Source organism: Methylorubrum sp. Q1, from assembly GCF_004683995.1.
GTDB lineage: Bacteria > Pseudomonadota > Alphaproteobacteria > Rhizobiales > Beijerinckiaceae > Methylobacterium.
In genome coordinates this window covers 1-56069 of record NZ_SRHQ01000027.1, presented here as the reverse complement: position 1 = coordinate 56069, position 56069 = coordinate 1, and the positions used below count along the sequence as shown (strand labels likewise).

50 protein-coding genes and 5 pseudogenes (1 of these 55 running past the window's edge) are annotated in these 56069 nt (G+C 69.5%); 32 read left to right on the top strand and 23 right to left on the bottom strand.

Translation table 11 applies throughout. From position 1 onward, the window contains the following. The 8 genes and pseudogenes from E4V01_RS21475 to E4V01_RS21440 form a co-directional block, all read right to left on the bottom strand. Window positions 1-1853, bottom strand: partial view of a virulence factor SrfB gene (locus E4V01_RS21475; protein ID WP_135299753.1) — the 5' portion only. Its footprint begins 1258 nt before the window's first position; only the first 1853 of its 3111 coding nucleotides appear in the window; it begins with the start codon at window positions 1851-1853; its stop codon lies off the left edge, out of view. Between the two features lie 81 nt (window positions 1854-1934). Continuing rightward, entirely contained in the window at window positions 1935-3302 is a 1368-nt protein-coding gene (locus E4V01_RS21470) for a hypothetical protein (protein ID WP_135299752.1), read from the bottom strand. Between the two features lie 13 nt (window positions 3303-3315). Continuing rightward, window positions 3316-5136: a serine protease gene (locus E4V01_RS21465; protein WP_135299751.1), complete on the bottom strand. Its 1821-nt coding sequence runs from the start codon at window positions 5134-5136 to the stop codon at window positions 3316-3318. Window positions 5137-5172: 36 nt separating this feature from the next. Then, complete coding sequence (locus E4V01_RS21460; RefSeq protein ID WP_245517634.1) at window positions 5173-5787, bottom strand: tetratricopeptide repeat protein; 615 nt, start codon at window positions 5785-5787, stop codon at window positions 5173-5175. A gap of 520 nt (window positions 5788-6307) precedes the next feature. Continuing rightward, window positions 6308-6700 (bottom strand): annotated as a pseudogene (locus tag E4V01_RS21455) (transposase); the annotation flags it as partial. Window positions 6701-6814: 114 nt separating this feature from the next. Further along, on the bottom strand, window positions 6815-7426 hold the full coding sequence (locus E4V01_RS21450; protein ID WP_135299750.1) for an aromatic acid exporter family protein: 612 nt from the start codon (window positions 7424-7426) through the stop codon (window positions 6815-6817). Between the two features lie 406 nt (window positions 7427-7832). Then, on the bottom strand, window positions 7833-8564 hold the full coding sequence (locus E4V01_RS21445; protein WP_135299749.1) for a DUF4198 domain-containing protein: 732 nt from the start codon (window positions 8562-8564) through the stop codon (window positions 7833-7835). Continuing rightward, entirely contained in the window at window positions 8561-10675 is a 2115-nt protein-coding gene (locus E4V01_RS21440; RefSeq protein ID WP_135299748.1) for a TonB-dependent receptor, read from the bottom strand. The genes E4V01_RS21445 and E4V01_RS21440 overlap by 4 nt, the downstream gene beginning before the upstream one ends. A 638-nt stretch (window positions 10676-11313) precedes the next feature. Between E4V01_RS21440 and E4V01_RS21435 the strand changes: the two genes are divergently transcribed. The 12 genes from E4V01_RS21435 (at window position 11314) to E4V01_RS21380 (ending at window position 20711) form a co-directional block, all read left to right on the top strand. Beyond that, complete coding sequence (locus E4V01_RS21435; protein WP_135299747.1) at window positions 11314-11616, top strand: urease subunit gamma; 303 nt, start codon at window positions 11314-11316, stop codon at window positions 11614-11616. A gap of 24 nt (window positions 11617-11640) precedes the next feature. After that, complete coding sequence (locus E4V01_RS21430) at window positions 11641-12051, top strand: urease subunit beta (RefSeq protein WP_060768992.1); 411 nt, start codon at window positions 11641-11643, stop codon at window positions 12049-12051. Window positions 12052-12087: 36 nt separating this feature from the next. Beyond that, window positions 12088-13806 (top strand): urease subunit alpha, encoded by a 1719-nt coding sequence (locus E4V01_RS21425; RefSeq protein WP_060768993.1) that lies wholly within the window; start codon window positions 12088-12090, stop codon window positions 13804-13806. Between the two features lie 37 nt (window positions 13807-13843). After that, on the top strand, window positions 13844-14227 hold the full coding sequence (locus tag E4V01_RS21420; RefSeq protein ID WP_060768994.1) for a CrcB family protein: 384 nt from the start codon (window positions 13844-13846) through the stop codon (window positions 14225-14227). A 9-nt stretch (window positions 14228-14236) separates the two neighbouring features. Beyond that, window positions 14237-14620: a fluoride efflux transporter CrcB gene (crcB, locus tag E4V01_RS21415; protein WP_135299746.1), complete on the top strand. Its 384-nt coding sequence runs from the start codon at window positions 14237-14239 to the stop codon at window positions 14618-14620. Window positions 14621-14643: 23 nt separating this feature from the next. Further along, window positions 14644-15303, top strand: coding sequence for an urease accessory protein UreE (gene ureE / locus E4V01_RS21410; RefSeq protein WP_135299745.1), 660 nt, complete (start codon window positions 14644-14646; stop codon window positions 15301-15303). 41 nt (window positions 15304-15344) lie between these two features. After that, on the top strand, window positions 15345-16025 hold the full coding sequence (locus E4V01_RS21405; RefSeq protein ID WP_135299744.1) for an urease accessory protein UreF: 681 nt from the start codon (window positions 15345-15347) through the stop codon (window positions 16023-16025). 20 nt (window positions 16026-16045) lie between these two features. Next, window positions 16046-16693 carry an urease accessory protein UreG gene (gene ureG / locus E4V01_RS21400; protein WP_135299743.1) on the top strand — a complete coding sequence of 216 codons (648 nt, stop codon included), beginning with the start codon at window positions 16046-16048 and terminating at the stop codon, window positions 16691-16693. Window positions 16694-16697: 4 nt separating this feature from the next. After that, window positions 16698-17633, top strand: a complete 936-nt coding sequence (locus tag E4V01_RS21395) for an urease accessory protein UreD (RefSeq protein ID WP_135299742.1) — start codon at window positions 16698-16700, stop codon at window positions 17631-17633. A gap of 15 nt (window positions 17634-17648) precedes the next feature. Beyond that, window positions 17649-18689 carry an urea transporter gene (gene yut, locus E4V01_RS21390; RefSeq protein ID WP_135299741.1) on the top strand — a complete coding sequence of 347 codons (1041 nt, stop codon included), beginning with the start codon at window positions 17649-17651 and terminating at the stop codon, window positions 18687-18689. 149 nt (window positions 18690-18838) lie between these two features. After that, window positions 18839-20077, top strand: a complete 1239-nt coding sequence (locus E4V01_RS21385; RefSeq protein WP_135299740.1) for an ammonium transporter — start codon at window positions 18839-18841, stop codon at window positions 20075-20077. Between the two features lie 391 nt (window positions 20078-20468). Then, window positions 20469-20711 (top strand): hypothetical protein, encoded by a 243-nt coding sequence (locus E4V01_RS21380; RefSeq protein WP_015821983.1) that lies wholly within the window; start codon window positions 20469-20471, stop codon window positions 20709-20711. Window positions 20712-20886: 175 nt separating this feature from the next. On the opposite strand, the gene E4V01_RS21375 is transcribed toward E4V01_RS21380, so the two are convergent. The 5 genes from E4V01_RS21375 to E4V01_RS21360 form a co-directional block, all read right to left on the bottom strand. Next, window positions 20887-21543 carry a hypothetical protein gene (locus E4V01_RS21375; protein ID WP_060769002.1) on the bottom strand — a complete coding sequence of 219 codons (657 nt, stop codon included), beginning with the start codon at window positions 21541-21543 and terminating at the stop codon, window positions 20887-20889. Window positions 21544-21564: 21 nt separating this feature from the next. Then, entirely contained in the window at window positions 21565-21834 is a 270-nt protein-coding gene (locus E4V01_RS25795) for a hypothetical protein (protein ID WP_193763263.1), read from the bottom strand. Further along, window positions 21831-22028, bottom strand: a complete 198-nt coding sequence (locus tag E4V01_RS21370) for a hypothetical protein (RefSeq protein WP_193763262.1) — start codon at window positions 22026-22028, stop codon at window positions 21831-21833. The genes E4V01_RS25795 and E4V01_RS21370 overlap by 4 nt, the downstream gene beginning before the upstream one ends. A gap of 126 nt (window positions 22029-22154) precedes the next feature. Then, on the bottom strand, window positions 22155-22655 hold the full coding sequence (locus tag E4V01_RS21365; RefSeq protein ID WP_060772173.1) for a hypothetical protein: 501 nt from the start codon (window positions 22653-22655) through the stop codon (window positions 22155-22157). A 65-nt stretch (window positions 22656-22720) separates the two neighbouring features. Further along, window positions 22721-23470, bottom strand: a complete 750-nt coding sequence (locus E4V01_RS21360; RefSeq protein WP_135299738.1) for a hypothetical protein — start codon at window positions 23468-23470, stop codon at window positions 22721-22723. A gap of 50 nt (window positions 23471-23520) precedes the next feature. On the opposite strand from E4V01_RS21360, the gene E4V01_RS21355 reads away from it, so the two are divergent. Further along, a complete protein-coding gene (locus E4V01_RS21355; protein ID WP_135299737.1) occupies window positions 23521-23850 on the top strand; it encodes a hypothetical protein in 330 nt (109 codons plus the stop codon). Window positions 23851-23868: 18 nt separating this feature from the next. Here E4V01_RS21355 and E4V01_RS21350 read toward each other — a convergent pair whose 3' ends face one another. Both E4V01_RS21350 and E4V01_RS21345 read right to left on the bottom strand, forming a co-directional pair. Continuing rightward, window positions 23869-24378 (bottom strand): hypothetical protein, encoded by a 510-nt coding sequence (locus E4V01_RS21350; RefSeq protein WP_060769005.1) that lies wholly within the window; start codon window positions 24376-24378, stop codon window positions 23869-23871. After that, a complete protein-coding gene (locus E4V01_RS21345; RefSeq protein WP_135299736.1) occupies window positions 24375-26492 on the bottom strand; it encodes a M48 family metallopeptidase in 2118 nt (705 codons plus the stop codon). Before E4V01_RS21345 ends, E4V01_RS21350 begins: the two co-directional genes overlap by 4 nt. A gap of 534 nt (window positions 26493-27026) precedes the next feature. On the opposite strand from E4V01_RS21345, the gene E4V01_RS21340 reads away from it, so the two are divergent. The 7 genes from E4V01_RS21340 to E4V01_RS21310 are packed head-to-tail and all read left to right on the top strand — an operon-like array spanning window position 27027 to window position 33109. Further along, on the top strand, window positions 27027-27338 hold the full coding sequence (locus E4V01_RS21340; protein ID WP_135299735.1) for a hypothetical protein: 312 nt from the start codon (window positions 27027-27029) through the stop codon (window positions 27336-27338). Continuing rightward, entirely contained in the window at window positions 27335-27910 is a 576-nt protein-coding gene (locus E4V01_RS21335) for a DUF6745 domain-containing protein (protein WP_135299734.1), read from the top strand. The genes E4V01_RS21340 and E4V01_RS21335 overlap by 4 nt, the downstream gene beginning before the upstream one ends. A 55-nt stretch (window positions 27911-27965) precedes the next feature. Then, window positions 27966-28892, top strand: coding sequence for an STM4015 family protein (locus E4V01_RS21330; RefSeq protein WP_135299733.1), 927 nt, complete (start codon window positions 27966-27968; stop codon window positions 28890-28892). Next, a complete protein-coding gene (locus E4V01_RS21325; RefSeq protein WP_135299732.1) occupies window positions 28889-30037 on the top strand; it encodes an STM4014 family protein in 1149 nt (382 codons plus the stop codon). Before E4V01_RS21330 ends, E4V01_RS21325 begins: the two co-directional genes overlap by 4 nt. Continuing rightward, entirely contained in the window at window positions 30034-30837 is an 804-nt protein-coding gene (locus E4V01_RS21320; RefSeq protein WP_060772174.1) for an STM4013/SEN3800 family hydrolase, read from the top strand. The genes E4V01_RS21325 and E4V01_RS21320 overlap by 4 nt, the downstream gene beginning before the upstream one ends. Beyond that, on the top strand, window positions 30834-32177 hold the full coding sequence (locus tag E4V01_RS21315) for an STM4012 family radical SAM protein (RefSeq protein ID WP_245517633.1): 1344 nt from the start codon (window positions 30834-30836) through the stop codon (window positions 32175-32177). Before E4V01_RS21320 ends, E4V01_RS21315 begins: the two co-directional genes overlap by 4 nt. A gap of 2 nt (window positions 32178-32179) precedes the next feature. Beyond that, entirely contained in the window at window positions 32180-33109 is a 930-nt protein-coding gene (locus tag E4V01_RS21310; RefSeq protein ID WP_135299731.1) for an STM4011 family radical SAM protein, read from the top strand. A gap of 187 nt (window positions 33110-33296) precedes the next feature. On the opposite strand, the pseudogene E4V01_RS21305 reads toward E4V01_RS21310, so the two are convergent. After that, window positions 33297-33539 (bottom strand): annotated as a pseudogene (locus E4V01_RS21305) (transposase); the annotation flags it as partial. Between the two features lie 173 nt (window positions 33540-33712). Beyond that, a complete protein-coding gene (locus E4V01_RS21300) occupies window positions 33713-34570 on the bottom strand; it encodes a LysR family transcriptional regulator (RefSeq protein ID WP_135299730.1) in 858 nt (285 codons plus the stop codon). 89 nt (window positions 34571-34659) lie between these two features. On the opposite strand from E4V01_RS21300, the gene E4V01_RS21295 reads away from it, so the two are divergent. From E4V01_RS21295 to E4V01_RS26285, 3 genes and pseudogenes are all read left to right on the top strand, one after another. Then, entirely contained in the window at window positions 34660-35040 is a 381-nt protein-coding gene (locus tag E4V01_RS21295; protein ID WP_135299729.1) for a tautomerase family protein, read from the top strand. Further along, a pseudogene (locus tag E4V01_RS26610) lies at window positions 35033-35410 on the top strand (EamA family transporter); the annotation flags it as partial. The gene E4V01_RS21295 and the pseudogene E4V01_RS26610, both read left to right, overlap by 8 nt. 15 nt (window positions 35411-35425) lie before the next feature. Next, window positions 35426-35695: pseudogene (locus E4V01_RS26285) on the top strand (transposase); the annotation flags it as partial. Window positions 35696-35826: 131 nt separating this feature from the next. Here E4V01_RS26285 and E4V01_RS21285 read toward each other — a convergent pair. Continuing rightward, window positions 35827-35961 (bottom strand): annotated as a pseudogene (locus tag E4V01_RS21285) (3-keto-5-aminohexanoate cleavage protein); the annotation flags it as partial. A gap of 139 nt (window positions 35962-36100) precedes the next feature. Between E4V01_RS21285 and E4V01_RS21280 the strand changes: the two are divergent. Together E4V01_RS21280 and E4V01_RS21275 are read left to right on the top strand one after the other, a co-directional pair. Then, window positions 36101-36925, top strand: a complete 825-nt coding sequence (locus tag E4V01_RS21280) for a universal stress protein (RefSeq protein WP_135299728.1) — start codon at window positions 36101-36103, stop codon at window positions 36923-36925. After that, entirely contained in the window at window positions 36925-37251 is a 327-nt protein-coding gene (locus E4V01_RS21275; protein WP_060769014.1) for a cytochrome c, read from the top strand. The genes E4V01_RS21280 and E4V01_RS21275 overlap by 1 nt, the downstream gene beginning before the upstream one ends. Before the next feature lie 75 nt (window positions 37252-37326). Here the strand turns inward: E4V01_RS21275 and E4V01_RS21270 are convergent, their stop codons facing one another. The 3 genes from E4V01_RS21270 to E4V01_RS21260 all read right to left on the bottom strand — a co-directional run bounded on the left by E4V01_RS21270 (window position 37327) and on the right by E4V01_RS21260 (window position 41725). After that, entirely contained in the window at window positions 37327-38079 is a 753-nt protein-coding gene (locus E4V01_RS21270; protein WP_135299727.1) for a Crp/Fnr family transcriptional regulator, read from the bottom strand. A gap of 377 nt (window positions 38080-38456) precedes the next feature. After that, the gene (locus E4V01_RS21265; protein ID WP_193763265.1) at window positions 38457-40082 is read right to left on the bottom strand and encodes an ATP-binding cassette domain-containing protein; all 1626 of its coding nucleotides are present in this window, start codon (window positions 40080-40082) and stop codon (window positions 38457-38459) included. Beyond that, window positions 40082-41725, bottom strand: a complete 1644-nt coding sequence (locus E4V01_RS21260; RefSeq protein WP_135299725.1) for an ATP-binding cassette domain-containing protein — start codon at window positions 41723-41725, stop codon at window positions 40082-40084. The genes E4V01_RS21265 and E4V01_RS21260 overlap by 1 nt, the downstream gene beginning before the upstream one ends. A 99-nt stretch (window positions 41726-41824) precedes the next feature. Here E4V01_RS21260 and E4V01_RS21255 point away from each other — a divergent pair, with 99 nt between their 5' ends. The 3 genes from E4V01_RS21255 (at window position 41825) to cydX (ending at window position 44920) form a co-directional block, all read left to right on the top strand. Then, on the top strand, window positions 41825-43417 hold the full coding sequence (locus tag E4V01_RS21255; protein WP_135299724.1) for a cytochrome ubiquinol oxidase subunit I: 1593 nt from the start codon (window positions 41825-41827) through the stop codon (window positions 43415-43417). Between the two features lie 147 nt (window positions 43418-43564). After that, on the top strand, window positions 43565-44719 hold the full coding sequence (gene cydB, locus E4V01_RS21250; protein ID WP_135299723.1) for a cytochrome d ubiquinol oxidase subunit II: 1155 nt from the start codon (window positions 43565-43567) through the stop codon (window positions 44717-44719). 69 nt (window positions 44720-44788) lie between these two features. Then, a complete protein-coding gene (gene cydX, locus E4V01_RS21245) occupies window positions 44789-44920 on the top strand; it encodes a cytochrome bd-I oxidase subunit CydX (RefSeq protein WP_083530776.1) in 132 nt (43 codons plus the stop codon). A gap of 37 nt (window positions 44921-44957) precedes the next feature. On the opposite strand, the gene E4V01_RS21240 is transcribed toward cydX, so the two are convergent. Together E4V01_RS21240 and E4V01_RS21235 are read right to left on the bottom strand one after the other, a co-directional pair. Continuing rightward, complete coding sequence (locus tag E4V01_RS21240) at window positions 44958-45710, bottom strand: DeoR/GlpR family DNA-binding transcription regulator (protein WP_060769019.1); 753 nt, start codon at window positions 45708-45710, stop codon at window positions 44958-44960. Between the two features lie 167 nt (window positions 45711-45877). Then, window positions 45878-47461: an amidase gene (locus E4V01_RS21235; protein ID WP_135299757.1), complete on the bottom strand. Its 1584-nt coding sequence runs from the start codon at window positions 47459-47461 to the stop codon at window positions 45878-45880. A gap of 419 nt (window positions 47462-47880) precedes the next feature. Between E4V01_RS21235 and E4V01_RS21230 the strand changes: the two genes are divergently transcribed. From E4V01_RS21230 to E4V01_RS21215, 4 genes are all read left to right on the top strand, one after another. Beyond that, a complete protein-coding gene (locus tag E4V01_RS21230) occupies window positions 47881-50307 on the top strand; it encodes a response regulator (protein WP_135299722.1) in 2427 nt (808 codons plus the stop codon). A 132-nt stretch (window positions 50308-50439) separates the two neighbouring features. After that, window positions 50440-51252 (top strand): cellulose biosynthesis protein BcsS, encoded by an 813-nt coding sequence (gene bcsS, locus E4V01_RS21225; RefSeq protein WP_135299721.1) that lies wholly within the window; start codon window positions 50440-50442, stop codon window positions 51250-51252. A 303-nt stretch (window positions 51253-51555) separates the two neighbouring features. Next, window positions 51556-54060, top strand: coding sequence for a UDP-forming cellulose synthase catalytic subunit (bcsA, locus tag E4V01_RS21220; protein ID WP_135299720.1), 2505 nt, complete (start codon window positions 51556-51558; stop codon window positions 54058-54060). Continuing rightward, window positions 54057-56069, top strand: a 2013-nt coding sequence (locus E4V01_RS21215; protein ID WP_135299719.1) for a cellulose biosynthesis cyclic di-GMP-binding regulatory protein BcsB, incomplete at its 3' end; no start/stop codon positions are given. The genes bcsA and E4V01_RS21215, both read left to right, overlap by 4 nt.

Here is a 56069-nt window from a genome sequence, read left to right as displayed (position 1 = left end):
TAGTAGGTCGTCACCATCAGGTCGGTGGTGCCGCCGCCGACGTCGATGCTGGCGATACGCACCGAGGGTTCGGCGGGCGTGCCGGGAGCGGGTCTCGTGTCCGGTTCGGCGAAGGGTCGCGGGCGGCCGATGAGTTTGAGGAAGCCGTCGACGGCCCCGCCCAGTTTCTGCGTGATCTCTCCGTAGAGATAGACGAACTGGGCGCAGCTCGCCTCATCCCAGGACACGTGGACCTCCGGCTGCGTGACGCCCGGGGGTGGGGTGTCGGCCCATCCCATCAATTGCCAGATCAGCTTGACGGCGCCTTCCGCCCGGGAGCGCAGCAGACGCTGTTCCTGCACAGGCATCGCCGGTGGCAGGGTGAGGATGATCCGTCGCAGCTTGCGGGGCGCGTCCTTCGTCCGTCGACGCTCACGCACGCCGGCGTTGTTGATCATCGACAGCGCGTGGCAGACGACCTCGGCGACCATGAACGTGAAGAAGGACGACCGTGAGAACGTCAGCCGCGATGCACCGATCCGATCGTCGGCCTGAACCCGGATGCCGTAGCGCTTCCTGTCGGCGTCGAGCTGGGAGATCACGTCGCCGCGGCTGTTGACGAACTGGCGGATCGTCCGGTCGATGAGCGGGCTCGTTCCATCGGCGCCGTAGTCGCGATCCGGAAAGCGCCATTCCTGGTTCACCGGTCTCACGTCGCACAGATAGCGCTTCGGGCTCGACAGACCGCCGACCGCCTCGGTGCCCTGCGCCAGCTCTCGAAAACGGCTCGCCTCCGGCCCGACCCGAACGGGGCTCGGCCAGAAGAACGCGCGCGGCCGTGCCGAGAGCCGCGAGAGATGATCGCGTCCGAAGCGGGCGTGGGATAGCTCGACGTGGCTCTCGAACGGCTCGACATAAGCCTGTTCTGGCTCGGACAGGTCGCGAAGCTGCAGCACGAAGGAATTGTTGAGGTCGACGCGATCCTCGTTGGGGTGCGACTCGATCAGGATTCCGCAGGTGCGGCTGTTTCCGATGTCCAGGATCAGGTCGACGGTCACCGGCTTGATGGCTGGGAGAGCCGAGACCGTATCGGTCAGACGCATGACGCGGGGCTGGATCGCCCGCTGCAGATATTCGAGCAGCACGAGATAGCGGGCATAGTGCTCGAGGGTGTTCGGGAAATCGCTGTCCCGCAGAGGCCGGTCGGGCCGCTGGGCCGCCTTGAACTCGCGGAATTGCTCGGAGAGCCAGGACGGCACCCATTCCTGAAAGCCGGCGCGCTGGCGCGCCTCCTCGCTGTCGGAGGCCGCGCCGAGAAACCAGCCGATGTCGCGGAAGCGGAAGGCGAACCGGAACTCGTGCTCGTTGGCGGCATCGTCGAGGCTCGGCGCCGTGTACGGCCGGTTCGGGCGCCGCTCCAGAAGTTCCGTGTCGAAGGCGAAGATCACCCGATGGCTGATCGGACTGTCGGGGGCGCGGTCGGATACCTCTGCGACGCGCACCCGCGCCCAGTTGGTCGGGCCCACGTCGAGTTCGTCGCCTCCCTCGATGCCCGCCTTCACCCGCAGCATCGGGATCGGCGTCCACTTCTCCAGGAACACTTCGAGGGCGCCTCGCTCGCTGATGGCGTATTCGCGATCGGCACCGCAGGCGGTCTCGATTTCCTCTCCACCCGGGTCGGTCTCGTCCCAGGTCGGGAGCAGCCGATAGGTCTGCCGACCCGCCGGCTGGGACACGCCTTCGACCTCGCGCTCGATGAAGCGGCGCGACAGGCGACCGACGGCATCGATGTTGAACGCGTACTCGACGAACTGCACGCCGCTATGGGGCACGAGTCGGATCGTGGGACCGAAGGTGACGGGATCGACGAACATCGGGACGGATACAATCCTGATACGAGACGGCCTTGCCGGGACTCAGGGGACGCGTGGAGGGGGCATGCTCACGGCCGAAGTTCACGGCATGGCAGGGGCTCCGGAAGCGGGGACGATCGGAACCGGGAAGGTGAAGACGCTCTGGGAGACACGGGGAGCCGAGACCCGCCCTTCTTCTTCCCTCATCACCCGACCGTTCTGGGACAGGACGAGGCGGAACGGAATGCTCGGGCGCGCATCGCCGTGCCGGTCGTAGAGGGCGACGGCGATGCCGAAGACTCCGGCCGGCGTCGGCGCCTCGTCCCAGATGATGTGCTCGACCGGGCGGCTGGCGCTGGTCCCTCCGCCCTCGTTCTGGTCGGCCACGAGGCGGCCTCCGCAGGCGTTGCGGTTGTTGAAGCTGATCCGGGCCTGATCGGGGCAGGCAACCTGCAGATCGAGATCGGCAGCCCCGTCCCAGGCGAGGGTCAGCTCCAGGTATCGCCCGCGCTCGATCCGCTCCAAACGCCGTTCCACATCGGCGGCGATGGCGCGCGGCGGGGTGACCGGCGTGGACGGAAGCGGGATCGCGGCACGCGATGGAAGGGGACAGCTCGCATCGCAGGACAGGGCACGGCGCGTCAGCGCAAGCTCGGCAGCGTGCACTTCGCCCTCGATGGCCTGGATCGCTGCGCGCTGTGACAGGTCGGCCGGGTCGATGCCAAGGGAAGCCACGGGACAGTGATCGGGCAAGACGCCCTTCAGCCAGTCCGGCCAATTGGCGCTGCCGATCGCACAGGCCTGCAGCAGGCGGTCGCCGAGAGCCAGCGAGAGAAGTGCGAACACCAGCCACAGGACGGGCACGAGAGCCGATCTCGCCCGCACCACGCCGGCGTCGTTCACCGCTTCAGGCCGCGGGGGCGGCGGCGCACTCGCATGCTGGGCGGCCTGCGATGTCCGCGGTGTGACCATCGCGGCTGCGGCGCTGCCGGTGATCGCGCCGTTCCGCTCGGCAACGACGCCCATCCCCTGAGCGTGACGATAGCCCCATGCCACCAGGACCGGTTGGCCGCCGAGAGACCAGAGATGGTCGTCGTCAGGGGTGACGAGCGCATCTCGGATGAGGCGAGCAAGGTCACGCGAAGCTTCGCCCTCACTCTCGAGCGTGTCGGCGAAGGCGGCGACCTCGGATCTCAGGCGCCCCGCTACGCGACGGAGGGCTTGCGCCTCGCCGGCTTCGAGCCCCACGACGGGCGCGGCCTCGCCGTCTCCGTCGGCAAACCAGGCGAGCCCCGGGAGGCCTGTCTTCGCTATGGTGATCGGCACCGGCTCGGCGAAAAGCTTGGCGTGAGCGCGACCGACCCGCTGGGCCAGCAGGGCGACGAACTGGTCGAACTGCTGATTCAGCTTCGGATTGACCGCGTCCAGACCTTGGCGCGGCGTCTCGGTCAGCTTGACGGTGCTCGACATCTGGCGACCGATCTCAACGCGCTTGCGGCCCGCCCTCACGCCCCGGACGGGGGCGTGAGGGGACGGGAGCGGTGGGGCGGGGCGGAGGGGCGACGGCACCCTCCCTCGGCGCTGGTCTCGGTGCCGCGTCCGGCGCGGGCTCCGCGGCGGCCCCGGCACCCGGACCGGATTCCCGCGGGGCAGCGGACGCTGGCTCCCCGGGCGGGGCTTCCCGCGCCGTCGCCTGCAGGTCGCATGGTTCGGCGTCGAGCGGTGCCGCGACGCCACTGGCTTCCAGGAATGCCGAGAGACCGTCCGCCCCCAACGCGTAGCGCGCAGTGACGGGCATGCGCCCGTCACTGCGGCCGAAGCTGTTCACGCCGACGACGCGCGCACAGTAATCCACCAACGGTCCGCCGCTGTTGCCGGGAGCGATCTCGGCGCTGTGAAGAATCAGCGTCACGGCCGCGTCGTCGTAGCGCTGAAGGTGGTTGACGACGCCGGTCTGTAGGACCGGTTCCAGGTCGCGGCTCGCGGAAGCGTCCCCCTCGCCGAGCCTTGCGAACGTCGGGTCGGTGCCGAGGTGAAGGCCAGGGAAGCCGGCAGCGACGACAGGTGTCAGTGGTCGTCCGGGTACAGCCAGAGCGAGGGGTCGCACGTCGGCCTGACGCGGAACCCGCAACAGGGCGAAATCCGTGAGGTGGCCCTCACCTCCGGTTCGGACGAGCGTAGCCGGAATAATCCCGACATGGCGGCCTGCGATCCTCACGATCTCGGCATTCTCGATTACGTGGCGGTTGGTGACCACGAACTCGTCGCTGACGAAGAAGCCGGAGCCGGTGGAACTGCCCGCCAGGACCAAAACGCTGCCCTGCTCCAGTCGGGCAACGAGACTGGCCGGGTCAGGCGTGGCCGGTCCTTGGATCGCGGGCCCGATCGCGGCCCGGGCCTGAGGACGCGACATGGCATCGGGTGGCAGGCGAACTCCGGCTGGGCTCTGGGGAACCAGGGACGGCAGTTCGGCTCGCAGGCGCGGACAGGCGAACGCGGCGGCGGACGCCAGGACGTCGCGGCGTCGCTGCAGGTTGTCGAGCCATGCGGCCTGCAGCGCCCGCGCCTCCGACGGCACCGTCCGCGGAGCGCTGGGAAACGTCAGCGCGCCCGGTAGAAAGGACAGTCCGAGAAGAACGGCTGCGCAGGCGACAGCGACAGGTGCCGGGCTCGACCAAGCTAGCAGGGGACGGGCCCGTGGCGGACGTAAGGCTGCCCTCGCTGCCGGTGCAGTCTCGGAGGATGGCGCTTCGTCGGATGGGAAGCGGGACGACCAGTCTGCGCGTCCGACCGGCGGCATCGGCAAGCCCGGGGGCAGGAGGCCCCCGAGGGTATTTGCGTGATGGCGCAGCCGGCTCGCCTCGTCCGCAACCAGTCCGGCCGGGAGGAGGCCCCAATCGATCAGGAGCGGCTGATCGCCGATGGCCAGGACGGCGCGCGGCCCGGCGAGATTCAGACAGGCCCCAAGGAAAGGACCCTCGACGGGGTCGCGCAGGAGGGGCGCCAAGTCGGAGAGGATCGCGCGGACCCGGTCACGCAGCTCCGAGGCCTCGCCGGGGTCGAGGTCCGCGAGACTGCGAACAGGTCCGTCGAGGGACGTGTACCAGTCGACACGCGCCGCAGCGGATCCGTTGCTGTGCGACAAGACCGGCTCGGCAAAGAGCCGGGCCGCAGCCGCACCACCGCGCTGTCGCAGCAGACGGACCAGGCGTTCGTAACCTTCGATGACAAGCCCGTCATCGATCCGAACGAGGTCGAGGTCGGTCAGCGTGCGACTGCCGACGAAACGCGACCCTTCCGTCACGGCCTTTCTCCACAGCACCAGCCCAGGAGGCCGGGGCTAATCACAGCGGGCACCCGTGCCGGGGCCGTCGATATCGAGACGCACGAGAACATCACGTGCCTTCGCCGTCCCACGTTGCGCTGCCCGCTCGTACCAGGATCGTGCGGCAGGTCCGTCCACGGGACCGCCGAGGCCGTTGTCGAGGGCCGTCGCGTAGCAAAACATGCCCTCCGCGAGCCCCATTTCCGCCGCCTCGCGAAACCACGCGCGGGCCTTGGTATCGTTCTTCTCGAAGCGGCGTCCCTGCCGGTAGAGAATACCGATGTTCACCTTGGCGGCGGCGCTGCCGAGGTCGGCAGCGACCTTGTAGGCGCGATACGCATCCTGGTTTGCGCCTTGCCGATCATAGGCGCGGCCGAGTTGAAAGCTCAGGCGACGAAGGTCGGGATTCTGCGCGAAGGCTCGCTGGCAAAACGGAATAGCACGTTCGGGTTGCAACTGGCGGAATTCAAGGCGTGTGCGCCGATGCGCCGAATCCGAGTCCCAAGGTGCAGCGGCTGCCTGATCGCACAATTCAACAAAGTTCTCGTGTTGTGCAAATGGCTGCTCCATCCCCAAGCACAGCGTGATTTGGAGATGAGTGAAAAGACAGATTAAAACTAAGCGCAGCATTGCAAATGTCTTCGCATTGCTCAATGTTGATGCCATCGGATTAATGGAGGAAGGGGGCCACTCCGGTCGCGGAAGTGCCCGCGACTACCCATACTGTGTACGATGGGTGGCCTTTAGAAAGTACCAAAGACTCTGACGGTTTTGACGATTTTGGAAAACAACGGCTGCGTGTCCCACTTCCGCAACACGTTGGCATTCTCAACCTATCACGTCGGCGTGAGGGGGGCAGCTGGCTACGCATCCTCGTAGTGATGCGAACACCTTGACGACTAGGCCCACGACATTGGCAATGCCAAATACCAGGAGTGCCGCTCACATCTACCGGCGCTTTGGAAGGGCGAAGCCAGCTTTGTGATGGCGTCTGCGATGGTATATCCGTCCAACGTGCCTAAACTCTCCCCTACTTCGGATCTGACGCCGCAAACTACCTTGAGATTTCAATCACATAGGTGTTCGCAGTTTTATTTTGATTGGCGCGCCAATCTCCTCAAGAAGTTAGCAGACGCTGCAGAGCGACTTACGGGTCGGCTCGCTTCCTGTAACGCTGGGACGAACGGCCGAAGCCGGTAGCCTGACAGGCCCGTCGCTCGCTGATGTCGTAGACCACCTGCAAGTGACCGGCGACCTCGCGGCGAACGGCGGGCCTCACCACTTTCGCTTCAGAACATCCTGCAGCATGGAGCGGTCCAGCGTCAGATCGGCGACCAGCCCGCTTGAGCTTGCTGTTCTCGTCCTCCAGTTGCTTGAGCCGCCGGATCTCCGGCACGCCCACGCCGACGAACTGCTTCTTCCAGCGGTAAAACGTCGGCTCGGACACGCCCATCTTCCGGCAGACTTCGTCCACCGGGGCGCCCGTCTCCGCCTGCCGTAGGGCGAAGGAGATCTGTTCATTCGTGAAGCGTTTGCGAGGCATGGCATCCTCCCTCCTTCCGGGTTCAGGATGCCCGAAAAACTTGCGCTCAGCGCGGACCAGTTTGCTGGGGTCAGGGTCACAGGACGAGGCTCTCCTAACTCGAAGCACTCGGCGTCAGAGTTTGATCCCAATCCCACGGTTCAGGCGGGTGGCGATCCAGACCGTCGCCACGGCCACGCAAACGCCCCAGCCGACTTCCAGCACCCGCGACCCCGCCATGCGCTCCACCGGCCCGACATGGGGCACGAGTAGAATGATCGTGGCGGTGATGCTGGCGACACGGCACGCGCTCGACACGTTGACGAGCCAGCAGGCAAGTGTCGCGAGCAGGACAGCCGATGCGTAGGTCGGTAGGGAGGGGCCGAGCGAGAGATAGGCACCGAGACCGGCGGCTCCGCCGATCAAAGCGCCCGTGAGTTGGTCGCGGGCGGTGGAGCGGGTCGTGTCGAACTCGGTATGGGCGACGGCGACCGCTGTGATCGCCGCCCAGAAGCCCTCACGCAGGCCGAGCAGATGGGTCGGCAGGTATGCGGCGATGGCGGCGATGGCGGAGATGACGCCGTGGGCGAAACCGCCGACGAAACGGCGGCGCAAGGGCAGGCGCTTGCGCAGGCGGGTAAACTGCGCGCCAAGCAAGCGGATCCGGCTGGGGTCGCGGTCGATCCGGCGCACCTGCGCGGCGGCGGTCTGGTCCTCGGCACGGCATGCCGAGTCTTCGGCCTGCATCCGCTTCTTCCTCTGCAGCCGATCCGAAAGCTCTCGCCTGGAACCGCCCCCGTGATGCGAGCACAGAAGCATCAGGCCGTGAACGCAGCGGACCGACGGGGTTCGCCCAAAGTCATGCGAACCCCGCTCGCGTGGTGGGACTCTCCGAACGCACCCGCCCCATCTCCTGCCTCAGGGCGATGAACGCCGAGCTCGCGGCGGCGCCATGAGTTCATCCGGTCTCTTGGCGGACGCCGTAAAGCGCCTCGCTTCTCGTTGCGGCCTGTGGTGTGCCCTCATCGGCACCGACGATGTAAGCCGTCGCACCCTCGGGCGCGAAAGCGATGCCGTTCGGCGTCGTGGACCTTGATCGAGGCGGCGCGGGCTTTGAGAGCCGATGCCGCCTGCGCTCCATCGAGCCTCTCGCTCAGTTGGACTTCGGGTCGGTGACCGTGAAAGCGAGCGTCGCGCCGTAGCTGTCCGCATCGGCCAGCGTCGGCGTCTGCGAAGGGGTCACGCGGTGAGCGACACCGAGCACCTGCGGGCCGGCACTGCGCAGCGAAACGACGGCGACGCCGTCCGTGTCCGTCGTGGCGCGGGCCTGATCCGCCTCGCTCTTGAAGTTCACGCCGTCGGTGGCGACCACGCTGGCGCCCCCGAGCGGACGGCCCTCGAACAGCACCCGCACCCGGATCTGGCCCGAGGCCGCAGCCGGCTCCTCCAGCGGGACGATCTCCAGCGGTTGGCCGACGATCCTGTCCCACGGGGCCGTCGGGCCGGATACGGCCTTGGCGAACTTCACCGACCAGAGGCTCTTATCGGCCTGCGGCAGCATCCGCTTGCTGGCGTTGCGGTAGCTGCCGTCGGGCAGGCGCACCCAGTAGCCGTTGTCGTAGGCGGCTGCGAACAATGCGTCGCCCTGATGCGCGGCTTTGAGCGCGGGCATCGGGCCGGTCTGCAGCTTGGCGTTCAGGGCCACCGCGCTCGAAGGCTCGTAGGCGGTCAGGCTCATCAGCTTGCCAGCACTCGGCAGTTCCGGCTCGTGGGGATGCCCATAGAGGATCTGCACGCCGTTGCCGGCCGGGTCGAGCCAGATGTCGTGGGCGCAAGCCGGTGCGGTAAGGGCGAGCAGCGCGGTGAGGATGGCGGTCCGTCTCATCGAAGAGGTGCTCCTGTTGCAAGGCTGCAGGTGATGCCGGCCAGCAGCGTCAGGCGCGGCTGCGGGCTGGTGAAGATCTCGGCGGCCGAGGCAGAGACCGACGAGCCGAAGTTGAAGATGCTCTCGCTCGTGCGGTCGCCGGGATACCAGGTCGCCTGCCCGTAGGTCGTCCAGCCGTTCTCGTGGACGTAGGCGATCCGGCCGCTGACGCGCGGATAGGGCGAGGAATGCAAGGCGCCATCCTCGGTCAGCGGCTTGGCACCGATGTAGGACAGGTAGGCCGCACCCGTCAGGCGCCCGCGGGGCAACAGGGCGACCGGTGCGGCGATGTCGAATTCGGCGCCGAGGGTTGCCAGATAGGCCGGCACGTTGGGGATGAAGACGGATGGCGCGCCGTTGAGTAGTCGGGCCGAGACGCCGGAATAGTTGGCGAACAACGCCACGCGGTCGAGGCCTTCACGATAGGCCAGGACCTTCGCCTCGACCTCGAAGCCGTCGCGGCGGGACTTGCCCAGGTTCTGCACGGGCAGGCCGGGCGCGGGCTGGAAGACCTCGTTGGCGATGTCGGTGAAGAACACCGTGCCGAGGAGGCTGAACCGGTCGAACACGAGGCGGCCGCCGCCCTCCGTGCTCTCGATGCTCAGTGGGGTGAGGCGGGGATTGTTCGTCAATTCGCTCGAGGCGGAGGGGCTGCGGAAGCCCTGGCCGTAATTGGCGAACAGCTCCAGCCAGTCGAAGGGTGTGAGCGCCGCACCGCCCTTGGGGGAGACCACGTTGGGGCTGACCTTGGGCGACAGGGCCGGGTCGAGGTTGTTGCGCACGTCGTAGAAGAACTGGTCGAAGCGCGCGCCGCCGGTCAGCTTCAGCCAGGGCGCCGGCTTGACCTGAACCTGCGCGTAGGCCGCGAGGTTGTGCTGCAACAGATCGAGATCGAGGGTGCGTGCGGTGAAGCTGCGCGCGACCGAGGGGCCGGTGTTCACCTCGAGCGCATCGCTCCGCCAATCGCCGCCGACGAGGAATTGGATCGGCAGCGCGTCGAACAGGCTCGTCGTCCAGACCTTGCGGATGCGGCCGCCCACGGTCTCCCGTTCCTCGACCTGCCCGCGCTGGCCGGCGCCGAAATCCGAGAAGCGGCTGAACACGTCGTGGCTGGCATAGAGAAGCGCCGCCACCTCGTCGTCCGGTCCACCGTTGACGTAGTTGGCCACGAAGGTCTGCAGGGTCTTGCCGCCGCCATCGGTGATGTTGGTCGCGGCCCGCGGTGAGACGAGACCCGCGCGCACGAGGTCGCGCTCCAGGTAGCCCGGCTGCCCGAAGCCGGTGCCGTACATCTGCACCCGCAGCGACAGGCTGGAGCCGAGATCGAGGGGGATGGTGACCTTGTTGAAGGCGTTGTAGCGGCCGAGATCGCCGTTCTCGCGATAGCCCCCGGTGCCGTAGCCTTCGTAGGCAAGGAAGGGCCGGATCCCCGGGCCGAGCTGGCTGAAGGTGGCAAGCCCCCGCCCCGTGCCGAAGGAGCCGCCCGACGCGCCGACGGTCGAGAAGGGCTCGGCCCGTTTGGTGTCGATGAAGATCGAGCCGCCGAGATTGGCGTCGCCCGCCTCGACCGAGAAGGGGCCGCGCACGATGCTGATGGAGCGGATGGTCTCCGGGATCAGCGGATTGAGATCGACGTAGTTCGGGGTGTGAATCGAGGAAACCTCGTTGATCGGCACCCCGTCGACGAAGACGGCGACGTCGCGGCCGTGCTCGGCATCGGTGAAGCCGCGCAGGGCAATACCGTATCCGACGCCGCCCTGGCCGTAATTCGAGACATCGAAGCCTGCCACGGGACGGAAGAGGTCGCCGTAGCTCTGCACGGGTAGACGGGCGATCTCCGCGGCGTCGATCACCGTGGTGTTGCCCGGGAGAGCCAGGACCGACGATGAGATCCGGGTCTTCAGGTTCGCGGCCGGTCCCGCAACCGTCGCAGAGGGATGTGCGGGACCGCCCTGCGCGGTGACCTGCAGTTCCTCCAGCTCGACGGCGGTCGGATCGAGCGCATGGCTCGGAAGCGTACTCACGCCGAGTGCGCTGGCCGATGCGAGCAGGCGCGTCAGAAGCGGCGACATCGTGCAACCTAGGCACTCAGTGATCCGGGCGCCACTAAACTGCAAATTATGGGCAGGCACAAGATAGGAATTTTCCGTATTCGCGCATCTCATCGAGGCATTGCAGCCATTATTAACCCCAACGATCCCGGTCGCAGCAGATTTTGACGACGAACTTCTTGATAAGATTGCCACTCTTAAGGCGTCGGTGCCGACACGGCGCGGCATGTCCTGCCGGTTCCCAAGTCTTCGACCCATCGTCCGCGAAAAGTCTTCGAGGCCAGTGGCTTCTGAGCTTCACGTCCTGAGATGACCGATGGCCACCGGAGCCGGAGCAGCGGCCCCAAAATCGAGCATCCCGATGCGGAGCCGAACAGCCGGTACAACTCTAGCGTCGTGACTTGGTGCCCCTCCCCGCCGAAATGGGGAAGCCATTTGGCGCCGAGGCTGGAAGCGTAACGGGCAGCCAAGTCCCGCGCCAATTTCCCGCTATTACAACAACTTATGAGCGAAATTGATCACTTGGTTAAGTAATAGTCCGTATTCAAACGGGGCTATCCACGTTCTTTAAGTTAATGCTATAGGTTGAAAGCAATATATTCTCTGGGTGCCAATAAATTGGCTGCCAAGGCAGGCCGCATTCGCTCGGGAAGCCGCCTATGCACTTTACTCAGCGTGAAACTGACAAGCTGCTGATCTACATGCTTGCCCAGGTCGCACAGCGCCGTAGGGACCAGGGGCTCAAGCTCAACCATCCGGAAACCGTCTCCCTGATCTCCGTCGCGGCCCTGGAAGGCGCCCGCGCCGGCAAGACGGTGGAAGAAGTGATGGAACTCGCAGGTAAAACCATCACGCGCGACGACGTCATGGACGGTGTCGCGGAGATGATTCCCTACGTTCAGGTCGAAGCGGTGTTCACGGATGGCTCGCGCCTCATCACGGTGCATGCTCCGATCAAGTAAATCGAGATATCAGGAGGTGATACGATGAGTCCTCCCCAGAAGAAGGCGCCCGTCGGCGGAATTATTTTCGGATCAGGGGATATCGAGATCAATGCCGGATATCCGACGACAGCGATCAAGGTCCGAAACACGGGTGACCGCCCAATCCAAGTCGGATCGCACTACCATTTCTTCGAGGTGAATGCCTCGCTCGAGTTCGATCGCGAGCAAGCCTTCGGCAAGCGCCTCAACATCCCGGCCACGACCGCTCTGCGCTTCGAGCCCGGAGACGAGAGGGAGGTCTCGCTCGTTCCCTATCAGGGCAAGCAGCGGGTGCTCGGCTTCAACGGCCTCGTCGACGGTTGGGTCGGCGATGAAACCTACGACGATTACCGCCCTCGCCTGTCGGACGCGCTGGATCGCGTGAACCGCTACGGGTTCAAGAACAAGCCGTAACCTGCCCCCTTCGATAGCCGAATCTGGAGCGCTGGGATGAGCAAGATCTCGCGGCGGCAATACTCGGATCTCTACGGGCCGACGACAGGCGACAAGATCAGGCTCGCCGATACGGACCTCTACATCGAGATCGAGAAGGATCTTCGCGTCTACGGCGAGGAGGCCGTCTATGGCGGCGGCAAGACGCTTCGGGATGGCATGGGTTACGACAACGAGTTGACCAGTGCGGCGGGCGCACCGGATCTCGTCATCACCAATGTCACGATCCTCGACGCGGTCCAGGGCGTCATCAAGGCCGATGTCGGTATCAAGAACGGCCTGATCGTCGGGATCGGGAAGGCCGGCAATCCCTCGACGATGTCGGGGGTGACACGGGGTCTCGCGCTCGGACCGGGCACGGACGCCATTTCCGGCGAGCACCTCATCCTGACCGCGGGCGGCATCGACGCCCACGTCCACTTGATCTCGCCGCAGCAGGCCCAGGCCGCGCTCAGCAACGGCGTGACGACGCTGTTCGGTGGCGGCATCGGCCCGTCCGACGGCACCAACGGCACGACCATCACGCCGGGCACGTGGAACATCGAGATGATGCTCCGCTCCTTCGATGCCTGGCCGGTCAATGCGGGCGTGCACGGCAAGGGCAATTGCTCGGCGCTCCTCCCGATCGAGGAGCAGATCCGGGCCGGCGCGATGGGTTTGAAGGTTCACGAAGACTGGGGCAGCACGCCGGCGGCGATCCGCATGGCCCTGACCGCCGCGGACGATCACGACATCCAAGTCTGCATCCACACGGACACGCTGAACGAGGCGGGTTTCGTCGAGAGCACCATCGCCGCGTTCGAGGGGCGCACGATCCACACCTACCACACGGAGGGCGCGGGCGGCGGCCACGCCCCGGATATCATCCGGGTGGCGGGCATTTCCAACGTCATCCCCAGTTCGACCAATCCGACCATGCCCTACGGCATCAATTCGCAGGCGGAATTGTTCGACATGGTGATGGTCTGTCACAATCTCAGCCCGAAGATCCCGACCGACGTCGCCTTCGCGGAAAGCCGCGTGCGCGCCGAGACCATTGCGGCGGAAAACGTTCTGCACGATCTCGGCGCGATCTCGATCCTGTCGAGCGACAGCCAGGCCATGGGCCGCGTCGGCGAGAATTGGGCGCGCACCATTCAGACGGCCCATCTGATGAAGGCGCGGCTCGGTGCCTATCAGGGGGATGCGTCCGGCAACGACAATCAGCGCGTGCTGCGCTTCGTCGCCAAGGTGACGATCAATCCCGCCATCGTGGCGGGGGTTTCGCACGTGATCGGGTCGGTCGAGGTCGGCAAGATGGCGGACCTCGTCCTCTGGGAACCGGCCTTCTTCGGCGCCAAGCCGAAAATGGTCATCAAGGGCGGCATGATCTCCTGGGCGATCATGGGCGACCCCAACGCCTCGCTGCCGACACCGCAGCCGGTCGTCTATCGTCCGATGTTCGGCGCTCTCGGCCCGGCCGTGGCCAAGACGCGCGTGACCTTCACGTCCCATGCCGCCTACGAGGACGGGATCGTGGATCGCTACGAGCTGACGTCCCAGGTCGTGCCCGTCTACGGCACGCGCACCATCACCAAGGCGTCGATGGTTCGAAACGACCGGCTTCCCGTCATCGAGGTCAACCCGGAGACCTTCGCGGTGATGGTCGACGGCAAGCACGCCACGATCGAGCCCGCCACGCATCTTCCGCTCGCGCAGCTCCATTTCTTCAGCTGACCTCCCGCCGCCGGCTCACAGCTCGGTCTATGCGTTCATGAAACCGATCGACATCATGTGGGTGTGTCTCGGCGGCGGAGCCGGCTCTCTGCTGCGCTGGCAGCTCGGCGGCTTCATCGACCGCGCGATCCCCGCACGCTTCAAGTTCGGCACCTTCCTCGTCAACGTCACCGGCGCCTTCGCGATCGCCTATCTCTCCACCGCGCTCGCCCTCGGCTGGCAGCAACGCCACGGGGACGTGGTGTCGTCCCTGGTTCTGACGGGCTTTCTCGGCGGCTACACGACGTTCAGCTCGATGCAGCTCGATACGGCGCAGATGGCGATGGATCATCGCCAGGGGCTGGCCGCCTTGTACCTCGTCGCGTCGGTCGGCGTCGGCCTCTGCGCCGCGGCGGCGGGCGTCGCCCTGGCGCGAGCGTAGGGGCTCGTCATGGGGGCACAGGCCGTTTTCGTCTTCATCGGTGGCGGATTCGGCGCCCTCACGCGCGAGTTCCTCATGTTGCTAATCCCGCAGCACAGCGGCGCCTTTCCGCTCGACATCTTCACCGCCAACGTCGTCGCCTGCCTCTGCCTCGGCGCGGCCTTCGAACTTCATCGCCTGGGAAGCGTATCGCAGGAGTTCATGCTCCTGATCGGCACGGGTTTCGCCGGCGGAATGTCGACGTTCTCGAGCTTCATCTACGGCGTCACTTCCGAAGCATCGTCGACGGGCCAAGTCGGACTTTCGATCCTCTACTGTTTGTCCAGCCTGATCGTCGGCTACGCCGCGATCTGGTTCGGAATCGCATCCGGGAAACGCCTGCGCCGCGCGTGAGCGCGGTCCGTTGGGAGAGACGAATGATCCTCGTCGAACACAAACTCGGTCATCTCGGCGATCCGGTCTGGCAGGAGCGCGCGGGGCAGGCGCGGATCGATCCGCTGGTGCTGGAGCAATGGGAGGCGCCCAAGAGACGCCTGCGCAAGGCCAGCGAGAGCGGCATCGAGCTGGCGATCTCGCTGCCGCGCTCCGAGCACCTGCACGACGGCGATGTGCTCCACTACGACGCGGCGCAAAAGCTCATCGTCGTGGCCCGGATCGCCCTCAAGGAGGTGCTGGTCATCGAGCTGGAGGGGCTGGAGAGCCTCGCGCCGCACGAGATCCTGCGCGCCTCCTTCGAACTCGGGCACGGCCTCGGCAACCAGCACTGGCCGGCGGTGATCAAGGGATCGACGGTCTACGTGCCGCTCTCGGTCGATCAGAAGGTGATGGCGTCGGTCATGCGCACGCACGCCTTCGCCCATGTGACGACCCGCTTCGCCCCGGGCGAGGAGGTGGCGGCCAAGCTCGACGCGAAGGAGGTCCGGCTGCTCTTTGCCGGTGCCGACGCCACCCCACACCACCATCATGACGGTCACGAGGCTGCACAGGCCCAAGACCACCATGAAGACCACCCTGATCACGCGCACGATCATGGCCATTCGCACGCGCATCATCACCGCCATGATCCGGTGGCGTGATGCGGCGCGGTGAGCCGAGGGCCCGTCTCGCACCGCGCGGCATGACGCATCTCGCGCGCCTGCTGCAATTCTCGGATTCGACGCTGCCGATCGGTTCCTTCGCCTTCTCGAACGGCCTCGAATCCGCGCTGCAGACGGGGATCGTCAGCGACGCGAGCAGCCTGCTGCAATTCGTCGAACTCGTTCTGCACCAGAACGCCCGGGTGGATGGCGTCGCGCTGCTGCACGCCCATCGCGCCGCCCTGGCGGAGGACTATTCCGGCATCGTCACCGCCGACCGAGCGTTGCTCTGCCGCCGCGTCGGCGAGGAGCAGCAGTTGATGCTGACGCGGATGGGCAAGAAGCTCGCCGAGCTGGCGCTCAAGGTCGGCCCCTCGCCGGTGCTGGAGCGCTGGCTCGCCGATATCCGATCGGACGCCACCCCCGGCTGCCTGCCGATCGGTCAGGCGATCACCCTCGCACATCTCGGCGCGGACGAGACGGACGCCTTCGTCGTCCACCAGTACGGCATGGCCTCGATGATCCTGAGCGCCGCGCTCCGGCTGATGCGGATCGACCATTTCGAGACCCAGCGCATCCTGTTCGCCGCCCAGGGCCGCGTCGAGGACGACTACCTCGCCGTGCGCGATCTCGCCCTCGACGAGATGGCCGCCTTCGCGCCGGTCTTCGACGTGCTCGTTGCTCATCACACCACGGTCCATGTCCGCCTGTTCATGAATTGAGTGCGGCAAAGGAAATCGAGATGAAGAAGATCACCCGTATCGGCATCGGCGGCCCGGTCGGCTCGGGCAAGACGGCCGTCATCGAGACCATCACGCCGCGCCTGATCGCGCTGGGGATCAAGCCGCTGATCATCACCAACGACGTCGTCACGACGGAGGATGCCAAGCAGGTGCGCCGCACCCTCAACGGCGTGCTGATCGAGGAGAAGATCGTCGGCGTCGAGACCGGGGCCTGCCCGCACACGGCGGTCCGCGAAGATCCGTCGATGAATATCGCCGCGGTCGAGGAACTCGAAGACAAGTATCCCGACAGCGACGTGATCCTGATCGAGTCCGGCGGCGACAATCTCACGCTCACCTTCAGCCCGGCGCTGGCGGACTTCTACATCTACGTGATCGACGTCGCGGCCGGCGACAAGATCCCGCGCAAGAACGGCGCCGGAGTCTGCCAGTCGGATATCCTCGTCATCAACAAGAAGGATCTCGCCCCCTATGTCGGCGCGAGCCTCGACGTCATGGCGCGCGACTCCAAACTCATGCGCGGCAAGAAGCCGTTCCTCTTCACCAACTGCAAGACCGGCGAGGGCGTCGACGACCTCCTCCAGCTTGTTCTCGACATGGCGCTGTTCGACGTGAGGACGGATCCTCCGCTCGCGGCGAGCGCGTGAGACCATGACCCTGCACGAGCCACCCGGCCTCATCGACGCGGCGCGCGAACTGCGCGGTTTCCAGACCGAGCCGGCGCAGATGCGGGCGGGCGCGCCCGGCAAGGTCGGCCGCTTGCGTCTCGGTTTCTCGCTGCGCGGCGGTCGCTCCGTGCTCCACGACCTCTACCGGGTCGCTCCACTGCTGGTGCAGCAGGCGCTCTACTGGGACGAGGCCATGCCGGAACTGCCGGTCTGCCCGATCATCTCGGTCGGCGGCGGCATTCTGCAGGGCGACCGCTACACGATCGACATCGCGGTGGGGGAAGGCGCCTGCGCGCACATCTCCACTCAGGGCGCCAACCGCATCCACGGCATGGATGCGAACTATGCCTCGCAGCATCAGACCGTGACCGTCGCGGCGGGTGGCTACCTCGAATACCTGCCGGACTTCACCATTCCCTATCGCGGCTCGCGCTTCCTCTCCCGCACGGACCTCGTCGTCGCGGCGGACGCCACCCTGCTCTACGGCGAGATGGTTCTCGCCGGCCGCAAGCATCATCATGTCGCGGAGCGGTTCGGCTTCGACCTGCTGTCGATGGACGTGAGCCTGCGCCGGCCCGGCGGCCACAAGCTGTTCGCGGAAAAGATCCTGATCGAGAAGGGCGATCCGACGATCGCCTTCGCGGCGGCGATGCGCGGCTTCGACGCCTTCGCCAACATCCTCTGCGTCACGCCTCCCGAGACGGCCACGCGCATCAAGGAACGGTTCGAGACCCATTTCCCGATCGAGGCGCCGCGGGCGCTGTCCGGCGTGAGCCGCCTGCCCAACGCTGCCGGGCTGATGCTGCGCGCCGTCGGCGTGGAGACCTACGACGTGCGCAGCGAGGTTCGCCGGTTCTGGCGCATCGTGCGCGAGGAAGCGCGCGACCGGTCTCTTCCCGCCGAACCCTACTGGCGCTGAGCGAGGACCGGACCCATGCCGCGAGCGAACAGCAACCTTCTCGTCCAGTCGCTGCGCGGGACGAGCCAAGTCTTCTTCATGGAGAATGCCCTGACGGGCGTGCTGTTCTTCGTCGCGATGGCCTACGCCTCGTCGGTGACGGGCAATTGGGCCACCACGATCGGGGCGGCGGTCGGCGTTCTCGTCGCAACGCTGACCGCGCGACTTCTGGAATGCGACGCCCCTTCCGTCTCTTCCGGTCTCTACGGATTCAACGGCGCTCTCGTCGGCGCGGCGCTTCCAACCTTTATCGCAGCCTCGCCCCAACTCTGGGCCTCGATCGTGATCGGGGCGGCGGCGAGCACGGTCTTCACCGCCGCCTTCAGCGCGACGCTGACCGGCAAATGGGGCATTCCCGGCTCGACCGGTCCCTTCGTGCTGACGGGCTGGCTGATGGTCGCCGCAGCCTATTCCTTCGGCGGCCTGCACGTGACGGGCGATGCCCCCAAGCTCGCGAGCGATGTCGCGCCCGACCTCACCGGCATTCCGGGACCGATGGACCTCGTCGCAATCTTTTTCCGCAACATCGCGCAGGTCTACCTGCTGGGTAGCGCCGTCAGCGGCGTCATCATCCTGGCCGGCATCCTGATCGCCTCGGTCCCGGCCGGGATCGCCGCCGCCGCCGGATCGCTGATCAGCATGGTCGTCGCGATCGCGATGGGTGCCGATCCCAAGGCCGTGAGCCAGGGCCTCTACGGCTTCAGCCCAGTCCTGACGGCGATGGCCGTCGGCGTCGTCTTCCTGACGCCCTCGCCGCGGGTGGCCGTCTATGCCGGTCTCGCCACCGTGATGACCGTCTTCGTCCAGGGCGCCCTCGACGTCATGGTCGCGCCGGCGGGCATCCCGTCCTTTACCGGCCCCTACGTGCTGACGATGTACCTCTTCATCGCGCCCAAGAAGCTGATGGCGCCCCATCCGCACGGGCCGGTGGCCGATCCGATGATCGGCGACCAAGGCAAGGTGCCGGGCAAGGTGCCGGGCAAGGCGCCGGTCCACGCAGCCGGAACCGCGCGGTGACGCGCCCGAGCGCCCTCATCCGGACGCCTCGCATGACGGCACGGCATCGATCCCGTTTCGATCGGCACCGTCTTGCCGGACCGGCGAGGCCGCGCATCGCGATCGCCGACACGCCCCCCTTCCGAGAAGCACAGATCTAGGAGCACGCGATGCAAGGCATCAATGCCGGCGACACGGCCTTCATCCTCATCTGCACCGCTCTGGTCCTCATGATGACGCCGGCTCTGGCCCTCTTCTACGGAGGCCTCGTCAGACAGCGCGATGTGCTGTCCGTCATGATCCAGAATTTCGTCTGCATCGGTGTGGTCGGCGTCATCTGGGTGTTCGGAGGTTTCAGCCTCGCCTTCGGTCCGGATATCGGCGGCACGATCGGAAATTTTGCGTTCTATTTCGGCATGTACGATGTCGGCATCGAGCCACATCCGTCCTACGCTCCCAATATTCCCTTCATCATGGTCTTTGCCTACCAGATGATGTTCGCCATCATCACGCCGGCCCTGATGACCGGCGCCTTCGTCGGGCGCTTTCGGTTCGGCGCCTACCTGTTCTTCGTCACGGCCTGGACCATCCTCGTCTATGTGCCGGCCGCGCACTGGGTCTGGGGCGGAGGCTTCCTGGCCAAGCTGGGCGTCGTCGATTTCGCCGGCGGGATCGTCATCCACACCTCCGCGGGATTTTCCGCGCTGGCGACGGCGAAGTTTCTCGGCAAACGGAGAGTGGCGGCGGGCGAATCCGAATCCGCGCCGGCCAGCCTGCCCCTGGTCGCTCTCGGTGCAGGTCTGCTGTGGTTCGGCTGGTTCGGCTTCAATGCCGGCGGCGCCTATGCAGCGGATGCGCTGGCGGCCTACGCCTTCACCAACACCATGCTCGCGGGCTCCATCGCCATGCTGGTGTGGATGTTCTGGGAATGGCGCGAGACCAAGCACCCGTCCTTTTCCGGCGTCCTCGTCGGCGCAGTGGCGGGGCTCGCGACGATCACGCCGGCCTCCGGCTATGTCGAGCCCATCGCCGCCCTGGCGATCGGCGCCATCGGCGCGACGGCCTGCTACTTTGCAAAGCACGTCCAGAAGTGGCTGAGGATCGACGACACGCTGGAAGTCTGGCGTGCCCACGGTGTCGGCGGCCTCACCGGTGCCCTGCTCATCGGCCTCCTGGCCAGCCCGCACATCAATCAGGTCTCGGCGAGCCTGCAGCAATTCGGCGTCCAGTTTCTCGCCGTCCTCGTCGTCGGCGCTTATGCCTCCTTCGCCACCTTCATGATCCTGATGGGCCTGGATCGCTTCGGGACGCTGCGGGTGCCGGAAGAGGTTCAGGAACAGGGCCTCGACACGCTGCTCGGCGAGCGCGCCTTCAACCTGTGGAACATGGATCGCACCCTCCCGAAGTAGCCTCGTTGCGACGAGCGCCCCCGCAAGGCGGGACTGAACATCGAGGGCGTCTCTCTGAGCTACGGGTGCTGATCGTGGCCTGCGCGTCGCCCAACTGGGTGTGGACGCAATAGCGCTGTATGGGCCAATCGAATGCCCTGATCGCTCAAAGGGATGGCTGCGCGCCCCTCCTCAGGCAAAGGTCACATGTTCGCATCGTGTCGGGCGCGTCAATTTTTTCAATAGCTTAGCTTGCATTTGGCGCCTACGTGCCAGGAAGCATGGTGCGGACGGCAGGCGGTAACGCGCTGATTCGCGCATCCGGGCTGGCTGGCTCCGGCTGCCGAGGATAGGGCATTCGGACGGGAGCGGCCGGAGCGCGGCTCGCCCCAGCGACAGGAACAGCCACACAATGCCGATCAAGGCCCTGAACGATCGTAAGAAGCTGTCGGGCGACTTCAACGAGGCCAATGACGCCTTCATCGACGCGGTGCTCACGGCGCTTCAAGCGGGCGAGATCCCGCTCGATCTGGCCCGGGCCTACCTCGCGCATCCGGTTGCCATGATGCACGCGGATGGCGCGCAAGCGGTGGCCAATTACTTCGAGCGGATCCTGTCGCAGAAGCCCAAGATCAACTGGACACCTGGCGATTGAGCCTCAGGCTTGCGCCGGCGCCCCCTCCGGGCCGACGGAGACGATCGGCCCGGATCAGAGTGCCGTGAAGTCAAAAGGACGGGCGCGGAACAGGCCATGCTCAGCGACGCCGGATCGCTTGTCGGTGGCGTCGGGCGCGGGCCGCCGAACCGGTTCTCGGTTGCGAAGGCATTCCTCACGCCCCCTCGCCGGTATGGCCGGCCCGGAGCGTGTCCGCCTCGGCCGCGAGGTTGGCTCGGGCGGCTGTCTCGAAGCGGTCGCGAAAGGGGCGGGTCTGGTAGAGGTCGGGCCGGGCGAGGAAGCGGTCGAGCACGCCCGCGCGGCCGAACCGCCATGCCGCTTCGGGAACCGCAGCGTATTCGCGCCGGATCGCCGCCGCATAGGCCTCGTATTCCGGGCGGGGTGCGCCCAACACCGCGAGATCGAGGTCGAGCATCAGCCGTGTGGCCGCGTCGTCGCTCGGCGCGTGGGCGGCGCTCGCCTGGATCATCGCCTCTGCCGCCCGGATCGGGCCGGATTCCGGGGCCGGTCCGGCATGAGTCAGCAGCAATGCGGCGCTGCGCCACTCGTTGTCGGTGCGGGCGGTGTCGTAGACCGCATCGTGAAAGAAGATCGCGAGATCGATCGCGTCGTGATCGAGCCCGGCGAAGTCCGGAAGCGCCCGCACCGCGTCGTGCCCTTCGAGCAGGTCCGCGATGTGGCGCCAGCCGTGATAGTGGCGCCCGGCCTCTCCGTACCCGGCGTCGATTGCCCGCCACGCTGCCTCGGCACCGTCCGCCCGCACCGCCCGGCCCCAGAGTTCGTCGAAACGTGCGCGCAGGCGGTCGTTCATGCGGTCGTTCACGGGCGGGCCTCAGTTCACACGGTCGCAGGTCGAGGTCGCCTCCGCGTTGCCGCGCAGGCCGCCCGGCGGACGAACCTCGCAGACGACGTATTTGCCCTGCCGTTCCAAGGTGAAGCTCGGGCCGGTGGCCGAGACGATGCGGTGACCGCCGTTCAGGAGCGCGCTCATCGGCTGGTCGATCGCCTCCCAGGTGGTCGGAAGGCGCGGCGGTGCGGCGGGTGGCGGGGTCTGCGCCCGCGCGAACGTCGCGGGAATGCCCGCCATGCTGCCCGTCGTCATCGGGCAGCCGCGTCCTCCGGGGTGAAGGCGAGGCTGCCGCGGATGCGCTCCGGTTCGCCCGGGAACCACGTCTCGACCGCGGCGCGGGCACCCGCGAGCCGGCCCCGCAGCAGGAAGATGCAGCTGAACGACGGCATCCCGTCGGCCCCGCCGCGCTCCTCGACGAAGACGCCGGAAACGGCCTCGCCCTCCACCGCCAGGGTCAGGCTGTCGTAGACGCCCGAACGCGGCAGCGGCTCGGCGGCGGCCGCGCCGCACAGGGCGAGCCCGGCGAGAGCCGCGGATGCGGCGCCCGCGGGACCGAGGCGGAACCGGCAGGATCACAGGTTCTTTTCCAGAACCTGCACCACCGCCGCCACCCGATCCTTGAAGTCGGCGACGTTCGAGAAGGGCCGCCAGTTCACGTCGAGGACGCCGCCGTCGAATTTCAGACCGTTCGGGTAGTTCGAGGCCGGCGCCGTCTTCTCGTCGAAGCGGATGCGGATCGACTTCAGCTTCGCCTGCAGCGCCTCGCGGCCCATCTTGTCCTTGCCGACGTCCTTCAGCCCGGCCGCGATCGGCTCGAAGATGGTCTTCTCGAAATAGCCTTCGTCGGCATAGTATTTCGCGTCGCCCGGCAGGGTGATCTGGTCCCACGCCACCTCGACCGGCACGGGAAAGCCCGCGGCCTCCTGGATCGCCTTCTCCTGCGCGGGGTAGCGGCTCTCGCGATAGGCCGTGATGGCCCGGCGTTCGGCGAGCCCGAGCGTCGGCTCGGCCCGGGCCGCGGAGGCGCAGAGCAGGGTCGCGGCGGCGGCGAGCGCGTTGCGGCGTGAGATCATGCGGCGGTTTCTCCTCGAAGGGCGGCCCGCATCGCGGGCGCCGGGGGCAAAGGGCGGTTGCGCCGTCACGGCGTCGGCCGGCATCGCACCGGGCCGTCGGCCTCGATGGCGAGGCTGCCGGTCCAGACGAGCCGCACCGGGAAGGAGACGATGCTCGGGGTATCCTTGGGGGCCTTGCCGGCGCGGTAGGCTTGCGCGCAGACCTTGACCGGCACCGGCAGGGCCGCGACCGGTGCCGGGAGCTTTTCCTCGCGCACGATCCGCGCCCAGCAGGCCGCGCCCCCTTGCGGGATCGAGCAGGCGCCCTGCACCCCGCGGCGGAAGCCGAGCCGCAGCGTCGCGCCCTCGGCCGCGAAGCGGTCGATGCCGTCGTCGGTGGTCGTGTCGGTGAACAGCCTGCGGCCGGTCCCGGCATCGATCACCGCGAAGGGCATGGTGCCGTTGGTGCTCGCATCCTCGAAGACGAGGAACCCGTCCGCCCGCCCGATGAAGCGCTGGCCGCCGGTTTCCAGCGTACGCGCGCTGACGCCGGGCGCGGCGCGGCAGGCCACGGGTGGGCCGCCGCGGATCGGGATGAGCGCCGCATCCCCGGGCTCGGGGGTGCCGGTGTCGCTCTCGCGGATGACGAGATCGGGATAGAAGGTGCAGGTGATCTCTCGGCCCTCCACATCCCTGGCGGCCTCGACCTTCGCGGGCGGATCGAACCGAGCCACGTTCCAGCCCTCGGCGGCGAACGGCGTCGCGGCGGAGAAGCCGACGAAGAGCCCGGCGAGGGCGGAGCAGGAAAGAAGCTGCTGGGTGCGTGTGAGTCTCACGTCGAATCTCTGCCGAGCGGGGCCGCAACCATGGATGGAAGAGTGTGACGATGACCCGATCGTGGACCGCCACCGCGCTTCTCAGCGCGCTGATTCTCGCGCACCTGCCCGCCCCGGTGCGGGCCGATCCGGCCCTCTCGCCCACGCAGAGAAAGAGCCTGCCCGCCGAGGTCGTGACCTATCTGGATCGACACAGGGGATGCAACCACTGGTCGGGAGAGGAGGCCTACGACGCGGCCCGCGGCCGGGAGATCGCCGCCGCCGTCAAGACGCTGCGCTGCGACGCCATCGAGGCGGACGAGAAGCGGCTGCGGCAGCGCTACGGCCGCGATCCAGCGGTGCGGAAGGCGCTCGATGCGGCCGCGCATGCGGACGGCTGATCCCGCCGGAATTGCCCGTCACCCGGCCGCACCGGAAGCGGCGCGGCGGTTGCGCACCAGCGAGAGGAGCGCCCCGAAGATGACCGCCGCGAGCGCGGCCATGATCACCACGAGGGTGATCGTCCGGTTCCACAGCCGGTCGAGGCCGAGATCGGTGGTGATGAGATCCGGGCGCGCCGGATCGGCCATCGGCCCGGCGCCGAAATCGCCGACATGCAGGCCGGCGAACACGTAGTTCACCCGGCGTGTCACGGTGCCGGTGGGCCGGCGCAGGCTCAAGGTGAGGTCGCAGATGTGGATCGCGATCTTGGAGCTGCACTTGCCGTCGCTGATGCGGGCATCGGGCACCGGCTCGGCCGTCTCGCGGACCTGCCAGTCCGAGACCAGGGCCGGAGCGGTGTAGAGGGCGCAGGCCCCCAGCAGAGCCGCGAGCGCCACGACGCCGAACAGCACCCAGAAGGTGGCCATCCAGCCCTGGCCCTGGGGCGGCAGCCGCAAGGGTTCGGCGCGATCGGGCGATGCGGTCATGGAGCCTCGGCGAGTTGGGGGTTGGGGGAGGATCGCTGCGCGCCGGCCTCGGTCTCGGCAAGGAGGCGCCGGGCCTGCGCGGCCATCTGGTAGCGGCCGATCAGGTCGGCGAAGTCCTGCGGCTTCATCCCGCGCGGCAGGCCGATCGCGAGCGTGACGATGCGGCGCTTCGCGTCGAGCTTGGTCCCGTGCCGGCCGGGGCTACGCTGCGGCCAGTCCGCCTCCGGCGGCAGCAGCAGGCGCGTGAGGATGCCCCTCTGGTGGAACGTCATGTCGAGGTCGGCGATGGCATCCCAGGGGATCGTCCGGTCGAGCCCCGGCGCCTTCAACCCCTCGGGGCTGAGGATCAGCGTCACGGGCTCGCCCCGGCGCAGGATCAGGGCGCCGGCCCCGCCCAGGAGCGCGGCGAGGCCGAGCGCCACCGCGAGCACGACGCCGTTGTCCTTCGCAGAGATCCCCGGCACGCCGAACACAGCGATCGCGAGGGCGACGACGGCGAACAGGCCGCCGCCCACCGCGAGCGCGATCCCGCGCGGACGGTAATTGGCGCGCAGCACCCGCTCTTCGGTGCCGACCTCCGCCGCCGTCGCCTCGAGATGGGCGCGGTACGCCGCGTCCTGCGCCCGGATCACGCCGAGGAAGTCGTCGGTCGCCGCCCGGCTGAGCCCGGCCGGGTCGGCGAAGTAGGCGGCGAGCTGCCCGAGCGCATGGGGCGGCGGCACGGCGCCGGCCGCCGCCAGGAGGTCCGCGTCGATGGTCCGCCCCAGGGCGGCGACGCGCTCGCGGGTCGGCGGGTGGGTGTCGGTCGGGTGGGCCTGCTCCTCCTGCCAATGCGCCGCCGGGTCGTCGAGCCCCTGCGCGATCGCGCGGTCGAGGGCGGCGGCCACGAGGTCGGGCGGGGCGGCGTCCGGCGCGTCGGTCGCGGCCTGGAGCGTCTCGAAGATGCGCGGCCCCACCGCGCCGGTGCGCAGCAGCGCACGGGCCGAGGCATCGATCGAGGTCACCCCCGCGCCCGCCGCGTCGGCCGCGAATTCCCGCGTCCGGCTCCAGTGGCGCACGGCGAGATGGAAGCGCTCCATCACGAAGACGCCGAGGCGCAGCGACGGCCCGAGCAGCCCGAGCGAACCCTGATGGCCCTCGGCCACCGCGTCGAGGGAGCGCTCGACGCCGGCATAGATCGGCAGGAAGCGCTGGCTGTAGGTGGTGTCGCCGCCGGCATAGTGGGCGAGTTCGTGGCCGATGATCGCCGCCACCTCGTCGCCCCGCATCAGGGCGAGATAGGGCAGCGGCAGGTAGAGGATCCGGCCGGTGACCCGCACGCCGCCGGGCTCCAGCACCGCCGGCCCGGCGCTGACGAAGAAGCCCTCGGTGAGCCCGACCACCACGGCCTCGGGCTTCAGCGCCCCGAGCCGCGCGGCGAGCCCCTCGAGGAGGCGCCACAGGCCCGGCGCTGCTTCGGGCGTCACCGTCCGCCCGATGATCGGCAGCGGATCGGGCTCGAACGCGCCGAGCGCCCGGCGCAGGCCGAGCACCGTGCTGCCGGCCACGACGACCACGGCGCCGACCGCGGCAACGGCGATCGCCAGGAGCTTCAGCGCGCCGCCGTCGAAGCCGTTTTGGAGGAGGGCCGCCGCCTCGAAGGTCACGGCGGCGACGAAGCTCGCCGTCGCCGCCAGGATCTGGAGCGAGAGCGTCGCGGGAAGGAGCCGGCGCATCAGCGAGAAGCCGCGCACCAGGGCATCGCGCGAAGCGCGGCCGAGGCGCCCCAGGACGGCGCCGGCGAGCAGCACGAGCAGGGAGAGCGCGGCGGCCAGCGCGCCGCCCGCGACCACGACCGGCGGCAGCACGCGGCGCCACTCCATCAGCGTGGCGAGAAGCCCGGCCTCGTCGCGGGCCTCGCGCGCCTTCTGCACGGCGAGCGGGCCGCCGTAGTTCCGGCCCTCGTAGCGGAATTGCAGGCGGGGATCGAAGCGACCGTCCCGCGGCGCCCGCGCCTCCATTTGCGTCACGAGGCCGGCCAGCCGCTGCCGTTCGGCCTCGAACTCGGCGTGATCGTCGGCGCCGCGCCGAACCTCCCACAGGCCGAGCAGCAGGAGGACGAGCGGCAGCAACACGGTGGCCGCGACGAGGCGCGCCAGGGCACGCGGACGCGAGCGCGCGGGCGAAGTCGTTGCTTCGGGGATGCTCAGCCTCCTGAAGCCGGGCGGGCGACGGCAAGGCCCGCATGCGGATGAGCCGGACATGCGACGAATGCCGGCCGACGACAGCGATGACGACTCCGCAGATGTCGTCAGTTCCAGGCTAATAAAGTTGTGCGCAACAGAGGACAGGCCCGGATCGCTAGGATTTCTACCCTGCTGAGCCCATAGGTCAACCGAATGTTGTCCTGCCGGCTAGCCCCCCCGGCACGGTGGGATCTCACGCCGGCCGGCGGCCGGATCAGGCGCGAAAGAGGCGCCGTGGCCGCCCAGCACCGGTTGACCGTCAGTCGATCGTCGGGATAGCCTCGCGCCAACAGAGTATTGTCATGGCGCAGCTCTGTCGAGGCATGGACTTTGCCGGGCGCGCACCACGATCATAAGCTGGATAAAGAGCGGTGATCGGCTCCTAAATCGATTCTTGCTCTTGAAAAATGGGCGGAGAGGGGCATGTGGCGCCAGGGCGGTATCTTCATTCGCGCGATTTCGGCCGTTCCGCGGGAGGCGGCCGGCCGGCCGCTGCCGCATACCGTGCTCGCGCATGGCGAGTTGACCGGCCATAGCCACCGCGTCGTCGATCCCGCCGCGCTGTTCGCCGGAGACGGCTGTTTCTACCTCGACGTGCGCGCCGACCGGGCCCGCGTCGTCCATGACGAGCATGGCTCGATCGCGGCCTCGACCGGGTGTGGCGGCAGCGCGAATACACGCCGCAACGCATCGTCACCGTGCAGGACTGAGCGTCGGGGAATCGATCGCCGATGACAGCCGCCCCCGCGCAACGCGCCCCCATCCGGCGTGTCCTGCGCCCGCAGGACACGCTCGCCGCCGACGAGGCCGGGCGCGACATCGCCGGTTGCGGCCGGATCGATCACGTGCCCGAGGGCTTTCGCGTCACCTCCTGGATCGACGTCGCCGGCTTCGGCCTCACGCGACCGCCGCGGCACCTGCCCGGCGTCGGCCTGCGCTGGCGCGGCATGCCGGTGGATGCGCGCATCGCCTTCCGGCCGCACGAACTCGGGGTCGCCGAGAACTTGGGGGAGCGCAACGCCGAGCGGCGGCGGGTGATGCTGGAGCGCTTCGGCTTCGAGACCTTCATGGAGGCGGCCGAGGCGGAAGAATTCGACCGGGACCGCGACCCCGGCGGCGAGCGCCGGCTGCTGCGGGTCGAACTCGCAGGCGACGAGCCCCTCGTCTGCGTCTCGTTCGGCTGCCCCTCGACCGGACGGCGCGACGTCCTGCGCGTCCCGCCGACCACGAAGACCTGCCATCAGGCCGTGGCCTGGACCGCCGGCTTCGACGACCCGGCCGACGACGCTCCGCTGATCGAGACCTGAACCGGTCCCGACAGCGCCCGCCAATACAGGCCCCCCAACGAGGAGCCAGACAACGATGCCCTACGAGAACCTGACGACCTTCTTCGGCAAGCCGGTCGAGGATTTCCAGAGCGGGATGGAATCGTGGGACTTCGAGCGCGCGGTGCCGCGCTTCCGTGTCGAGTACGACTCCGAAGACAGCGTGCCGGCGATGCTCGGGAGCTACGCGGCGCTGCCCGGCGCCGAGGCGACCGACGCCCTCGTCATCGGCTACTGGCAGGGTGACGATTCCGAGGGCACCTCCCAGGCTGTCGTCGAGGCGCTGGTCTCCTACGCCGAGCGGTTTCCCAACCTGCGCGCGCTCTTCCTCGGCGACATCATCTCGGAGGAGAACGAGATTTCCTGGATCAATCAGAGCGATCTCTCGGCGCTCTGGCCGGCCTTCCCGCAGCTGGAACACATGCAGGTGCGCGGCGCCACCGGTCTCGCGCTCGGGCGGTTCGAGGCGCCGCGCCTGACGGCACTCATCATCGAATCGGGCGGCCTGCCGCGCCGGGTGGTGCAGGAGGCGCTGGCCGCCGGAGCGCCGGAGCTGCGCCATCTCGAACTCTGGCTCGGCACCGACGAATATGGCGGCGACAGCACGCCGAAGGATTTTGCGGATCTCTTCGCCGGCCGGCTTTTCCCGAAACTCAACACCCTGGCTCTGCGCGATTGCGCCTATGCCGACGACCTCGCCGCGGCCGTCGCCACCGCTCCCGTGCTGGAACGCGTCTCGACCCTCGACTTCTCGCTCGGCAACCTGACGGATGCGGGTGCGGAAGCGCTGCTCGCCGCGCCGGCGGTGGCGAAGCTGTCGCGGCTCGACCTGCACCACCACTTCCTCACCGAGGCGACGATGACGCGGCTGGCCGGGCTCGGGCCGGTGGTCGACCTCTCCGAACAGCAGAAGCCGGAGGAGTATGCCGGCGAGATCTATCGCGACATCGCCGTCTCGGAATGACGGGCGCCGGTGCCCCGCCAGATGGGATCGAACCCTTCGTCATCCTCGGGGTCGCGGGCGACGAGCGCACGGGGGGCTTCAGCGCCGCCCTGGTCCGGGCCGGGCACCCGCCCGCGCGGGTGCTCGACTACGCCCGCTTCATCGAGGCGCCGGACCGGCTGAGCGACCTGTTCCCGGAGGGGCGCGGCCTGTTGCGCATCGATTCGCCGGGCGGCGATCCGCGCATCCGTCGGGCCCTGCTGCGCCTCGCCGGGCTGGCCGAGGATGCTGGCGAGGCGACGCGGCTGCGGCCCGAGCACGCCTTCCAACGCGGGCTCGCCGCCGCGCTCCGGCTCGCCCGCCGGGTCGTGCCGCCGGGCGTCGCCCTGACCCACGAGGCGGAGACGGTTGCCCTGTTCTACGACAAGCGGACCTGCCACGCCGCCATGGCCGCGCATGGCCTGCCGGTGCCCCGGGCGCTGCCGCCGGCCGGCTCGTTCGACGCGCTTGTGGAGGCCATGCGTGCGGCGGGCCTCAGCCGCGTCTTCGTCAAGCCGCGCTTCGGCTCGGGCGCCGCCGGCATCGCCGCGCTCACGGTCGCCCGCAACGGGATCGTCGCGGAATCCGCCGCCGAGCACGTGCCGGGCGCAGGAGCCGGCGTGCTGCACCATTCCCACCGGCTACGGCGCTATCGCGGACCCGCGGCCGTGGCGCTGATCGACGCGATCCTGGCGCAGGACGCGCATGTGGAGCAATGGGCGCCGAAGGCCGCGCTCGACGGTGGGCCTTGCGACCTGCGGGTGCTCGTCATCGGCGGCGAGCCCGCTCACACGGTGCTGCGCAAGGCCCGCGGCCCGATCACCAACCTCGATCTCGGCGGGCGCCGGGGCGAGGCGGAGGCGCTTCGCGCCCTGGCGCCACCCGCCGCCTGGGAGGGGATGCTTTCGGATTGCCGCCGCTTCGCAGCTCTCTTCCCGCAGACCTTCCACGTTGCCTTCGACGTGGCGCTGACGGTGGGCCTACGGCGCCACGTCTTCTTCGAGGCCAACGCCTTCGGCGACCTGATCCGCCGCGTCCGGCACGAGGGGCTCGCCCCCTACGAATGGCAGGTGGCGCGGCTGCCCGGCTGGATCGCCGCGCGCCGGCCCGTGGGGCTCGCCGCATGATCCGCGCCGCCGAACGCGTGGGCTCGCACGACATCCTGCTCGTGACGCTCGATTCCCTTCGCTACGACGTGGCCGCGAACGCGCTGGCGGAGGGCCGGACGCCGAACCTCGCGCGCCTGCTACCGGGTGAGGCCTGGGAGCGCCGCCACGCGCCGGGCAGCTTCACCTATGCCGCGCATCAGGCGATCTTTGCCGGCTTCCTGCCGACACCCGCCGAGCCGGGACCGCACCAGCGCCCCTTCGCGCTGCGCTTCGACGGCAGCCGCACCACCGGGCCGGACACCGCGGTGTTCGACGCACCCGACATCGTTTCGGGCCTCGCCGCACGCGGCTACCACACGCTGTGCATCGGCGGCGTCGGCTTCTTCAACAAGCGCACCCCGCTCGGCCGCGTCCTGCCGGGCCTGTTCGCCGAGAGCCACTGGCACGGCGGTTTCGGCGTGCAGGCGCGGGACTCGACCGCGGCGCAGGTCGGCTTCGCGGTGGAGCGGATCGCGGCGCTTGCCCCAGAGCGGCGGCTGTTCCTGTTTCTCAACGTCTCGGCAACCCACCACCCGACCCGCACCTACCTGCCGGGCGCGGCACGGGAGAGCGCAGCGACGCAAGGCGCCGCCCTCGCCTATGCCGACAGCGCCCTGCCCCCGCTCTTCGCGGCGCTCAAGGCGCGCGGGCCGGCTCTCTGCATCCTGTGCGCGGACCACGGCACCGCCTTCGGCGAGGACGGCTATCGCGGTCACCGCCTCGCGCACCCGACCGTGTGGGACGTGCCCTACGCCGAGTTCATCCAGGAGGCGGCATGAGCACCGTCATGAGCACGGCGGCGGCCCTCCTCGCGGGGCCGGTCTATGGCGGCTACCAATACGCCTACCCGCACAAGACCGCTTACCGGCCGCTGCTACGCCCGGTGCCCCTGCGCGAGGCCTGGGCGGAGGAGCCGAAGGACGGGCTGTTCCTCTACGTGCACGTGCCGTTCTGCGCGATGCGCTGCGGCTTCTGCAACCTGTTCACCCTGACCCGCGGCGAAGGCCGCGTCGCGCCCTATCTCGACGCCCTGCGGCTTCAGGCCGAGACGGTGGCCGATAGCCTCGGTCGGTTCCGGGTGGCCCGCATGGCGCTCGGCGGCGGCACCCCGACCTTCCTCGAACCCGCCGACCTCGACCGCCTGTTCGCGGATCTGCGCGACACGTTCGGGGCCACGCCCCTGGCGCTTCCGGCCTCGGTCGAGACCGCGCCCGGCACCAGTACGCCGGAGCGGCTCGCCGTCCTGCGGGCGCATGGGGTCGAGCGCGTCAGCATCGGCGTCGAGTCGTTTCGCGACGACGAGGCGCGGGCGATGGGCCGGCCGCAAAGCCGGGGCAGCGTCGATGCGGCGCTCGGCGCGATCCGCGACGCGGGCTTTCCCGTGCTCAACATCGACCTGATCTACGGCGCTGCCGGGCAAACACCCGCCAGCTTCCTCGAATCCATCGAGGCCGCCCTTGCCTGGGAGCCGGAAGAACTCTTTCTCTATCCCCTCTACGTCCGGCCGCTGACCGGGCTCGGCCGGCGTGGCGGTGCCGCCGAGGACGACCGCGCCTGGGATGCCCGCCGCCTCGCGATCTCCCGCGCGGCCCGCGACCGGCTGCGTGCGGCGGGCTACCAACAGGTCTCGATGCGGATGTTCCGCCGCGCCCCCGAGGCCGCTTGGGGGCCGGCCTACGATTGCGCCCGCGACGGCATGGTCGGCCTCGGCGCCGGGGCGCGCTCCTACACCGCCGCCCTGCATTACGCGACCGCCTACGCCGTGGGGCAGCCGGGCGTCGCCGCCATCGTCGCCGACTACATCGCCCGCGACACGCAGCGCCACGGCCGCGCCGATTACGGCGCGTGGCTCGATGCCGAGGACCAGCGCCGCCGCTTCGTGCTGATGCACCTGCTCCAAGCCGCCGGCCTGTCCCCGCGCGCCTATGCGGAGCGTTTTGGCACGAGGCTCCTCGATGACCTCCCGGAACTGGCCGACCTCGCGGCGGCGGGCCTCGCCACCCTCGACACGGAGGGCCTCAGGTTGACCGAGGCGGGCCTGGAACGCTCCGACGCGGTCGGCCCCTGGCTCCAGACGGCGGGCGTGCGCGAGCGGATGCGCGCCTACGCGCTGCGCTGACCATGGCAGGCGCCCATCTCGACATCCTCTACCGGGGGCCGCTCGCGAGCTGCAACTACGCCTGCCCCTACTGTCCCTTCGCCAAGCGCCGGGACAGCCGGGAGACCCTGCGGCGCGACGCAGGCCAACTCGCCCGCTTCGTCGATTGGGCCGACGGTCAGACCCGGCGCACGCTGGGCATCCTGTTCACGCCGTGGGGGGAGGCGCTGATCCGGCCGGCCTACCGGGCGGCGATGGCACGGCTGAGCCGGATGCCGCAGGTCAGCAAGGTCGCCGCGCAGACGAACCTGTCCTGGCCGACCGGCTGGCTCGATGGCTGCGATCCCGACCGCATCGGCTTCTGGTGCACCTTCCATCCGGGCGAGACGCCCCTCGACCGCTTCCTCGGCCGCTGCACCGAACTCGACGCGCGCGGCATCAGCTACAGCGTCGGCATCGTGGGCAAGCGGGAGCATTTCGCGGCGCTCGCCGCGTTGCGCCGGGCGCTGCGGCCCGAGATCTACCTCTGGGTGAACGCCTACCGGGACGAGGGGCCGAACTATTACGCGCCGGACGACCTCGCCATTGTGCGCGCGCTCGATCCGCTCTTCGACATCAACCGCACCGGGATCCGCAGCCGAGGCCGGGCCTGCGCCACGGGCGAGCGCGTGGTCAGCGTCGATGGCGACGGCGAAGTCCGCCGCTGCCATGTGGTTCCGGCCCGGATCGGCAACCTCTACGACCCGGACTTCGACGCCGCCCTGACGCCGCGGCCCTGCCCGCTGGCTCAGTGCCGCTGCCATATCGGCTACGCCCACATGCCGCATCTCGGCTTCCGCGAGCGGTTCGGGACGGGACTGCTGGAGCGGGCGCTTCCGCTCCGCTTCGACACCGTACCGGGCACGCCCGGCCCCGCGGGAGGTCGGACGCGGAGCGAAACGCGATCTGTCTGACCGGACGGGGGGCTGCTTTCGGCAGAGGCCGTGTGAGAACCCAGATCTTCCGGTTTTTGGGCGTACGCGTAGGGTAGCACGGCGGATCGAACGGGCGGGCCTCAAGCCCGGATGGCCGCCAGCATCGGACCGACCCCGAAGATCTGGATCATCCGCTTCATGGTGTAGGCCAGAACCTGCAGGCTCATCTCGGTTCTGAGACACGGTTGAGGTAGCCGTAGAGATAGATCTTGAGCAGCGTCGCCGGATGGTAGGCCGGACGGCCCGTTGCCTCCGGCACCGCGCCTGCGAAGCCGAGTGCGCTCAGATCGAGCTCATCGACGAACACTTCGACGAGACGAACCGGGTTGTCAGGGGTGATTTAGTCGTCGAGGCAGTCGGGAAGGAGCGTGATCTGCTGACGATCCTCGCCTGCGACGAACCGCTTCATCCCGACCTCCCCAGATCGGAATTTACGCTGCCAGATCAGCACGTTTTCACACAGCCTGGACCCATGCCGGTCATCGGACCTCGACAGGATGTTTGCCGATAGTCAGACGTCTCCTACCAAGCACGATTGCCGTGCGTGGGATGAAAGATCCGCACTTCAGCGAAAGTGGCCCGTCACGCTCGCACTGCGCTGCGGAAGGCGGCCGACAGGCTGGCGAGTAGGTCGAGCGCCGGTCCGCTCTGGATCCTCGAGTGAAGAAGAATCGGCAGGCGGGGAATTTCTGGGAGCCTTAGCTTCACGCCGACATCGATCACGCCAAGCGGCAGCATGCGCGGGGCTAAAGCCGCAACGCCGAGCCCGGCCGACACGGCGGCCGCGACGGCCGACACGCCGCCACCGACGAAGGTCTCGATCCAGGGAATGCCGGCGGTGTCGAGGAGACGCCCGGCCATGGCGCGAACACCGCACGGCTCTGCCGACGTGGCGACCGGCAGCGGTTCGCCCGCACGAGGCTGCCAGCCTGCCCCTGCGAACCATCCCAAGCTCTCCTGTGCCAGGACCTCGCCGTCGTCCCGGCCCAGGTTCAGGCGGGAAATTACGGCGTCGAGTTCCCGTCGATCGTAGCTCTGCAGCAGGTCGCCGGACGAGCCGATCCTGACCTTGATGAGAAGCTGAGGATCCTGCGTGGTCAGGCGTGCGATGAGCGCCGGCAGATCCGGCCCCGCCACATGATCGCTAATGCCGATGGTGACGCGTTGCCGGGCTTCCCTAAAGACCGCGAGCGCCCGCTCATGCGCGCCCACAAGTTCGCGCGCCCGTTCCAGAAAGGCGACGCCGTGCGGTGAGAGCTGCACGTAGCGGGGCGTCCGCTCGATAAGCTGGTGACCAAGCCTCCGTTCCAGCCGCTGGATGCGGAGGCTGACTGCCGCCTGCGTTGTCTCCATCGCCTCAGCCGCCCTGGTGAAGCTGTCGAGCTCGGCCACGTGAATGAACGCGCGCACGGCGTCGAGGTCGAGGGGCTTGGACGTCATAACAAAACATTATCTCTGAAATCAGCGACGATATCATATCGGAATGCCTGCTAACCTTCTACGGCTTGAAGCGCCAAACGAGGTGCACCATGCCGCTCATCTCCGTCTCCATGCGCTCCGGGAAACCCGATGCCTACAAGCAGGCCATTTTCGACGGCCTGTACAGGGCCCTCCGCGAGACCTTCAGCGTGCCAGAGGACGATCAGTTCATGGCGATCACGGAGCACAGCGAGGCGAATTTCCGCTATGGCGCGACCTACGGCGGCATCAACCGCAGTGACGACGTGATCTTCGTGCAGATCAGCGCCATGAACACGCGCACCGTCGATCAGAAGAAAGCGCTCTATCGGCGTATCGCGGAGCTGCTCGGCGACGATCCTGGCATCCGGGCCGACGACCTTTTCATCAACCTCGTGGAGGGCGCCCGCGAGAATTGGTCGCTCGGTCGCGGTCTCGCGCAGTATGCCTGACTTGGAGCAGGAGCGGGCAAGTCTTCGCTCCCTGCCGGATATGACCGTGACGACTTCGACGACCGTCGCCCGGCCTGCCGCCGACACGAGTGTGCGCCCCCCTCTCTCCACCATCGGGCTCTTGGCCTTCGTCGTCGTCGCGTGGAGCCTCAACTGGGTCGTCATGAAGGTGGCCGTGCAGGATGTCGCGCCGCTCCGGGCGGTCGCGATCCGCACCGGCCTCGCCGCACTCGTCCTGCTCCCGTCGCTATTTGCGGCCCGGCGGCTCGTGCGGCCGCACCGGGCCGACTTGCCGGTCGTCCTCGTGATCATGCTCTTCCACAGGGCGGCCTTCGCGGGGCCGATGACGGCGGGGCTGGTCTTCGTTCCGGCAAGCCGGGCCAAGGAGCGGCGCGTGACGCGTTGGGAGCACGAGGCCGTCCTGGAAGCCGTGCAGCGGCGGCTCGATGCGGATCCTCATGCGATGCGCACGCGCCGCCAGACGGTCGAACACGTGTTCGGGACGCTCAAGGGCTGGATGGGGGCGACGCACTTCCAGATGCGCCGGTTGAGAAACGTGGCGACCGAGACGAGCCTGCAGGTCCTGGCCTACAATCTGAAGCCGGTGATGGCGATCCTCGGCACCGGACCACTCCTCACCGCCCTCCGGGCGTGAGAGCACGCGGCACCCCGCGCGCTGTCACCGCTGCAAACCGGCACACCAAAACGCGTTCGCACACAGCCTCCACCCTCAGCCGCCCTCGGCCAGATCAAGCAATCGGGTTTCGACCCGCGGAATCGCCGCCGTCAGGCGGGGAGGCCGAGGGTGGGCCGGGCCTGCGCCGGGGTCGCGACGCGACGGCCGTGCCGGGTCACCGCCGCGACGGCGAGGCCGACCAGTTCCGCGTTGCTGCCCGCCAGCCGCTCCCGCGTGATCCGGATAGGGAAGCGGTCGGCCGCGTGCCGGCGGGCGACTTGAGCGCCTTGCGCTGGATCAAGGCACCCGTACCGGCCGGCGGCAAGGATGAACCTCACGAAGGATGGCCCCACCGAGCGGAGGGGGACGCCCCGGGAGGCGAGCATGGCTTACGCGAACATCCTGGTCTCGGTCGATCTCGACGAGGCCGCCGCCGACCGCATCCGGCTTGCGGCCGCTCTCGCGCGGCGCTTCGAGGCGACGCTCACCGGGGCGGCCGCCTGCAAGGTGCCGGCGCCGGATTACGTGCGCGATATCGGCGAGATCTACGACGAGGACCCGCATTTCGAGGAGAAGGCGCGGGCCCTGCTCGCACAGGCGCACGCCCTGTTCGAGCGCTCCGCCGAAGCCCCGCTGCGCCGCGACTGGCGCGAGGCCCTGGCGGGTCCGATCTCCCATCTCGTCGAGCAGGCGCGGGCGGCCGACCTCCTCGTGGTGGGACGCCGTGGTTCCGACGACCCTCCGCGCGGCGCCCTTGGCGCCTCGCCCGGCCCCGTTCTGATGGAAGCCGCCCGCCCGGTCCTCGTGCTGCCCCCCCGCAGGGAGCCGGCCGGCAGCGCGCTTCGGGGCGCCCGGATCGTCGTGGCCTGGAAGGACGGCTCGGAGGCGCGCCGGGCCGTCTCGGCCGCGTTGCCCTTCATCCGCGAGGCGGATCAGGTCTTCGTCGTCAGCACCGGCGAGGATGCCCGCAACGAGGGTGCGGAGGATGTCGCCGGCCATCTCGCCCGCCACGGCGCCGCCGTCACGACCCACCTGCTGCGCACCGTCGTGAGCGACGGCGACGAACTCCTGCGCTTCGCCGTCAAACAAGAGGCCGACCTCATCGTGATGGGCGCCTACGGGCATACCCGCCTGCGCGAGTGGCTGTTCGGCGGCGTCACCTACGAGATGCTGCACCGCAGCCCCCTCCCCTGCCTGATGTGTCACTGATGCGTATCGCGACCACCCTCCCGATCCTGGCCCTCCTGCTGATCGCCCTGCCGGCCGCCGCCCAAGCACTCGACCCCCGCGCCCAGCGCGGCGAGACCATCGCGCGCACCAACTGCGCCCGCTGCCACGCGATCGGCCGCGTCGGCGCGAGCCCCTTGGCGGACGCGCCGCCGTTCCGCGAGTTGCACCGCCGCTACCCCGTGACGGATCTGGCCGAGGCGTTGGCCGAGGGCATCACCACGGGGCACCCGACGATGCCGGAATTCCGGCTCGATCCCGACGAGGCGCAGGCCCTGATCGCCTATCTTCAGACCCTCGAACGGTAAGGCGCCCAGACGAAGTCCGGCCGATCCCTTCGGAATCGCGGGGTTCGACTTCCGCTTTGATCAGAGGCTCTTGTTTCAGCTCGCCGCGATGCGTTCGAGCCGGTCAACGTCCAGCAGGCGCACGCCGCCGGGCACGATCAGAAGCGCCTTCTCCCGGTCGAGCCGGGTCAGCATCCGGCTCACTGTCTCGATGGTGAGGCCGAGATGGTCGGCCATGTCCTGCCGGCCCATCGGCAGCTCGACGGTGATGGAATCGTGCCCGATGCGGGCGTAGCGGGTGCGCAGGCCGAGCAGGAAGCTCACCACCTTCTCCTCGGCGGTGCGGCGGCCCAGCAGCATCATGTGATCCTGTGCCAGCGTCAGCTCATGGCCGGCCCACTCGTAGAGGCGTTGCAGCAGGTGCGGCGTCCGCGCGACGAGGCCGGCGAAGGCACGCTTCTCGAACCGGCAGAGCGTCGTCGGTGACAGTGCCTCGGCGGTGACGGTGAAGCGCTCGGGCAGAGCGAGGCCGAGGAAATCGCCGACCATGGCGAAGCCCATCACCTGCCGCCGCCCGTCCGGCAGAAGCCGCGACAGACGCAAGGCGCCCTCGGTGACGTTGTAGACGGCGCCCGCCCGATCCTCCTGCTGGAACAGGGCTTGGCGCGGATCGAGATGGACGGGCTGGCTCAGCGCCTCCAAGCCGGCGAGTTCCTCGCTCGAGAGCGCCGCGCAGACGCTGACGAGGCGGACCTTGCACGCGGCGCAGCCACTCTCCGAACGGTCGTGCGCGCAAGGCGGCTCGGCTGGGATCGGCTCGACACCGGCGCTCTCGCCAGAGCTTTGCATCGCAAGCCTCCCGTCCCGCACCCCGCTCGAGGTGAATCAATAGCCTGCGTCCGCGCCGTCTGTGAAGACGAAACCGGGCAGGGCCGAAGCGAGCGGACAATGAAAGACGACCGAGGAAGCGCATTACGGCGGCGCGGGCCGTGTCTTCTCACTGAGTGATTTCTTCCGCGACCGCATCTTTATTCTGATCTTTTCGATCTTCTTGATCGGAACGGATGCCGTGAAGGGATCCATGCCGATTCTCGCGACCGCGACTGCTTCGCGAGATGGCGCACCGAGGGCAGCGCATGGATGCCTTGCCGACGCCTGACCGCGCAAAACCGGCCGGCACCGAGCCTCGCCGCGGCCCGCCCCTCGGCGTTCGGGTTGGGCTTGCCTCAATCCGGCCCGAGCGAGACCCGGCGCCCGGGCAGCCCGAGATCCGGGCGGTGGCTCGTCAGCACGACGATGCGGTCATGCCAGTGCGCGAGCAGGCGACCGAGGATGCGTGCGGCCTGATCGTCACCGAGATGCTCGGCCGGCTCGTCGAGCAGGATGACGGGAGCCGGGCTCAGCCGAGCGCGGGCGAGGTTGAGGCGTTGCGCTTCGCCCAGCGAAAGGCCGCCCTCGGCGATCCAGGCATCGAGGCCGCCGGCCGCGCGGATGCGGGCTTCGAGCTCGACGGCCTCCAGCGCCGCCCACAAAGCCGCGTCGGAGGCGCCGGGCGCGAACAGGTTCTCGCGTACGGTGTCGGACAGGATCGCCGCATCGTGCAGGCTCAGATGCGTCAGCCCCCGCCGCTCGGCCGCCGGGCGGACGGCGCCGCCGAGCCGGATCGTCTCGCCGGGCCGCTCCGCGCTCCAGCCGGCGAGCGCCTTCAACAGGGTGGTCTTGCCGCAGCCGCTGGCGCCGACGAGGGTCAGCGGCGTGCCGGGCACGATGGCCAACTCCGGCGCCGGGCCGAGATCGCGTCCGTCCGGCGTCCGCAGGCGTAGGCCGTGCAGGGTCAGGGCGCCGAGGGCCGGACCGGGCCGGGGGGCCGGCTCCGCGGCGTGGCCGCCCTCCACGGCGAGGGACTGGCGGGCGAGGCGGGCGCGGACGGAGCCGAGCAGCGCCCGCGGCAGGGACAGGATCGGCTCCGCGAGGGCGAGCCACGTGAAGGCCAGGAAGGCGGCGGGCAAGAGCGCGGTACCGCGGGCGCCCGCGCTCCAGGGCGTGAGCAGCACGGCCAGGGCGATGGCGGGGCCGGCCAGCGCCAGCACGGCCTCGAGCCGGGCGAGCGCGCGCCGTCCGCAGGCGGCCTCGCGTTCGGCATCGCGCAGGGGATCGAGGGCGATCCGCAGGACCGGGCCGCGCTGCCCCTCGGCGTCGAGGGGAACCGCGCCCGCCAAAGCCGCTCCGAGATCGGCGGCGGCGGTGCGCCGCGCGCGGCGGACCCACGCCTCGATGGCCGCGAGCCGCGTCAGCGCGTGTCGGGCCACGAGGCCGCCCGCCAGCGCGAGCGCCGCGACGGGAAGGAGCGCGAGCGGCGCCACGAGGGCCGTGGCGAGCACGAGACCGGCAAGCGCCGCGCCGGTCGTGGCGAGGGGAAAGCCGACGCGCAGCCGGGCGTAGTCGATGTCGGCGACGTCATCGATGAAGTCGGCGAGGCGCTCCGGTCGTCCGAGTTGCCAGCCGGCGCCGCGGCTCTCCGGCGCCCGCGCCAGGGCCGCGAACAGGCCGGCGCGGCGGCGGACCTGATCGGTCAGCGCCGCGCGGTGGCTGGCCATGCGCTCGCCGTAGCGCGCGCCCGTGCGCAGCAGCGCGAACAGGCGCACCAGAGCGGCGGGATGGTGGAAGTTGAAGGCGAAGGCCGCCGGCCCGGTGCCGGCCAAGGCCACCGCGGCCAGGAAGGTCACGGCAGTGCCGGCCAGCGCGAGATTCGCCGCGAGCGCCAGCGCCGCGAGGGCGAAGGCGAGGGTCCAAGCTCGGGACGTTACGGCGCGGCCGGAACCGGCCGGCGTCGTATCGGAGCGGGTGCGCATCACGCGGCCTGCCTCTCGCAAGGGATGGCCCCGAGGGCGATGCGCCGGTCGGCCATCGCCGCCAGCGCCGGGTCGTGGGTCGCCACGATGACGAGGCGGGTGCGGGCGGCACAGGCCAAGGCTTGGCGCACCCGCGCGGCGTTCTCGGGATCGAGCTTGGCGGTCGGCTCGTCACAGAAGGCGGTGCCCGGCCGCAGCAGCAGGCGCGCGACGGCGATACGGACCCGCTGGCCGCCGGAGAGGTTTTCAGCGCCCGCCCGCACGGGGGCATCGAGGCCGCCGGGCCAGTGCGAATCGTCGCCCAGGCCGAGGGTCGCGGCGGCCGCCGCCACGGCCTCGGGCGCCGCGAGGGTGCCGTCCGCGATGGCCGCGCCGAGCGTGCCGGCCGGGATCGGCGTGTCGAGGGAGACCCAGGTCGCCGGACGGCCGGGCCCCGGCAAGCGGACGGCCCCGGAAAGCGGCGCCTCAACACCGGCCAGCATCCGCAGCAGGGTGGACTTGCCGGCCCCGCTCGGCCCGGTCAGCGCGACGAGGCCGGTTTCCGGCAGGTCGAAATCGGGGACCGGTCCGGCATGGGGCAGGACGAGGCCGCGGGCGCCCGGCACCGCCGGAGCCAAGCCGCGTTCGGGCCTCGTCTCGGCTTCTTCCGAAAACACCCCGGCGAGCGCCTCGGCGGCGGCCTCACCCTCGGCCTTGGCATGGTAGAGTTCGGCGTAGCGGCGGAACGGCAGAAAATACTCGGGTGCGAGCAGCAGGATCAGCAAGCTCTGCCAGAGCGCCAGATGCGCAAAACCAGGAATCTCGGCGAGACCGAGATGGCCGAGCCCGAGGAACACCGCCAGGATCGCGATGGCGAGCGAGGCGAAGAAGTCGAGCACGCCCGCATTGAGGAAGGCCACCGCCAGGACGCCCATGGTGCCGTCGGCATAGGCCTGGAGCCACCGGTCGAGCTTGGCCGTCTCGCGGGGAAGGCCGTGGGCAGCGAGGATCGTCGGCAGCGTCCGCACCCGGTCGGCGAACTGTGTGGCGAGGCGCCCGAGCGCCGCCTCCTGGGCCGCGGCCCGGTCGCGGATCATGCCGCCGACGAGGGCGAAGAACACGATCATCACCGGTGTGGCGAGGAGCAGCGCCGAAGCCGCCTGCCACGAGACGACGGCCACCGCCCCCGCCGTCAGCACCGGCCCGAGCGCCATCATCCGCCGCGCCGCGGCGTGGCCGACGACGAGGCGGGCCAGCGCGCCGGGATGCCGCTGCAATCCGGCGATCACCGCCCCGCGCGGCAGGTCGGCGGCGGCGCGGGCCGGCATCGCGGCGAGCCGCGCCTCGGCGGCATCGATCAGCGCAACGGCGACCTCCGCCTCCAGGGCGGCACTGCGCGCTTCGATCGCGCTCGCCAGGCCGGCACCCGCGAGAAGGCAGGCCCCGGCGAGGCCGAGCGCGATCGCGTCGAGTTGCCCTGTCTCGATCAGCGTGCCGGCGAGCCGCGCCAGCGCCACGGCGAGCCCGAGCGTCGCGGCACAACGCAGGGCCTGGAGGCCGTGGAGGCGCGAGAGGCCGGCCCGCGCCACACCGTGGGCGAGGGCGAGCGCCGCGGGCTCGAGGCTGGCGCGGCCGGATCGGGCGCGGGGGGATCGTCGGGTCATGCCGCCTTGTGCGGCGGGGGCCGCGAGAGCGGCCTTGATCTGCGTCAAGGATCGCCAAGCGCGGCGGCGCGACAGGCGGCGTCGGACAAGGAGCCTCCCATGACCGATCCGCTGCTCGTCGATCTGTCGCGCCTGCAATTCGCGCTGACGGCGATGTACCACTTCCTGTTCGTGCCGCTGACGCTCGGACTCTCGATTCTCGTCGCCATGATGGAGACGGTCTACGTCATGACGCGCCGTAAGATCTGGCGCGACATGACCAAGTTCTGGGGCCTCCTGTTCGGGATCAATTTCGCCCTGGGTGTGGCCACGGGCCTGACCATGGAGTTCCAGTTCGGCATGAACTGGGCCTACTATTCGCACTATGTCGGCGATGTGTTCGGGGCCCCGCTCGCCATCGAGGGCCTGATGGCCTTCTTCCTGGAGGCGACCTTCGTCGGGCTGTTTTTCTTCGGCTGGGACAAGCTCACGGCGCTCGCCCACTGCATCGTCACGTGGCTGATGGCGCTGGGCACCAACTTCTCCGCACTCTGGATCCTGATCGCCAACGGCTGGATGCAGAACCCGGTCGGCTCTCTGTTCAACCCCGACACGATGCGCATGGAGGTGACCGATTTTAGCGCCGTGATCTTCAATCCGGTGGCGCAGGCGAAGTTCGTCCACACGGTCTCGGCCGGCTATGTCTGCGGCGCGGTCTTCGTGCTCGGCGTCTCGGCCTTCTACATCCTGCGCGGGCGGCATCTCGAACTCGCCAAGCGCTCGTTTGCCATCGCGGCGGCCTTTGGCCTCGCCTCGGCGCTCAGTGTCGTCGTGCTCGGCGACGAGAGCGGCTACGCCGTCACCGACCACCAGAAGATGAAGCTCGCCGCCATGGAGGCGATGTGGCACACGGAAGCCCCGCCGGCCGCCTTCACGGCAATCGGCGTCCCGGATCTGGAGAGCCGCACCACCCGCTACGCGCTCCACATCCCCTACGCGATGGGCCTGATCGGCACCCGCTCGCTGTCGACCGAGATCCCCGGCATCACCGAACTGGTCGGGCACGCCAAGGACCGCATCCGCAACGGGCTCGTCGCCTACGCCGCGCTGGAGCGGATCAAGGCCGACCGCACGGATGAGGCGGCCCGCGCCGAGTTCGCCCGGACGCAAACCGACCTCGGCTACGCGCAGCTCCTCAAGCCGCTGATCAGCGATCCACGGACGGCGACCGACGCGGATATCGACAGGGCGGCGTGGTCCACCGTGCCGCACGTGCCCTCGCTGTTCTTCAGCTTCCGGGCGATGGTGGCCTGCGGCTTCCTGCTGATCGGCCTGTTCGGCGCCGCGCTCTGGTACACCGCCCGCGAGGCCGAGGCGCCGCGCTGGCTGTTCCGGGCCGCGCTCTTCGCCCTGCCGCTGCCCTGGATCGCGATCGAGTTCGGCTGGTTCGTTGCCGAGTTCGGCCGCCAGCCCTGGATCATCGAGGGCGTGCTGCCGACCGCGCTCGCGACCTCCGAACTCGGCATCCCCTCCCTCCTCATCACCATCGCCGGCTTCACCCTGGTCTACGGCGTGCTCGCGGTGATCGAGGTGCAGCTGATGCTGCGTGCCATCGCCAAGGGGCCCGAGACCCTGGCCGAGGACCCGGCCGCCCTCTTCCCCGGCGCCGGCACGAACCGGAGCGAGGCCGGCCTCGTCGCCGCCGCCGAATAGCCCTCTCCCCCTTCGTGTCTCTCACAAAACTCCCGCTGGGCCGTCCTCGCCAAAGCGAGAACGGTCAGAGATCGGAGGTTTTGTGAGGCACTCCTAGCCGGCCGTCCCTGCCGTCGCGCCGGCCCCTCCCCTGAGGAATTTCCCTCCATGCTCGCCCTTCTCTCGGACTACGAAAGCTTACGCCTGATCTGGTGGGTATTGCTCGGCGTGCTGCTGATCGGCTTTGCCGTCACCGACGGCTTCGATCTCGGCGTCGGCGCCCTGCTTCCCTTCGTCGGGCGCACCGATGTCGAGCGGCGGGTGGCAATCCACACCGTGTCCGCCACCTGGGAAGGCAACCAGGTCTGGCTGGTGCTCGGCGGCGGCGCGATCTTCGCCGCCTGGCCCGCGCTCTACGCGCTGAGCTTCTCCGGCTTCTACCTCGCCATGTTCCTCGTGCTGTTCGCCCTCATCCTGCGGCCGGTGGCGTTCAAGTACCGCTCCAAGCGGGCGAGCGCGGCCTGGCGCGCACGCTGGGACTGGGCTTTGTTCGTCGGCGGCGCGGTGCCGGCGCTGATCTTCGGCGTCGCCGTCGGCAACGTGCTCCAGGGCGTGCCCTTCCACTTCACGAGCGACCTTCGCCCGATCTACGGGGGCAGCCTGCTGGGCCTGCTCAACCCGCTGGCGCTGCTCTGCGGCGGCGTCTCGCTGGCGATGCTGGTGGCGCACGGCGCGGCGTGGCTCGCCTTCAAGGCCGAGGGGCCGGTCGCCGAGCGCGCCCGCGCCATCGGGCTCAAGGCCGCGCTCGCCACCGCCGCCCTGTTCGCACTCGGCGGCCTCCTGATCTGGGCCGGCGCCTTCGGCGGCTACCGGGTGGTGAGCCCGCTTCCCGGCGACGGCCCGTCCAACCCGCTGACCAAGGCGGTGGTGGCGGATGCGGGCGCGTGGCTCGCCAACTTCCGGGCCCATCCCGCGCTCGCCCTGGTGCCGCTCCTCGGCATCGCCGGTCCGCTGCTCGCGGCTTTGGGCTTCCGCACCCGGCACGAGGGGCTGACCCTCCTGGCCTCCAGCCTCGGCATCGCCTGCATCATCGCCACCGTCGGCCTGTCGATGTTCCCGGTCATCCTGCCCTCGAACACGCATCCGGGCCACGCGCTGACCGTGTTCGACGCCTCCTCCAGCCGGGCGACCCTGCGTAACATGCTGATCGCGACGGTGGTCTTCCTGCCGATCATCCTCGCCTACACGGCGTGGGTCTACCGGGTGCTGTGGGGCAAGGTCTCGGAGCGCGACATCACCGCCCCCGGCTCGGCCGCCTACTGACGATCCCGGCCCCGGCGGCGCCGGGGCCTGCTTTTCTGGCCCCCTGCTCTCGCATCAGGACTCGCGACGATGTGGTACTTCGCCTGGATCCTCGGCCTCGGACTGGCCGCCGCGGTCGGCGTGCTCAACGCTCTCTGGTACGAGTTGCGCGCCGTGCGCGAGACCCCGCCCGAGGTCACGACGACGCTTCCGACGCCGTGAACCCATGGATCGAGGCGCCGTCTCCAAGCCACCGGCCTCACCCGCAGATCAGATCGACATCGTGCCGGCTGAAGCGCTCGGCGAAGGGCTCGGGCGGCGGGCGGTCGGTCACCACGGTGAGCGGCGCGGCCAGATCGAAGGTCTGGAGGTTGGCCTGGCGCCCGAACTTGCGGGAATCGGCGAGCAGCACCGCCCGCCGGGTCTGGCCCCGCAGCGCCCGGCGCAGGACGGATTCGTGCTCCTCGTAGTCCATCCAGCCCTGCGCGAGGTCGCAGGCGGCGATGCCCATGATCGCGAGGTCGAAGAAGTGGCGCCGGGCATAGTCCACGGTGTCGTAGCCGACGAGCGCGTTGTCGTTCGGCCGCAGCCGGCCCGGCGTCAGGTTCACCCGCGCCGGGCTGTCGGCCAGCAGCAGTGCGAGGTCGATCGAGTTCGTCGTCACCGTGAGCTTGCGGGTGGTGAGCCGCCGGGCAAGGGCCAGCGTGGTGGTGCCGGTGTCGATGAAGATCGACATCCCGTCCTCCACCAGCCCCTCGGCGAGCGCGGCGACGCGGCCCTTCTCGCGGCTGTTGAGCCCGCTGCGCTCGGTGAGCGGGCGCTCCTGATCGAGGCGGGGCCGGACGGCACCGCCGTGGATGCGCCGCAGCAGCCCGCGCTCCTCCAGCATCTTCAGGTCACGCCGGATCGTCTCGTCGGAGACCGCGAGGGTGGCCGCGATGCTGGTGACGCCGACGCGTCCCGTCTGCGCAAGCTGCGAGAGAATTTCCTCGTGGCGATGATCGGTCAGCATCCCGGCCCTGTCCCCGTTCAGGGCCAAGATAGCGCCGCGGCCGTGAAACGGTCGCGCACAATTTCAGGACGTGCACAGCGTGCAAGGGCCGCAGCGTGCAAGCCCACGCAGCAAGCCCGTCCGGCCGATTGGGGCCGGACGGGCTCTTGCCCGGACCGAGAAGAGAATCAGGCGTCGAGGGCCGGGGCGCGGCGGTGATGCGTCGCCTGCTCGTAGGCGTAGGCGCAGGCGAGCAGGTCACCCTCGCTCCACATCCGGCCGACGAAGATCAGGTTGAACGGCGCGCCGGAGGCGTAGGCGCCCGCCGGCAGCGTCACCCCAGGCAGGCCGGCGATATTGATCTCGCAGACCGTGGTCTCGAGCAGCGTGCCGGGGCCGTGCAGCGGGGGCAGCTCGGCCCGCATCTGCGGGAAGACCAGGGCGTCGAGCCCGTGCTCCGCCATCACCCGGTCGAACAAAGCGAGATAGGCCTCGCGGGCGGCGAGGAAGTCGGAGAGGTCGGGCGGGCTCGCCGGGTCGGCAAGGCAGGGCGCGAGCCCCGGCAGGTTGGTGATCGGATGCAGCACGCCGCCGGGCGCGAACGCGTCCTCGGCTTTCGTCGCTTCGGCGAAGGCGGCAAAGCTGCGGATCGCCACGTCCGGCCCCATCCGCTCCAGATAGAGCTGGAGATCGTAGGGCGCGGATTCGAAACCGCGGGCGTCGAAGTAGACGAGGCCCGGCGTCGGCTCGGCGATGGCGGCGAACTCGGTGCCGGCGAAGGGGTCGGCCACCAGGGTGGCGCCGGCCGCCTCCAGTTCCTTCTGCGTCCGTGCGTAGAGGGCGCTCGCCTCTTCCGAGAGCGGCAGGTCGCGCCAGCCGGGTCCGTAGAGGCCGAGGCGCTTGCCCGCCAGCGCGCCCGCGTCGAGCCCCGCCGCGTAGCCCGCGGCCGGGCGCTTGCCGATGCCGGCCACGGTTTTGGGATCGGCCGCGGAATAGCCGGCGAGCGCGTCGAGGGTGAGGGCGGCGTCGCGCACGCAGCGGGCGATCGGCCCGACCACGTCGCGGGTGCTGCCGGCCAGCGGCATCACGCCGGCATTCGGCACGAGACCGAAGCTCGGCTTGATGCCGACCAGGCCCTGCGCCGAGGCCGGGTTCTGGATCGAGCCGCCGGTCTCCTCGGCGAGCCCGAGGATGGCGAGGCTCGCGGCCACCGCCGTGGCGGTGCCGGCACTGGAGCCGCCGGGAATGCGGTCGGGTGCCGCCGGGTTGAGGGTGGGGCCGGCCCAGGAATCGTTGGCGTGGCTGCCGGTATGGCTCAGCACCGGCACGTTGGTCTTGCCGAGGATGACGCAGCCGGCCGCGCGCATCCGCGCCGTCACCGGCGCGTCGGTGGCCGGGATCAGATCGACGCCGCCGGCCTCGGCGCTGAGGAAGTGCCAGCCGCCGGTGCTCGGCAGGCCGGCCATGTCCATCGTGTCCTTGATAACGACGGGCACCCCGGCGAGCGGCCCCAGCGCCTCGCCGGCCGCACGGCGGGCATCGATGGCGCGGGCGTCATCGAGTGCCTGCGGATTCATCACGATGAGCGCCTTGTAGCGCGGGTTGTAGGTCTCGATCCGCGCCAGGAAGGCTTCGGCCAGCGCCTCCGCGGTGACGCTGCCCTCGGCAAAGGCGCGCTGGCAATCCTCGACCGTCATCTCGATCAGCCGCGCCGCCAGCGCATCCTCGGTCATCTCGGGGGCGACGGCGACGGAAAGGGCCATTGCGTTCATCTCGATCTCGCGCTCCGCATCCTTGAAGACGGCGAGGCCGATCCCGTCCCGGTGGAATCGCTCACGAGAGCCGCCCCCGCGGGGGCGTTGGGGGGAAACGCTCGTGCTCGCCGTCACCGGCCCTCACGGCCAGCCGACGCATCCTCGCAACGTCTATGCCACAAAAACCACAAAACCCTCTAAAGGCGGTCGGGCGATGTCGCATCCGATTCGAGGAGGCTGCCGGTTTGCCGGCCCGCTGAATAGCTTTCGATGTTTCTCGCGTGCGGGGCGAGGCTCTTCCCGGCAACACCGGGCCGTCCGGCGGTGAATGCCGCCAGCATTAACCGGCTCTTAAGCGCTTCGCGGCCTCGTCTAAAGGGCAGGAATACCAATCCCGGTTCCCTGCGGCCGGCAAGCTGTGCCGGCGGAGCCCCCGCATGCTGGATTCCGTCCGGATCTCGCTCAAGGTGCTGAACGCGGCCCAGCTCGCCCTGATCGCGGCGGCGGCGCTCGGGCTCGCCTGGATCGGGACCGCCATGCTCGGGGCCGGCCCCGCCACGGACGGCGCGCAGCGTGCCGCGATGACGGGCGCGCGCGCCTTCGCGGACGCGGTCGATGCCGAACTGCACGGCAGCGTCGCGGATGCGCGCACCGTCGCGCTGCTGCTGCGCCCCGGCGATCCGACGCTGGGTGAGGCCGAGCGCTCGGCCCTGCTCCGGGACTGGCTCGCGCTCAACCCGCGCTACGGGGATGCCGCGCTGATCGGCGCGGATGGCAGCGTGCGCGCCGCCGCCGATCCGCGCCGGCCCGGCAGCAGCGTCGCCCGGCAGCCCTGGTTCGCGCGGGCGCGCAACGCCGAGGTCGTCATCGCAACCCAGGGGGACGAGACGGCACCCTTCGATGTCGTCCTCTCCCTCGGGATGCCCGGACGCTCCGACCGGATCCAGCTTCGCGCCGGCCCTGCCTTCCTCGAGATCGGCCCCCGCCTGCGCCGAGCGCTCGACCTGCCCGAAACGATCGCCTTCACCGTGAGCGGCGCCGACGGGCGGCTGCTCGCAGGCACCGCGTCCGCGCCCTGGGGCGAGCACCGCTCGGCCTCCGCGCCCGTCCAGAGCGGGCGCGAACTCAGCTCTCCCGGTTGGGTGGTGACCGCCTATGCGCCGCCGAGCGTGGCGGCGGGTCTGCTGCCCGACGGGCGCATCCTGGCGCTGGCGCTCGCCGTGGTGGGCGCGGCCGCCGGGCTCGGCTACGCCATGGGGGGCCGCGCCGCGCAGCCGCTGCAACGCCTCGCCCAGGGCGAGGCCGGGCCGGACGAGGCTGCAGCCTCCCCGGTGCGCGAGATCGCGGCGCTGACCGAAGCGGTCGCCGGCCGCTCCCAGAGCCGCGAGGCGGCGCTGGCGCTGGCGGGAACCGGTCTCGACCGGATCAAAGGCCGGCTTCAGACCTTCGAGGCGATGTCCGGCTGGACCTGCTGGGAGATCGACCCGGAGACGCGCCAGGTCGTCTGGTCGGATTCCGACCGGACCGGGACGGCGACGGCCTCGGACCACGCCACCGACCTGTCCGACCTCGCCGAATGGTTCGAGCCGGAGGACCACGCCCTCCTCGATCTCACCCTCGAAGCCGCGCGCCGGGCCGACGGGCCGCACGACGTGGTGCTGCGCGCCCGCGCCGACGGCGCCGAGCCCGTTCCCGAAGCGGAGCGGCGGGTGCTGGTGCGCTTCCTGCGCGCGGCGGGCGACGGCAGCCGCATCCACGCCCTGAGCCGGGCGATCGAGGGCGGCGTGTCGGAGACGCCCTCGGGCCTGAACGAGCGGCGGCGCAACGCGATCCTGCGCCGCGTGACCGACGGCATCGTCCACGACTTCAACGACGTGCTCACGATCGTGCAGGCCAACCTCGCGACCGTACGCCGGCGTCACGGCCTGAACCCGGAGCCGGCACGCCTCGTCGATGCGGCGCTCGCGGGCGCCGAGCGCGGGGCGGCGCTGACCCGGCGGATGCTCGGGCTCGTGCGCGGCGAGGGCGAGGCTTTGGCCGAGTGCGACGTCGGCACGAGCGTCGAGGCCGCCCTCGCCTTCATGGGGGCCAACGTGCTGCGCGACGTGCCAGTCATCAACCGCGTGCCCGGCGACCTGCCGAAGGTGCTGTGCGCCGAGCGGATCCTCGAACTCGTCCTGCTCAACCTCGCCTTCCACTTCCGCGATCACGGGCTGCACGGCTTCGCGGTCGGGGCCGCCGAGGAGGTGACCGAGACGGAGACGGGCTTCGGCCTGCCGCCGGGCGCTTACGTGCGCCTCCTCGTCGCCAGCGGACAGCACGAGCCCGGCCGGACGGCGCGGACACCCTGCCTAGGCTCGCTGGAGACGGTGGCCCGGCTCCTCGAAGAAATCGACGCCGGCTGGCGCCCCGTCTCCGACGGGACCGGCGAGGACGCCTTCGTCGCGGAGATCTGGCTGCGGGCCACCGAGCGGCAGCCGGAGCAGCCCGCCCTCTGGCACTCCCCCCTGCGCGTGCTCCTGGTGGAGAGCGACGGCCTCGTCCGGGCGAGCCTCGCCGAGGCGCTGGCCGATCTCGGCCACGACGTGGTTCAGGCTGCCTCGGGCGAGCACGCCCTCGCGCTGCTCGGCGAGAGCGCGGATTACGACGCCATGGTCGCCGACCAGTCGATGCCCGTGATGACCGGCCTCCAGCTCGCCGCGACGGTGGTCGAGCGCTATCCCGACATCCGGATCATCCTGGCGAGCCCCCACGGGCATCTGCCGGCCGCGGCGCGGCAGTTCCTGCAACTGGACAAGCCGTTCCGCCCCGACGATCTCGCGGCGGTGCTGAGCGCGGCGGCCCCGCAGGCCCGGGCGGCCTGAATCCACCCGGCATCGTGAATGCCTGACAAGATCTCGGCCGAGATGAATCAGGCTTTCCTGGTTTCGGAGAGGCTCTTGTTAACCGTGGGCCCCGATAAATCGGTGCGTAGCGTGTGCGTATCCGAGGATCGAATGGCTGTGGTTTCTCGCAACCATCAACGGGCTCCCGGGAATCTCTGTATTCTTGCCTGCGGGCTTGCGGCCGTGATCGCCGCCCCGGCCCGAGCCGCCGACCTGCCGGCTCCGGCCCCCGCGACCGCGAGCGTCGATTGGTACACCGGCGCGCAAGCGCAGGCGGTGGACGACAGTTGGGCGGTGGCCGTCGATGGCTCGACCAGCATCACCTCCAACTCCTCGGCCTTCGGCTCCTTCACCGTGACGACGGCACTCGGCAGCCCGCCGACGGTGAGCGGCGCGCGCGTGCGCGTCGAGGCCGTGGCCGGCACCTACTCCTATCCCGGACAGGCCGTCGGCGCCCGCGTCACCGGCTACCAGCAGGAGGGCTCGCTGCTCACCGGCTATGAGTGGATCTGGCGGGAGGCAGCGCTCGCCGGCTATGTCGGCTTCAACGTCCGCAGCAACCAACTCTCGATCCCCGACCCCGGCAACCCGGTCGTCGGAACGGGCGTCGGCCTGAAGGTCGCCGGAAACTTCTACGCCACGCCGACCGACCGGACCATGGTCTCGGCCTACGGCTCCTACTCGACCAAGTTCAACGCCTACTATTCCCGTTTCCGCGTCGGCTACATGGTCGCCGACGGCGTCTATATCGGCCCGGAGGCGCTGTTCCTCGGCGACGACTTCTTCCGCCAGTACCGCGTCGGCGCCCATCTCTCGGGCCTGAGCTTCGGCCCGGTCCAGATGTCGCTCGCGGCCGGCTACGTGCGGGACCGCGTCCAGGGCACGGGCTACTATTCCAGCATCGAGGCGCGCGCGAACTTTTAGAGCGGGCGGACCGCCGGCCGAAGCCAAGCACTTGGATCAACGAGGACAATCCGCCGCCTTGTCTCCGCGTCTCACGGCAAAGTAATGCTGTCTCAAGCGAAGAATGGCTTCCGTATCAGGAAGACATTCCTCGCAACCGCATGTCATTTTCGCGGAATTTCTGCCGAATCTTCGGACATTTTCTCCGGATGACGCTACGCTCTGCATCGCAAAATCAACCTTGTTCGCAGAGCGGGACGGCGGCGTCGTGAACGCATCCGGAAATCGTCGTATTTTCATGATGGATCCGTCCACGAGGCAGGGGTGGCGAGTGTGATACGTGCGCTGCGGTGGCTGGCCTGGATGGGAACGACGGTTGCCGGCCTCATCCTGCTGAGCCAACCGGTCGGGACGCAGAATCAGCTCGCCATGAGTCTCGCCGCCATGGCGGCGATGATCGTGCTGTGGCTGTTCCTCGACGGGCCGCGCACTCGCTTCGTGTTCCTGGCGCTCGGGAGCCTCGTGGTGCTCCGCTACATCCTGTGGCGGGTCACCGATACGCTGCCCTCCCCCGGCGATCCGGTCAGCTTCGGCTTTGGCCTGCTGCTGCTCGTGGGCGAATTGTACTGCGTCTTCATCCTGTTCGTGAGCCTCATCATCAACGCCGACCCGCTCAAGCGGCCCCCGCCCCCGGCGGCGCGCGCGGCCGAGTTGCCGACGGTCGACGTGTTCGTGCCGAGCTACAACGAGGACGCCGCCATCCTGGCGATGACGCTGGCGGCCGCGCGCCAGATGAACTACCCGCCCGACAAGCTTAACGTCTGGCTTCTCGACGACGGCGGCTCGGACCAGAAATGCGCCGACCCCAACCCGGAGAAGGCCAAGGCCGCCCGCGACCGGCGGCGGGAGCTGACGGTGCTGGCCGAGGAACTCGGCTGCCGCTACCTCACCCGCGCCCGCAACGAGCACGCCAAGGCGGGCAACCTCAACAACGGGCTCGCCTTCGCCACCGGCGAGATCGTCGTCGTGCTCGATGCCGACCACGTCCCGTTCCGCTCGTTCCTGAGCGAGACGGTGGGTTACTTCGCCGAAGACCCGAAGCTCTTCCTCGTCCAGACCCCGCACGCCTTCCTCAACCCCGATCCGATCGAGCGGAACCTGAAGACCTTCGAGCGGATGCCGTCGGAGAACGAGATGTTCTACGCGGTGACGCAGCGCGGGCTCGACAAGTGGAACGGCTCGTTCTTCTGCGGCTCCGCCGCCCTGCTGCGCCGCACCGCCCTCGACGAGGCCGGGGGATTCTCCGGCATCACCATCACCGAGGATTGCGAGACCGCCTTCGAGCTGCATTCCCGCGGCTGGACCAGTGCCTATGTCGACAAGCCCCTGATCGCCGGCCTCCAGCCGGAGACGCTCTCGGCCTTCATCGGCCAGCGCTCGCGCTGGTGCCAGGGCATGTTCCAGATCCTGCTCCTGAAGAACCCCGCGCTGCAGAAGGGGCTCAAGCCGATCCAGAAGATCGCCTACCTCTCGAGCATGACGTTCTGGTTCTTCCCCGTGCCGCGGCTGATTTTCATGTTCGCGCCGCTGCTGCACATTTTCTTCGATCTGAAGATTTTCGTTGCCAGCGTCGATGAATCGATCGCCTATACGGCAACCTACATCGTCATCAACCTGATGATGCAGAACTACGTCTACGGCAAGTTCCGCTGGCCCTTCGTCTCGGAGCTCTACGAATACGTTCAAGGCCTCTATCTGTCGAAGGCCATCGTCTCGGTGATCTGGTCGCCGCGAAAGCCGACCTTCAACGTCACCGACAAGGGGATCAGCCTCGACCACGACCATCTCTCGTCGGCCTCGCTCCCGTTCTTCGCCGTCTACGGGCTGCTGGCGGCGGGCTGCGCGGTCGCGACGTGGCGCTACCTGTTCGAGCCGGGCGTGACCAACCTGATGCTGGTGGTCGGCCTGTGGAACTTCTTCAACCTGCTGACCGCGGGCGCGGCCCTCGGGGTCTGCGCCGAGCGCCGCCAACTGGAGCGGGCGCCTTCGCTGGCCATCAACCGGCGCGGCCAGATCACGCTGGGCGGCCGGGCCATCGACGTGTCGATCGAGCGGGTCTCGGCCGAAGCCTGCACGGTGCGCCTGCCCGCCGCCCTGCTGCCGACGGAGGGCGGACACCGCAAGCTCACGGGGGCGCTCACCGTCATCCCGGTGGCGGGCGCGCGCCCGGCCGGCGCCCTGCCGGTGACCCTGGAGCGGATCGACCGCACCAAGGACGAGGCCTTCGCCCGCCTGAGCTTCGGCCGCCTGCGCCCACAGGATTACGTGGCGCTCGCCGGCCTGATGTACGGCGATGCGGAGGCGATGCGCCGCTTCCAGATGCGCCGCCGCCGCCACAAGGATATCCTGACCGGCACGCTGCAATTCATCTGGTGGGGCCTTTCCGAGCCGTTCCGCGCCGTGCGCTACGCCTTCGCCGCCGACGCGCGACCGGCGGTGGCGCCGGTGATCGACGGCACCTCGCCGATCTACGATGCCCCGGAACAGGCGCCGACCGGGGCGAGCCTGCCCGAGCCGCTGCTTGCGCCAGCGGTGCAGGCCTACGCGTTCCAGGCCGCCCCACAGGCTCCGAGGGAGCCTGTGACGGCCGAGACGCGAAGCCCAGCCCCGACGGCTCAGGCCCCGGTGAACGCGCAGCCCGCCCCCTCCTCCAGCCCTTCGGCCAACCCGCCTGCCCGCGCCTCGAACGATTGGGTGCGCATGATGCTCGATTACGAGAATGAGCGCGCGCTTGCCGGTCGGACCGGGCGCGGCACGGGCACGGCGTGAGCGCGATGACGGTGCAGCCTCTTCCACGAGCCGGCCTCGGACCCGCGCGCCGGGCCACTCGGACGCCGGCCCTGGCCGTCGCGCTCGTCTGCACGCTGCTCATGGGCGGGGTGCCGGCCCGCGCGCAGAGCTTCCTCGGGACCGGTCCGGCCGAGCGCCTGACGGTGCCGCCGACCGGAGACGCCCTGCGAAAGCAGGGCCCGGCACCGGCTCAAGCCCCTGCGCAAATCCCCGCGCGCGCCCCCACGTCGTCCGCCGCCCCGGCAGCGCAAGGCCGCCCGTCGGCCCCCGACAGCGCCGACGGCGGACGCCGCCCGCAGATCCAGGCGACCATCGCCCCGGCCCGCCGCCTGCCCGCCGGCACCCGCGGCTTCCGCCTCTCGGGCGAGGAGGACGTGCTGCAATACCCGGTCTACCTCACCGAGGGGCAGGCGCGGGGCGCGGCACGGCTGCGCGTCTCCTACCTCTCGGCGATCTCGGTGGCGCCGGAGGGCTCGGAACTCACCGGCCTCGTCAACGGCACCAAGGTCGGCTGGACCCGGATTCAGGCCCCCGGCGCCGTCAAGGTCGTGGAATTCGCGATTCCCGACGGCGTCCTCAAGGCCGGCTACAACGCCGTGACCCTGACGGCGAGCCAGCGCCACCGGGTCGATTGCGCGATCGAGGCGACCTACGAGCTCTGGACCCAGATCGATCCCTCGCGCTCCGGGCTGGTGATCGCGCCGGCCGCCGACCTCGACCTGAAATCGCTGGCCGCCCTCGAACCCGACGAGAGCGGCGCCCTCCCCATGGGCGTGCTGCTCAACGAGAAGCCGACCCTGCCGCGTCTGGAGCGGATGATCGGCGCCGTGCAGGCGCTCGCCGTCGTGAGCCGGCTCGCCCGGCCCGCGGTCAGCTTCGGGCCGCCGCTCTCCGGCCGCAGCGGCGTCAACCTGCTCGTGGGGACCGCCGCCGAGATCCGCGGCACGGACGGCGTCGAGGATCTCGGGCCGATCACCGGGCCGCGGCTCGCCCTCCTGCCGCCGCGGAGCAACCGCGCGCCGACGCTCGTCGTGACCGGCCTTGGCCCCGACGACGTGCGGGCGGCGACCGCCCAGCTCGCCGCGGCGGGCGATGCCGGCGGCAGCGGGCCGGGCACGGCGCTCGCGCCCCTGATCCGGGGCTACGAGGTGCAGGGCGGCGAGCGGCTCGAATTGCAGCGCCTCGGCGTCACCAGCCGCGAGTTCAACGGGCGCCTGCTGCGCACCCGGATCGAGCTGCGCTTTCCGCCCGATTTCGTGCCCGCCGACTACGGCAAGGCCATGCTGCACCTGGCCGGCGGCTACGCAGCCGGGCTCGATTCGAGCGCCCAGATCGTCGTCGACATCAACGGCCGCAACGCCGCGAGCGTGCCGCTGCCCTATGCCCGCGGTGAGGTGTTCGACGATCAGGCCATCCCCCTGCCCTTGAGCCTGTGGCGGCCGGGCCTGAACAGCGTCGAGATCAGCGCGCAGCTTCCGAACGCGGCGGACAAGGTCTGCGACACCCTCTCGCCCGCGGCGCGGCAGCCGCGCTTCCTCTTTCTCGACCGCACCCGCCTCGAAATCCCGTCCCTGGCCCGGGCGGTGCGCAGCCCCGATCTCGCGGCGGTCAAGGCGGGGGCCGTGCCCTTCACCGCGCCGGGCCAGCGCCCGCGCCTCGTGCTGCCGGTTGCGGACCGCGAGACCGCGGATGCCGCCGCGACGCTGGCCGCCCGCCTCGCCATCGCCGCCAAGCGCGTCATCGATTTCGAACTCGTGCCCGATGCCGGCGGCACCGAGAGCGGCGCCAAGCTCGTGGTGGCGCCCGCCCGCGCCCTCAATCCGGTGACGATCCAGTCCGTCGGCCTCGATCCCGAAGAGATCCGGCGCATCTGGGGCGGGCGGGCCGAGACCGTGGCGACACCGGGCCAGTTCGGTCCGGAGGGCGTGCTGACCCTCGACCGGCTGCGTCGCAACCTGCCGATGCGCTGCGCCCTGCCGCCGGCCGCG

Excerpts from the sequence above, each read along its gene's own strand:
- E4V01_RS21470 (WP_135299752.1), bottom strand. The coding sequence starts at position 3,302 with ATGTCGAGCACCGTCAAGCTGACCGAGACGCCGCGCCAAGGTCTGGAC.
- E4V01_RS21460 (WP_245517634.1), bottom strand. The coding sequence starts at position 5,787 with ATGCTGCGCTTAGTTTTAATCTGTCTTTTCACTCATCTCCAAATCACG.
- E4V01_RS21450 (WP_135299750.1), bottom strand. The coding sequence starts at position 7,426 with ATGCAGGCCGAAGACTCGGCATGCCGTGCCGAGGACCAGACCGCCGCC.
- E4V01_RS21445 (WP_135299749.1), bottom strand. The coding sequence starts at position 8,564 with ATGAGACGGACCGCCATCCTCACCGCGCTGCTCGCCCTTACCGCACCG.
- E4V01_RS21440 (WP_135299748.1), bottom strand. The coding sequence starts at position 10,675 with ATGTCGCCGCTTCTGACGCGCCTGCTCGCATCGGCCAGCGCACTCGGC.
- E4V01_RS21435 (WP_135299747.1), top strand. The coding sequence starts at position 11,314 with ATGCACTTTACTCAGCGTGAAACTGACAAGCTGCTGATCTACATGCTT.
- E4V01_RS21430 (WP_060768992.1), top strand. The coding sequence starts at position 11,641 with ATGAGTCCTCCCCAGAAGAAGGCGCCCGTCGGCGGAATTATTTTCGGA.
- E4V01_RS21425 (WP_060768993.1), top strand. The coding sequence starts at position 12,088 with ATGAGCAAGATCTCGCGGCGGCAATACTCGGATCTCTACGGGCCGACG.
- E4V01_RS21420 (WP_060768994.1), top strand. The coding sequence starts at position 13,844 with ATGAAACCGATCGACATCATGTGGGTGTGTCTCGGCGGCGGAGCCGGC.
- crcB (WP_135299746.1), top strand. The coding sequence starts at position 14,237 with ATGGGGGCACAGGCCGTTTTCGTCTTCATCGGTGGCGGATTCGGCGCC.
- ureE (WP_135299745.1), top strand. The coding sequence starts at position 14,644 with ATGATCCTCGTCGAACACAAACTCGGTCATCTCGGCGATCCGGTCTGG.
- E4V01_RS21405 (WP_135299744.1), top strand. The coding sequence starts at position 15,345 with ATGACGCATCTCGCGCGCCTGCTGCAATTCTCGGATTCGACGCTGCCG.
- ureG (WP_135299743.1), top strand. The coding sequence starts at position 16,046 with ATGAAGAAGATCACCCGTATCGGCATCGGCGGCCCGGTCGGCTCGGGC.
- E4V01_RS21395 (WP_135299742.1), top strand. The coding sequence starts at position 16,698 with ATGACCCTGCACGAGCCACCCGGCCTCATCGACGCGGCGCGCGAACTG.
- yut (WP_135299741.1), top strand. The coding sequence starts at position 17,649 with ATGCCGCGAGCGAACAGCAACCTTCTCGTCCAGTCGCTGCGCGGGACG.
- E4V01_RS21385 (WP_135299740.1), top strand. The coding sequence starts at position 18,839 with ATGCAAGGCATCAATGCCGGCGACACGGCCTTCATCCTCATCTGCACC.
- E4V01_RS21380 (WP_015821983.1), top strand. The coding sequence starts at position 20,469 with ATGCCGATCAAGGCCCTGAACGATCGTAAGAAGCTGTCGGGCGACTTC.
- E4V01_RS21375 (WP_060769002.1), bottom strand. The coding sequence starts at position 21,543 with ATGAACGACCGCCTGCGCGCACGTTTCGACGAACTCTGGGGCCGGGCG.
- E4V01_RS25795 (WP_193763263.1), bottom strand. The coding sequence starts at position 21,834 with ATGACGACGGGCAGCATGGCGGGCATTCCCGCGACGTTCGCGCGGGCG.
- E4V01_RS21365 (WP_060772173.1), bottom strand. The coding sequence starts at position 22,655 with ATGATCTCACGCCGCAACGCGCTCGCCGCCGCCGCGACCCTGCTCTGC.
- E4V01_RS21355 (WP_135299737.1), top strand. The coding sequence starts at position 23,521 with ATGACCCGATCGTGGACCGCCACCGCGCTTCTCAGCGCGCTGATTCTC.
- E4V01_RS21350 (WP_060769005.1), bottom strand. The coding sequence starts at position 24,378 with ATGACCGCATCGCCCGATCGCGCCGAACCCTTGCGGCTGCCGCCCCAG.
- E4V01_RS21340 (WP_135299735.1), top strand. The coding sequence starts at position 27,027 with ATGTGGCGCCAGGGCGGTATCTTCATTCGCGCGATTTCGGCCGTTCCG.
- E4V01_RS21335 (WP_135299734.1), top strand. The coding sequence starts at position 27,335 with ATGACAGCCGCCCCCGCGCAACGCGCCCCCATCCGGCGTGTCCTGCGC.
- E4V01_RS21330 (WP_135299733.1), top strand. The coding sequence starts at position 27,966 with ATGCCCTACGAGAACCTGACGACCTTCTTCGGCAAGCCGGTCGAGGAT.
- E4V01_RS21325 (WP_135299732.1), top strand. The coding sequence starts at position 28,889 with ATGACGGGCGCCGGTGCCCCGCCAGATGGGATCGAACCCTTCGTCATC.
- E4V01_RS21320 (WP_060772174.1), top strand. The coding sequence starts at position 30,034 with ATGATCCGCGCCGCCGAACGCGTGGGCTCGCACGACATCCTGCTCGTG.
- E4V01_RS21315 (WP_245517633.1), top strand. The coding sequence starts at position 30,834 with ATGAGCACCGTCATGAGCACGGCGGCGGCCCTCCTCGCGGGGCCGGTC.
- E4V01_RS21310 (WP_135299731.1), top strand. The coding sequence starts at position 32,180 with ATGGCAGGCGCCCATCTCGACATCCTCTACCGGGGGCCGCTCGCGAGC.
- E4V01_RS21300 (WP_135299730.1), bottom strand. The coding sequence starts at position 34,570 with ATGACGTCCAAGCCCCTCGACCTCGACGCCGTGCGCGCGTTCATTCAC.
- E4V01_RS21295 (WP_135299729.1), top strand. The coding sequence starts at position 34,660 with ATGCCGCTCATCTCCGTCTCCATGCGCTCCGGGAAACCCGATGCCTAC.
- E4V01_RS21280 (WP_135299728.1), top strand. The coding sequence starts at position 36,101 with ATGGCTTACGCGAACATCCTGGTCTCGGTCGATCTCGACGAGGCCGCC.
- E4V01_RS21275 (WP_060769014.1), top strand. The coding sequence starts at position 36,925 with ATGCGTATCGCGACCACCCTCCCGATCCTGGCCCTCCTGCTGATCGCC.
- E4V01_RS21270 (WP_135299727.1), bottom strand. The coding sequence starts at position 38,079 with ATGCAAAGCTCTGGCGAGAGCGCCGGTGTCGAGCCGATCCCAGCCGAG.
- E4V01_RS21265 (WP_193763265.1), bottom strand. The coding sequence starts at position 40,082 with ATGCGCACCCGCTCCGATACGACGCCGGCCGGTTCCGGCCGCGCCGTA.
- E4V01_RS21260 (WP_135299725.1), bottom strand. The coding sequence starts at position 41,725 with ATGACCCGACGATCCCCCCGCGCCCGATCCGGCCGCGCCAGCCTCGAG.
- E4V01_RS21255 (WP_135299724.1), top strand. The coding sequence starts at position 41,825 with ATGACCGATCCGCTGCTCGTCGATCTGTCGCGCCTGCAATTCGCGCTG.
- cydB (WP_135299723.1), top strand. The coding sequence starts at position 43,565 with ATGCTCGCCCTTCTCTCGGACTACGAAAGCTTACGCCTGATCTGGTGG.
- cydX (WP_083530776.1), top strand. The coding sequence starts at position 44,789 with ATGTGGTACTTCGCCTGGATCCTCGGCCTCGGACTGGCCGCCGCGGTC.
- E4V01_RS21240 (WP_060769019.1), bottom strand. The coding sequence starts at position 45,710 with ATGCTGACCGATCATCGCCACGAGGAAATTCTCTCGCAGCTTGCGCAG.
- E4V01_RS21235 (WP_135299757.1), bottom strand. The coding sequence starts at position 47,461 with ATGAACGCAATGGCCCTTTCCGTCGCCGTCGCCCCCGAGATGACCGAG.
- E4V01_RS21230 (WP_135299722.1), top strand. The coding sequence starts at position 47,881 with ATGCTGGATTCCGTCCGGATCTCGCTCAAGGTGCTGAACGCGGCCCAG.
- bcsS (WP_135299721.1), top strand. The coding sequence starts at position 50,440 with ATGGCTGTGGTTTCTCGCAACCATCAACGGGCTCCCGGGAATCTCTGT.